The sequence below is a fragment of the Nocardioides psychrotolerans genome (genome assembly GCF_943371775.1).
Taxonomy (GTDB): Bacteria; Actinomycetota; Actinomycetes; order Propionibacteriales; family Nocardioidaceae; genus Nocardioides; species Nocardioides psychrotolerans_A.
In genome coordinates this window covers 1-57,671 of record NZ_CALRWD010000019.1, presented here as the reverse complement: position 1 = coordinate 57,671, position 57,671 = coordinate 1, and the positions used below count along the sequence as shown (strand labels likewise).

Annotated in this window: 47 protein-coding genes, 2 tRNA genes and 2 rRNA genes (1 of these 51 running past the window's edge); 19 read left to right on the top strand and 32 right to left on the bottom strand. The window is 69.9% G+C overall.

The features are described from left to right. The 4 genes from AAG827_RS07880 to tyrS all read right to left on the bottom strand — a co-directional run. Positions 1-2,978 (bottom strand): 23S ribosomal RNA (locus AAG827_RS07880); it reaches 147 nt to the left of the window's first position. Between the two features lie 411 nt (positions 2,979-3,389). After that, positions 3,390-4,917: ribosomal RNA gene (locus AAG827_RS07875) — 16S ribosomal RNA — on the bottom strand. The 16S and 23S rRNA genes sit together here, the layout of an rRNA operon. A gap of 402 nt (positions 4,918-5,319) precedes the next feature. Continuing rightward, positions 5,320-6,372, bottom strand: coding sequence for an alpha-hydroxy acid oxidase (locus AAG827_RS07870; protein ID WP_341925347.1), 1,053 nt, complete (start codon positions 6,370-6,372; stop codon positions 5,320-5,322). Positions 6,373-6,376: 4 nt separating this feature from the next. Continuing rightward, the gene (tyrS, locus tag AAG827_RS07865) at positions 6,377-7,648 is read right to left on the bottom strand and encodes a tyrosine--tRNA ligase (RefSeq protein ID WP_341925346.1); all 1,272 of its coding nucleotides are present in this window, start codon (positions 7,646-7,648) and stop codon (positions 6,377-6,379) included. 105 nt (positions 7,649-7,753) lie between these two features. On the opposite strand from tyrS, the gene AAG827_RS07860 reads away from it, so the two are divergent. Together AAG827_RS07860 and AAG827_RS07855 are read left to right on the top strand one after the other, a co-directional pair. Further along, entirely contained in the window at positions 7,754-9,139 is a 1,386-nt protein-coding gene (locus AAG827_RS07860) for a serine/threonine-protein kinase (protein ID WP_341925345.1), read from the top strand. Further along, positions 9,139-11,925 (top strand): response regulator, encoded by a 2,787-nt coding sequence (locus tag AAG827_RS07855; protein WP_341925344.1) that lies wholly within the window; start codon positions 9,139-9,141, stop codon positions 11,923-11,925. Before AAG827_RS07860 ends, AAG827_RS07855 begins: the two co-directional genes overlap by 1 nt. Here AAG827_RS07855 and AAG827_RS07850 read toward each other — a convergent pair. The 4 genes from AAG827_RS07850 to AAG827_RS07835 all read right to left on the bottom strand — a co-directional run bounded on the left by AAG827_RS07850 (position 11,922) and on the right by AAG827_RS07835 (position 15,792). Then, positions 11,922-13,718 (bottom strand): SpoIIE family protein phosphatase, encoded by a 1,797-nt coding sequence (locus tag AAG827_RS07850; RefSeq protein ID WP_341925342.1) that lies wholly within the window; start codon positions 13,716-13,718, stop codon positions 11,922-11,924. The genes AAG827_RS07855 and AAG827_RS07850 overlap by 4 nt on opposite strands. A 108-nt stretch (positions 13,719-13,826) precedes the next feature. After that, positions 13,827-13,900: transfer RNA gene (locus tag AAG827_RS07845), tRNA-Ile, on the bottom strand. A gap of 156 nt (positions 13,901-14,056) precedes the next feature. Beyond that, on the bottom strand, positions 14,057-14,245 hold the full coding sequence (locus AAG827_RS07840) for a hypothetical protein (RefSeq protein ID WP_341925341.1): 189 nt from the start codon (positions 14,243-14,245) through the stop codon (positions 14,057-14,059). After that, complete coding sequence (locus AAG827_RS07835) at positions 14,242-15,792, bottom strand: LCP family protein (RefSeq protein ID WP_341925340.1); 1,551 nt, start codon at positions 15,790-15,792, stop codon at positions 14,242-14,244. The genes AAG827_RS07840 and AAG827_RS07835 overlap by 4 nt, the downstream gene beginning before the upstream one ends. 131 nt (positions 15,793-15,923) lie before the next feature. On the opposite strand from AAG827_RS07835, the gene AAG827_RS07830 reads away from it, so the two are divergent. Beyond that, positions 15,924-16,673 (top strand): PIG-L deacetylase family protein, encoded by a 750-nt coding sequence (locus AAG827_RS07830; protein WP_341925339.1) that lies wholly within the window; start codon positions 15,924-15,926, stop codon positions 16,671-16,673. A gap of 117 nt (positions 16,674-16,790) precedes the next feature. Next, positions 16,791-17,054, top strand: a complete 264-nt coding sequence (locus AAG827_RS07825) for a metal-sensitive transcriptional regulator (RefSeq protein WP_341925338.1) — start codon at positions 16,791-16,793, stop codon at positions 17,052-17,054. Positions 17,055-17,065: 11 nt separating this feature from the next. Here the strand turns inward: AAG827_RS07825 and AAG827_RS07820 are convergent, their stop codons facing one another. From AAG827_RS07820 to AAG827_RS07760, 13 genes are all read right to left on the bottom strand, one after another. Further along, positions 17,066-21,004 (bottom strand): lamin tail domain-containing protein, encoded by a 3,939-nt coding sequence (locus AAG827_RS07820; RefSeq protein WP_341925337.1) that lies wholly within the window; start codon positions 21,002-21,004, stop codon positions 17,066-17,068. 201 nt (positions 21,005-21,205) lie between these two features. Further along, a tRNA-Asn gene (locus tag AAG827_RS07815) sits at positions 21,206-21,278 on the bottom strand. A gap of 79 nt (positions 21,279-21,357) precedes the next feature. Continuing rightward, positions 21,358-21,864, bottom strand: a complete 507-nt coding sequence (locus tag AAG827_RS07810) for a hypothetical protein (RefSeq protein ID WP_341925336.1) — start codon at positions 21,862-21,864, stop codon at positions 21,358-21,360. Continuing rightward, the gene (dnaG, locus tag AAG827_RS07805; protein ID WP_341925335.1) at positions 21,861-23,759 is read right to left on the bottom strand and encodes a DNA primase; all 1,899 of its coding nucleotides are present in this window, start codon (positions 23,757-23,759) and stop codon (positions 21,861-21,863) included. The genes AAG827_RS07810 and dnaG overlap by 4 nt, the downstream gene beginning before the upstream one ends. 20 nt (positions 23,760-23,779) lie before the next feature. Next, complete coding sequence (locus AAG827_RS07800) at positions 23,780-24,694, bottom strand: 2-hydroxyacid dehydrogenase (protein ID WP_341925334.1); 915 nt, start codon at positions 24,692-24,694, stop codon at positions 23,780-23,782. Further along, positions 24,691-25,944 carry a deoxyguanosinetriphosphate triphosphohydrolase gene (locus AAG827_RS07795; RefSeq protein ID WP_341925333.1) on the bottom strand — a complete coding sequence of 418 codons (1,254 nt, stop codon included), beginning with the start codon at positions 25,942-25,944 and terminating at the stop codon, positions 24,691-24,693. Before AAG827_RS07795 ends, AAG827_RS07800 begins: the two co-directional genes overlap by 4 nt. 32 nt (positions 25,945-25,976) lie before the next feature. Continuing rightward, positions 25,977-27,206 (bottom strand): sugar phosphate nucleotidyltransferase, encoded by a 1,230-nt coding sequence (locus AAG827_RS07790; RefSeq protein WP_341925332.1) that lies wholly within the window; start codon positions 27,204-27,206, stop codon positions 25,977-25,979. A gap of 46 nt (positions 27,207-27,252) precedes the next feature. Then, entirely contained in the window at positions 27,253-28,134 is an 882-nt protein-coding gene (locus tag AAG827_RS07785) for a mucin-2 protein (RefSeq protein WP_341925330.1), read from the bottom strand. A 154-nt stretch (positions 28,135-28,288) separates the two neighbouring features. After that, a complete protein-coding gene (gene dusB, locus AAG827_RS07780; RefSeq protein WP_341925328.1) occupies positions 28,289-29,437 on the bottom strand; it encodes a tRNA dihydrouridine synthase DusB in 1,149 nt (382 codons plus the stop codon). Positions 29,438-29,503: 66 nt separating this feature from the next. Further along, a complete protein-coding gene (locus tag AAG827_RS07775) occupies positions 29,504-30,496 on the bottom strand; it encodes a hypothetical protein (protein ID WP_341925326.1) in 993 nt (330 codons plus the stop codon). Positions 30,497-30,523: 27 nt separating this feature from the next. After that, the gene (locus AAG827_RS07770; RefSeq protein WP_341925325.1) at positions 30,524-31,231 is read right to left on the bottom strand and encodes a hypothetical protein; all 708 of its coding nucleotides are present in this window, start codon (positions 31,229-31,231) and stop codon (positions 30,524-30,526) included. Between the two features lie 59 nt (positions 31,232-31,290). Then, positions 31,291-32,688: a glycine--tRNA ligase gene (locus AAG827_RS07765; protein WP_341925323.1), complete on the bottom strand. Its 1,398-nt coding sequence runs from the start codon at positions 32,686-32,688 to the stop codon at positions 31,291-31,293. A gap of 49 nt (positions 32,689-32,737) precedes the next feature. Next, a complete protein-coding gene (locus AAG827_RS07760) occupies positions 32,738-33,058 on the bottom strand; it encodes an antibiotic biosynthesis monooxygenase family protein (protein WP_341925322.1) in 321 nt (106 codons plus the stop codon). 63 nt (positions 33,059-33,121) lie between these two features. Between AAG827_RS07760 and AAG827_RS07755 the strand changes: the two genes are divergently transcribed. Genes AAG827_RS07755 through AAG827_RS07740 form a run of 4 tightly spaced genes read left to right on the top strand, consistent with a single transcriptional unit; the run spans position 33,122 to position 36,303 of the window. Continuing rightward, positions 33,122-34,105, top strand: coding sequence for a zinc ABC transporter substrate-binding protein (locus AAG827_RS07755; RefSeq protein ID WP_341925321.1), 984 nt, complete (start codon positions 33,122-33,124; stop codon positions 34,103-34,105). Then, positions 34,102-34,896, top strand: coding sequence for an ABC transporter ATP-binding protein (locus tag AAG827_RS07750; protein WP_341925320.1), 795 nt, complete (start codon positions 34,102-34,104; stop codon positions 34,894-34,896). The genes AAG827_RS07755 and AAG827_RS07750 overlap by 4 nt, the downstream gene beginning before the upstream one ends. Next, entirely contained in the window at positions 34,896-35,909 is a 1,014-nt protein-coding gene (locus AAG827_RS07745) for a metal ABC transporter permease (RefSeq protein ID WP_341925318.1), read from the top strand. Before AAG827_RS07750 ends, AAG827_RS07745 begins: the two co-directional genes overlap by 1 nt. Then, on the top strand, positions 35,896-36,303 hold the full coding sequence (locus AAG827_RS07740) for a Fur family transcriptional regulator (protein WP_341925317.1): 408 nt from the start codon (positions 35,896-35,898) through the stop codon (positions 36,301-36,303). The genes AAG827_RS07745 and AAG827_RS07740 overlap by 14 nt, the downstream gene beginning before the upstream one ends. 7 nt (positions 36,304-36,310) lie before the next feature. On the opposite strand, the gene AAG827_RS07735 is transcribed toward AAG827_RS07740, so the two are convergent. Beyond that, on the bottom strand, positions 36,311-37,921 hold the full coding sequence (locus AAG827_RS07735; RefSeq protein ID WP_341925316.1) for an ATP-binding protein: 1,611 nt from the start codon (positions 37,919-37,921) through the stop codon (positions 36,311-36,313). A gap of 143 nt (positions 37,922-38,064) precedes the next feature. On the opposite strand from AAG827_RS07735, the gene AAG827_RS07730 reads away from it, so the two are divergent. The 3 genes from AAG827_RS07730 to AAG827_RS07720 are packed head-to-tail and all read left to right on the top strand — an operon-like array spanning position 38,065 to position 39,820. Continuing rightward, entirely contained in the window at positions 38,065-38,214 is a 150-nt protein-coding gene (locus AAG827_RS07730; RefSeq protein WP_341925315.1) for a hypothetical protein, read from the top strand. Between the two features lie 59 nt (positions 38,215-38,273). Continuing rightward, positions 38,274-38,777 (top strand): sigma-70 family RNA polymerase sigma factor, encoded by a 504-nt coding sequence (locus tag AAG827_RS07725; RefSeq protein ID WP_341925314.1) that lies wholly within the window; start codon positions 38,274-38,276, stop codon positions 38,775-38,777. After that, complete coding sequence (locus AAG827_RS07720; RefSeq protein ID WP_341925312.1) at positions 38,774-39,820, top strand: hypothetical protein; 1,047 nt, start codon at positions 38,774-38,776, stop codon at positions 39,818-39,820. The genes AAG827_RS07725 and AAG827_RS07720 overlap by 4 nt, the downstream gene beginning before the upstream one ends. Before the next feature lie 15 nt (positions 39,821-39,835). Here AAG827_RS07720 and AAG827_RS07715 read toward each other — a convergent pair whose 3' ends face one another. From AAG827_RS07715 to leuA, 4 genes are all read right to left on the bottom strand, one after another. After that, a complete protein-coding gene (locus tag AAG827_RS07715) occupies positions 39,836-40,615 on the bottom strand; it encodes an isoprenyl transferase (protein WP_341925311.1) in 780 nt (259 codons plus the stop codon). A gap of 9 nt (positions 40,616-40,624) precedes the next feature. Then, on the bottom strand, positions 40,625-41,353 hold the full coding sequence (gene recO / locus AAG827_RS07710; RefSeq protein ID WP_341925310.1) for a DNA repair protein RecO: 729 nt from the start codon (positions 41,351-41,353) through the stop codon (positions 40,625-40,627). A 16-nt stretch (positions 41,354-41,369) separates the two neighbouring features. Then, positions 41,370-42,227, bottom strand: coding sequence for an alpha/beta hydrolase (locus AAG827_RS07705; protein ID WP_341925309.1), 858 nt, complete (start codon positions 42,225-42,227; stop codon positions 41,370-41,372). A gap of 76 nt (positions 42,228-42,303) precedes the next feature. Then, complete coding sequence (gene leuA, locus AAG827_RS07700) at positions 42,304-44,049, bottom strand: 2-isopropylmalate synthase (RefSeq protein WP_341925308.1); 1,746 nt, start codon at positions 44,047-44,049, stop codon at positions 42,304-42,306. A 279-nt stretch (positions 44,050-44,328) separates the two neighbouring features. On the opposite strand from leuA, the gene AAG827_RS07695 reads away from it, so the two are divergent. The 3 genes from AAG827_RS07695 to AAG827_RS07685 all read left to right on the top strand — a co-directional run bounded on the left by AAG827_RS07695 (position 44,329) and on the right by AAG827_RS07685 (position 46,031). Beyond that, positions 44,329-44,484, top strand: coding sequence for a hypothetical protein (locus tag AAG827_RS07695; protein ID WP_341925307.1), 156 nt, complete (start codon positions 44,329-44,331; stop codon positions 44,482-44,484). A 160-nt stretch (positions 44,485-44,644) separates the two neighbouring features. Next, positions 44,645-45,133: a hypothetical protein gene (locus tag AAG827_RS07690; RefSeq protein ID WP_341925306.1), complete on the top strand. Its 489-nt coding sequence runs from the start codon at positions 44,645-44,647 to the stop codon at positions 45,131-45,133. Between the two features lie 97 nt (positions 45,134-45,230). Continuing rightward, positions 45,231-46,031, top strand: a complete 801-nt coding sequence (locus AAG827_RS07685; protein WP_341925305.1) for a sigma-70 family RNA polymerase sigma factor — start codon at positions 45,231-45,233, stop codon at positions 46,029-46,031. Positions 46,032-46,070: 39 nt separating this feature from the next. Here AAG827_RS07685 and AAG827_RS07680 read toward each other — a convergent pair whose 3' ends face one another. From AAG827_RS07680 to AAG827_RS07670, 3 genes are read right to left on the bottom strand one after another with little or no spacing between them, the layout of a single operon-like run. After that, positions 46,071-46,277, bottom strand: coding sequence for a hypothetical protein (locus AAG827_RS07680; protein WP_341925304.1), 207 nt, complete (start codon positions 46,275-46,277; stop codon positions 46,071-46,073). A 56-nt stretch (positions 46,278-46,333) separates the two neighbouring features. Continuing rightward, the gene (locus AAG827_RS07675; RefSeq protein ID WP_341925303.1) at positions 46,334-47,689 is read right to left on the bottom strand and encodes a cation:proton antiporter; all 1,356 of its coding nucleotides are present in this window, start codon (positions 47,687-47,689) and stop codon (positions 46,334-46,336) included. 27 nt (positions 47,690-47,716) lie between these two features. Beyond that, positions 47,717-48,004 (bottom strand): LuxR C-terminal-related transcriptional regulator, encoded by a 288-nt coding sequence (locus tag AAG827_RS07670; protein ID WP_341925302.1) that lies wholly within the window; start codon positions 48,002-48,004, stop codon positions 47,717-47,719. 111 nt (positions 48,005-48,115) lie between these two features. Between AAG827_RS07670 and AAG827_RS07665 the strand changes: the two genes are divergently transcribed. The 5 genes from AAG827_RS07665 to AAG827_RS07645 all read left to right on the top strand — a co-directional run bounded on the left by AAG827_RS07665 (position 48,116) and on the right by AAG827_RS07645 (position 54,821). Beyond that, positions 48,116-48,262 (top strand): DUF1059 domain-containing protein, encoded by a 147-nt coding sequence (locus AAG827_RS07665; protein WP_341925301.1) that lies wholly within the window; start codon positions 48,116-48,118, stop codon positions 48,260-48,262. Between the two features lie 5 nt (positions 48,263-48,267). Further along, positions 48,268-48,759, top strand: coding sequence for an NAD(P)H-dependent oxidoreductase (locus AAG827_RS07660; protein WP_341925300.1), 492 nt, complete (start codon positions 48,268-48,270; stop codon positions 48,757-48,759). Between the two features lie 127 nt (positions 48,760-48,886). Next, positions 48,887-53,104 (top strand): hypothetical protein, encoded by a 4,218-nt coding sequence (locus AAG827_RS07655; protein ID WP_341925299.1) that lies wholly within the window; start codon positions 48,887-48,889, stop codon positions 53,102-53,104. Positions 53,105-53,196: 92 nt separating this feature from the next. Then, a complete protein-coding gene (locus AAG827_RS07650; RefSeq protein ID WP_341925298.1) occupies positions 53,197-53,982 on the top strand; it encodes a septum formation family protein in 786 nt (261 codons plus the stop codon). Then, on the top strand, positions 53,982-54,821 hold the full coding sequence (locus AAG827_RS07645; RefSeq protein ID WP_341925297.1) for a septum formation family protein: 840 nt from the start codon (positions 53,982-53,984) through the stop codon (positions 54,819-54,821). The genes AAG827_RS07650 and AAG827_RS07645 overlap by 1 nt, the downstream gene beginning before the upstream one ends. Positions 54,822-54,945: 124 nt before the next feature. On the opposite strand, the gene era is transcribed toward AAG827_RS07645, so the two are convergent. The 3 genes from era to AAG827_RS07630 form a co-directional block, all read right to left on the bottom strand. Continuing rightward, positions 54,946-55,902: a GTPase Era gene (gene era, locus AAG827_RS07640; protein WP_341925296.1), complete on the bottom strand. Its 957-nt coding sequence runs from the start codon at positions 55,900-55,902 to the stop codon at positions 54,946-54,948. Continuing rightward, a complete protein-coding gene (locus tag AAG827_RS07635; protein ID WP_341925295.1) occupies positions 55,895-56,665 on the bottom strand; it encodes a siderophore-interacting protein in 771 nt (256 codons plus the stop codon). The genes era and AAG827_RS07635 overlap by 8 nt, the downstream gene beginning before the upstream one ends. A gap of 23 nt (positions 56,666-56,688) precedes the next feature. Next, on the bottom strand, positions 56,689-57,671 hold a 983-nt coding region (locus AAG827_RS07630), incomplete at its 5' end, for a class I SAM-dependent methyltransferase (protein ID WP_341925294.1).

Below are 57,671 nucleotides of genomic sequence, written 5' to 3'. Positions count from 1 at the left end.
TTCAGCGGTTATCACTTCCGAACGTAGCTAACCAGCCGTGCCCCTGGCGGGACAACTGGCACACCAGAGGTTCGTCCATCCCGGTCCTCTCGTACTAGGGACAGCCTTTCTCAAGTTTCCTGCGCGCGCGGCGGATAGGGACCGAACTGTCTCACGACGTTCTAAACCCAGCTCGCGTGCCGCTTTAATGGGCGAACAGCCCAACCCTTGGGACCTACTCCAGCCCCAGGATGCGACGAGCCGACATCGAGGTGCCAAACCATCCCGTCGATATGGACTCTTGGGGAAGATCAGCCTGTTATCCCCGGGGTACCTTTTATCCGTTGAGCGACGCCGCTTCCACCTGCTGGCGCCGGATCACTAGTTCCGACTTTCGTCCCTGCTCGACATGTCTGTCTCACAGTCAAGCTCCCTTGTGCACTTACACTCGCCACCTGATTGCCAACCAGGCTGAGGGAACCTTTGAGCGCCTCCGTTACATTTTAGGAGGCAACCGCCCCAGTTAAACTACCCATCAGGCACTGTCCCTGATCCGGATTACGGACCTAGGTTAGATATCTAGTACGACCAGAGTGGTATTTCAACGTTGACTCCACAACCACTGGCGTGGCCGCTTCACAGTCTCCCACCTATCCTACACAAGCCGAACCAAACACCAATACCAAACTATAGTAAAGGTCCCGGGGTCTTTCCGTCCTGCCGCGCGTAACGAGCATCTTTACTCGTAGTGCAATTTCGCCGAGTCCACGGTTGAGACAGCGCCCAAGTCGTTACTCCATTCGTGCAGGTCGGAACTTACCCGACAAGGAATTTCGCTACCTTAGGATGGTTATAGTTACCACCGCCGTTTACTGGGGCTTAAGTTCTCAGCTTCACCACTTGCGTGGTTGACCGGTCCCCTTAACCTTCCAGCACCGGGCAGGAGTCAGTCCGTATACATCGTCTTACAACTTCGCACGGACCTGTGTTTTTAGTAAACAGTCGCTTGGGCCTGGTCTCTGCGGCCCTCCCCGCTGCCGGCTGCAAGAGCCTTGACGGTTCGGGCCCCCCTTCTCCCGAAGTTACGGGGGCATTTTGCCGAGTTCCTTAACCATGGTTCGCTCGATCGCCTTAGTATTCTCTACCTGATCACCTGAGTCGGTTTGGGGTACGGGCGGCGTATAGCTCGCTAGAGGTTTTTCTCGACAGCATAGGATCAACCACTTCCCCCATACGGGGTCGGCATCACGTCTCAGGCACGTCATCAAAGACAGTGTTCCGGATTTGCCTAGAACACACCCTACCTGCTTACCCGTGGACAACCATCGCCACGGCTGGTCTACCTTCCTGCGTCACCCCATCGCTTGACTACTACCGGTTCGGATCCCACGCTACGCTCACCAGCCTCGCCCCGAAGGGTCCGGTCCAATGAGTTTCGGATGGTTAGCATCACCGGGTTCATCATGGGCGCTACTTTGCCGGTACGGGAATATCAACCCGTTGTCCATCGACTACGCCTGTCGGCCTCGCCTTAGGTCCCGACTTACCCAGGGCAGATTAGCTTGACCCTGGAACCCTTGATCATTCGGCGGAAGAGTTTCTCACTCTTCATTCGCTACTCATGCCTGCATTCTCACTCGTGTCGCGTCCACACCTGGATCACTCCGATGCTTCACCCGCGACACGACGCTCCCCTACCCATCCACACACCTGAACCACGAAGGCTAAGTTATATATGTGAATGCCATAGCTTCGGCGGATGACTTGAGCCCCGCTACATTGTCGGCGCGGAATCACTTGACCAGTGAGCTATTACGCACTCTTTCAAGGGTGGCTGCTTCCAAGCCAACCTCCTGGTTGTCACTGCGACTCCACATCCTTTTCCACTTAGTCACCGCTTAGGGGCCTTAGCTGATGGTCTGGGCTGTTTCCCTCTCGACAATGGAGCTTATCCCCCACTGTCTCACTGCTGCGCTCTCACTTACCGGCATTCGGAGTTTGGCTAACGTCAGTAACCTGGTAGGGCCCATTAGCTATCCAGTGCTCTACCTCCGGCAAGAAACACGCAACGCTGCACCTAAATGCATTTCGGGGAGAACCAGCTATCACGAAGTTTGATTGGCCTTTCACCCCTATCCACAGGTCATCCCCTCAGTTTTCAACCTAAGTGGGTTCGGTCCTCCACGCGGTCTTACCCGCGCTTCAACCTGCCCATGGATAGATCACTTCGCTTCGGGTCTAGATCGTGCTACTCAAACGCCCTATTCGGACTCGCTTTCGCTACGGCTACCCCACACGGGTTAACCTCGCAACACAACGCTAACTCGCAGGCTCATTCTTCAAAAGGCACGCCATCACAACCCCCGAAGGGACCGCTCTGACGGATTGTAGGCACACGGTTTCAGGTACTATTTCACTCCCCGCCAGGGGTACTTTTCACCTTTCCCTCACGGTACTAGTCCGCTATCGGTCATCGAGAAGTATTTAGGCTTAACGGGTGGTCCCGCCAGATTCACACGGAATTTCAGGAGTTCCGTGTTACTTGGGAAATCACTCGACAGACCAAAGCTTACACTTACGGGGCTATCACCCTCTACGGCGCCACTTTCCAATGGGCTTGGACTTCACTTTGGTTTTCTTACTGTCTCATCCGCCGGCAGACGAATATGAATGCTCCCACAACCCCACATGCGCAACCCCTGCCGGGTATCACACGCACATGGTTTAGCCTCATCCGATTTCGCTCGCCACTACTCTCGGAATCACTTTTGTTTTCTCTTCCTATGGGTACTGAGATGTTTCACTTCCCCACGTTCCCTCCACACACCCTATTTTATTCAGATGTGGGTAACTGGACATGACTCCAGCTGGGTTTCCCCATTCGGACACCCCCGGATCACAGCTCGGTTGCCAACTCCCCAGGGCTTATCGCAGGCTCCAACGTCCTTCATCGGCTCTCGATGCCAAGGCATCCACCGTGTGCCCTTTACAGCTTGTCAACACAAACACTCAACAAAAACAACAAAGACACACACTACAAAAACAAACACACAACAACACACAAAACCCACCCACCAACCCGCAACCAGCCCGAAAGCCGATCCCAGATCCTGGGTGACGTCTGCGGTCATCATGTAGATGCTCGCGTCCACTATCAAAGTTTCAAACACCAAGAAAACACCAGACCCAACACCCCCCAACAGGGGGCCGGCCTGATCTCTCAGGGCCCAACAGTGTGTCAACTCCTCCACCCACGCGCATACACCCCGTTTTCCACACCCACAACTCACGTTGAGGGCCGTACTCAGAGATGCCACACGCCAGCTTCAGCGTTCATCGATGATTCCACTAGTGAACACCACCATTGCCACCTGGACGGATGCCAGGCGTGCGGGGCGTGTGCTCCTTAGAAAGGAGGTGATCCAGCCGCACCTTCCGGTACGGCTACCTTGTTACGACTTCGTCCCAATCGCCAGCCCCACCTTCGACGGCTCCCTCCACAAGGGTTGGGCCACCGGCTTCGGGTGTTGCCGACTTTCGTGACGTGACGGGCGGTGTGTACAAGGCCCGGGAACGTATTCACCGCAGCGTTGCTGATCTGCGATTACTAGCGACTCCGACTTCATGGGGTCGAGTTGCAGACCCCAATCCGAACTGAGACCGGCTTTTTGGGATTCGCTCCGCCTTACAGCATCGCAGCCCTTTGTACCGGCCATTGTAGCATGCGTGAAGCCCTGGACATAAGGGGCATGATGACTTGACGTCATCCCCACCTTCCTCCGAGTTGACCCCGGCAGTCTCCTATGAGTCCCCACCATTACGTGCTGGCAACATAGAACGAGGGTTGCGCTCGTTGCGGGACTTAACCCAACATCTCACGACACGAGCTGACGACAGCCATGCACCACCTGTATACCGACTAAAAGGGGCCCCATCTCTGGGGCTTTCCGGCATATGTCAAACCCAGGTAAGGTTCTTCGCGTTGCATCGAATTAATCCGCATGCTCCGCCGCTTGTGCGGGCCCCCGTCAATTCCTTTGAGTTTTAGCCTTGCGGCCGTACTCCCCAGGCGGGGCGCTTAATGCGTTAGCTGCGGCACGGAACCCATGGAATAGGCCCCACACCTAGCGCCCAACGTTTACGGTGTGGACTACCAGGGTATCTAATCCTGTTCGCTCCCCACACTTTCGCTCCTCAGCGTCAGGTAATGCCCAGAGAACCGCCTTCGCCACCGGTGTTCCTCCTGATATCTGCGCATTTCACCGCTACACCAGGAATTCCGTTCTCCCCTGCATACCTCTAGTCTGCCCGTATCGAAAGCAGGCACCGAGTTAAGCCCGGTGTTTTCACTCCCGACGCGACAAACCGCCTACGAGCCCTTTACGCCCAATAATTCCGGACAACGCTCGCACCCTACGTATTACCGCGGCTGCTGGCACGTAGTTGGCCGGTGCTTCTTCTGTACCTACCGTCACCACCCACAACGGGCGCTTCGTCGGTACTGAAAGAGGTTTACAACCCGAAGGCCGTCATCCCTCACGCGGCGTTGCTGGATCAGGCTTCCGCCCATTGTCCAATATTCCCCACTGCTGCCTCCCGTAGGAGTCTGGGCCGTGTCTCAGTCCCAGTGTGGCCGGTCACCCTCTCAGGCCGGCTACCCGTCGAAGCCTTGGTAGGCCATTACCCCACCAACAAGCTGATAGGCCGCGAGCACATCCTCCACCGAAAAAACTTTCCACGACCAACCCATGCAGGTAGTCGTCGTATCAGGTATTAGACCCCGTTTCCGAAGCTTATCCCCAAGTGGAGGGCAGATTACTCACGTGTTACTCACCCGTTCGCCGCTCGTGTACCCCCGAAAGGGCCTTACCGCTCGACTTGCATGTGTTAAGCACGCCGCCAGCGTTCGTCCTGAGCCAGGATCAAACTCTCCGTAGAAAATTCAAACCCGACAAAAAACAAAACTGACAATTGCCAGAATCATTAACTGCCGAAAAAACAAACCCACAAACAATTAAGATGAGGGCATACAAACTAATTCATCGACTATGACACACTGTTGAGTTCTCAAAGATCAGACGCACACCAGAGTTGACGGTTTCCCGTCGCCCCTAGGACACTGGTTCCCACACGACTCTTCCCCGGGCTCTCGTCTGTGGCTCGAAGCCGGTGACGATCATCCGGTGAAGGATTCTGGTGGGTGTCTACCTCGGGGCCGGGAGCCCGACCTCTCGGTCTTGCTCCCCGCCGCTCCCTGGCGACATGGAAAACATTAGAGGAGTTCCTCAGAAGTGCCAAATCGAGTGGACGTGACGCGGGCCACAATCGCGTTTGCGCAGGTCAGAGGCGGTTTGGGGCTGGTGGGGCGCTGAGGGCGGCCACGTCCGCCAGGGTGCGACAGCCGCAGAGACGCATCGTCTCGACCACCTGGGAGCCCACTTCCCGATGCATCCGGGCCACTCCTGGTTCACCATCCGTGAGCGCATAGAGCGCCAGCCGGCCCAGGAAGACCGCATCCGCACCCAGGGACAGCGCCGCGACCACGTCGAGTCCCGACCGCACTCCCCCGTCGACGTAGACCTGGGCCTGGTCCCCCACGGCCGCGATCACGTCGCGCACGACGGCGGCCGTCGACACTGCTCGGTCCAGCTGCCGTCCGCCGTGGTTGGAGACCCACACCGCTCGTGCGCCGGCCTGGACGCAGCGCACGGCGTCGTCGGGTCGGAGGACGCCCTTCACGACGACCGGCAGCCCGGTGTGCTCCGCGAGCCAGTCGAGGTCGTGGGGCCCCAGGTCGAGTGCCTTGTCGGACCCCGGCTGGTCGTCGTGCCCGGCATCGAAGTTGACCCGCAGCTGCGCGGGGTCCACCACGTCCCAGACGACGCGACCCGTGGGGTACTTGGTGCCGACCACCGGTGTGTCCACCGTGAGGACCACCGCGGAGGCGCCGGCCGCCACCGCACGGTCCAGCATCGGCACCGCCAACGTCCGGTCCGCGGGAAGGTATGCCTGGAGCCACCAGTGCACTCCGGTGTCGCCGATCAGCGAGAACCTGGTGCCGGCGTTGGACGAGACCACCATGACCCCGCCGGCCTCCGCGGTCGCCCGCGCCATCGCCAGCTCCCCGTCAGGGTGCACAGCCCGCTGCAGCGTCGTGGGGGCCACGCCCCAGGGCACACCCACCCCCGTGCCCAGCAGGTCGGTCCCGAGCTCCACGTCGGTCACGTCGCGCAGGACGTGGGGGTGGAGCTCGACCGACGACCAGGTGTCGACGGCCCTCGCCGCGGTGCGGCCCTCGCGCGCCCCCTGTGCGACGTACTCGAAGACGGGACCGGAGAGCCGGGCGCGCGCCTGCTCCTCCAGTCCGGAGAGCCAGCGCGCGTCCTCGGTCATGGGCTCAGACGACCTCGACGCCGGCGAACTTCTTCTTGCCCCGGCGCAGGACCAGCCAGGACCCACCGATCAGGTCGGCCTCCGTGGGCACCGCGTCGGGGTCGTCGACCCGGACGTTGTTGAGGTAGGCGCCGCCCTCCGAGACCGTACGACGAGCCTCACCCTTGCTCTTGGCGAGCCCGGTCTCCACGAGCAGGTCCACCACCCCCGGGATCCCGGCTGCCCGGTCGACCCGCGCCGTGCCGGTCTCCTGCAGGGCGGCCGCCAGGGTCGCCGTGGACAGGCCCGTCAGCTCACCGCCACCGAACAGCGCAGCGGCAGCGGCCTTCGCCTGCTCCATCTCCACGGCTCCGTGCACGAGGGCCGTCACCTCGTCGGCCAGGGTCTTCTGACCCTCCCGGAGGAACGGCTTCTCGGCGTGCCGAGCCTCCAGGGCCTCGATCTCCTCGCGCGACAGGAAGGTGAAGACGCGCAGGAGCTCACCGATCTTCTCGTCCTCGGCGTTGAGCCAGAACTGGTGGAAGGCGTAGGGCGAGAGCATGTCCGGATCGAGCCAGAGGGCGCCACCGTCGGTCTTGCCGTACTTGGTGCCGTCGGCCTTGGTCATCAGCGGTGTCGCGATCGCGTGCACCTTGTGCCCGTCGGTGCGACGGATCAGCTCGACGCCGGCCGTGAGGTTGCCCCACTGGTCGGAGCCGCCGAACTGCAGGGTCACACCGTGGTCGCGGTGCAGGTTGAGGTAGTCCATGGACTGGAGCAGCACATAGCTGAACTCGGTGTAGCTGATGCCGGACTCGAGGCGGGTGCGGACGACGTCGCGGGCGAGCATCCGGTTGACGGGGAAGTGCTTGCCGATGTCGCGCAGGAAGTCGATCGTCGACATCGGCGCGGTCCAGTCGAGGTTGTTGACCATCGTGGCGGCGTTGTCGCCCTCGAAGGAGAGGAACGGCTCGATCTGGCTGCGCACCCGCCCGACCCACTCCTGGACGGTCTCGGCGGTGTTCATCACCCGCTCGCCCGCCTCCTTGGGATCGCCGATCATCCCGGTGGCGCCGCCCACGAGCGCGAAGGGCGTGTGCCCGGCGTCCTGCAAACGCTTGGCCGTGAGGATCTGCACGAGGTGACCCATGTGGAGGCTCGGCGCGGTGGGGTCGAAACCGACGTAGAACCGCACGCTCCCGCTGCTGAACGCCTCACGGAGGGCGTCCAGGTCCGTCGAGTGCGCGATGAGGCCGCGCCACTCGAGGTCGTCCAGGAGGGTGGGATCGAGGGTCACGACAAGCCTTTCGGGTCCGGTGCTGCCGGGCACCAGCCTGCCGTATCGACGTACGGGGCGCCCAACGGGTATTCGACTACTAGGGTTGGGCCGGAGGAGGACGCAGTGATCGCAGGCAGGTACTCGCTCGACCGGGAGATCGGGCGAGGAGGCATGGGCGCGGTCTGGCTCGGGCGCGACGAGGTGCTCGGACGTCAGGTCGCGATCAAGCGCATCGGCATGGCGCCCGGTGGCAGCAGCCCCGACCTCCTGCGCGCCGAGCGTGAGGCGCGCCTGGCGGCGCGGCTCAACCACCCGCACGTGGTCGCGGTGTTCGACCTCGTCGACGAGGACGACGCGCAGTGGCTGGTGATGGAGTACGTCGAGGGCAGCACGCTCGCCGAGCTCGTCCGGACCAGCGGCGCACTCCCCGTGGACCAGGCAGCCGCGATCGTCGCGCAGGCCGCGGAGGCGCTGGCCGCAGCGCACGAGGCCGGGATCGTCCACCGCGACGTCAAGCCCTCCAACATCCTGGTCACGCCCGACGGCCAGGTGAAGCTCTCGGACTTCGGCATCGCCCGTGCCGAGGCGGATGCGTCATTGACACAGACCGGTCTGGTCACGGGCTCCCCGGCCTACATCTCCCCCGAGGTCGCGTCCGGGCGACAGGCCACCGACCTGAGCGACGTCTGGTCGCTGGGCGCGACGCTCTTCCACGCGCTGGCCGGCGCGCCGCCCTACGACATCGGCGACAACGTCATCGGCGGCCTCTACCGGATCGTGCACGAGGAGCCGCCCCGGCTCGACACCGCCGGTTGGCTCACCCCCGTGCTCGACTCGAGCATGACCGTCGACCCCGGGGGTCGCTGGTCGATGCAACAGGTCGTGGACTTCCTCCGCGCCGGCCCCTCGGCGACTCCCCCACGGCCGGTGCCCGCCCGTCGTACGCTCGCGGCCGACACGGGGTCGTCCTCGACCCAGGTCATGTCCCGGATCCTGCCCCAGCCCACCGCCGACCCGGGCGGTCGACCGTCCCGACGTCCCTCACGGCTGCTGCCGATCCTGGTGGGCGTCGTGGTCGTCGCGCTGCTCACGGTCATCGGCGTCCTCGTCGGGCTCGACCGCGGTGACGGCACCGGCCAGAGCGGCACCCCCTCCACCTCGGCCTCGTCACCGTCGTCGCCGACGTCCGCCCCGGCCGACCAGCCGACCGCCCGGGGCATCGTCAGCTTCACCGAGGACTACCTCCGGACGGCGAGCAGCGACCCCGCGGCCGGCTTCCGGTTGCTGACCCCCGGCTTCCAGGCCCAGAGCCCCGGCTACGACGACTTCTGGGGGTCGGTGAGCAACGTCGAGGTGCTCAACATCTCGGCCGATGCGGAGAACCTGACGGTCTCCTACACCTACCGCTACGACTACGACACCGGGCGCACCACCGAGACCCGCACCGAGGACATCGACCTGGCGCTCGCCTACGTCGACGGCGAGTACCTCATCTCCGGAGAGGCGTGATGGACCTCCCGGAGCTCTACCGCGACATCGTGGAGACGTCTCCTGACGGGATCTGGGTCTTCGACCTCCAGGGCAACACGCTCTACGCCAACGCCGAGCTCGCCCGGATGTACGGCGTGCCCCGCGACGACTTCATGCGCGTCACGGTCTTCGACACCCTCGACCAGCAGGGACGCGCCCAGTTCGACGAGCACCTCGTCGGCGTGCGGCGCGGCGAGCTCAACGACAACGAGGTGGAGTGCCAGTTCGTCCGGCACGACGGCTCCACCACCTGGATCCTGGTGCGCGAGAGCGCCCTGCGCTCCCCCGACGGCTCGATCACCGCGATCCTGCACCGGATCTCGGAGTTCACGGACCGCCGGGCCACCATCAACGAGCTCGAGGCGAGCCGCGAGCGCCTGGCCGAGGCACAGCGCATCGCCCGCGTCGGCAGCTGGGACTGGGACCTGGTGGCCGACAAGATCACCGCGTCGGCGTGGCTCAGCGAGATCTACGGCCTCACGGACGAGACCTTCCCCCACACCTACGCCCTCTTCCTCGCGATGGTGCACCCCGACGACCTGGCCACGGTCGAGGAGTCGGTGGCCACGTCGATCGAGACTGGCGAGGAGTTCGTCTTCGTCGCGCGCATCCGCGGCAGGGACGACTGGATCTGGACACGCGGACGCGGGATCGTGCGTCGCGACGACAACGGCGAGGTCCTCTCGATGTCCGGCACGCACCAGGACATCACCGAGGTGAAGGAGGCCGAGATCGCCCTGCTCGACCTCCTCCGCCAGAACGTGCTCATGCAGACCGTGGCGAGCGCCGCCAACGAGGCGCACACGCTCACCGACGTGCTCAGCCACGCCCGCAGCCTGGTGGTGCTGCACGACGACTGGCGACGGGCGCGAGCCTTCACCGTGGCCGACGACGGCACCGTCGCGCCGCTCTACATCACCGATGCCGACCGCGAGGCCGACCAGCGGACCCCCGAGGAGACCGCCCGCGAGCTCGCGCTGGCGACCCGGGCCCACCTGGCCCGCGCCACGGTGTGGAGCGAGGATCGGCTCACGATCGCCTTCAACGTGATGTACGACGACGTGGTCCACGCCATCGTCACCATCGCCTCCGACCCGCCGCTCTACCGCCACCAGATGATCCAGGACATGGTCGAGTCGATCGCGCTCCAGCTCGGCCAGGTCGCGGAGCGGGAGCACACCCAGCGGGTGCTCGCCGACGCACGCGACGACGCGATGGAGGCCTCACGACAGAAGTCGGAGTTCCTCGCGACGATGAGCCACGAGATCCGCACCCCGCTCAACGGCGTGATCGGCCTCAACGACCTCCTCATGAGGACCGCGCTCGACCCCGAGCAGCAGCGGCTCGCCGCCGGTGTCCAGGTCGCCAGCAGGGCCTTGATGAGCGTCATCAACGACGTGCTCGACTTCTCCAAGATCGAGGCCGGCAGGCTCGAGCTGGAGCAGGTCGACTTCGAGCTCCGCCCACTCCTCGACGAAGTGGCCAGCGTGATGGCAGAAGCCGCTCGCAGCAAGGGCATCGGACTCGTCGTCGAGTGTGACGACAGCGTGCCCGAGCGGCTCGGCGGCGACCCGACGCGGCTGGCCCAGGTGCTGTCCAACCTGCTGTCCAACGCCGTGAAGTTCACCGACGTGGGCGAGGTGCGCGCCTGCGCACGCGCAGCCCCGCGGGATGACGGCTTCGTGCTGACGGTGGAGGTGAGCGACACCGGGATCGGCATCGCCCCCGAGGAGGTGCCCGGGCTCTTCGCGCCGTTCACCCAGGCCGACTCCTCCACCACCCGCCTCTACGGCGGCACCGGCCTCGGGCTGGCCATCTCCAAGGAGATCGTCGAGGCGCTGGGAGGCACGATCTCCTACAGCCCCCACGTGCCGAGCGGCAGCACCTTCACGTTCACCGCCTCGATGGCGAGCGTCGCCGTCAGCGCGCCGCGTCCCCTGGTCGCACCCCGGCCGGCGGCACCTGCGGAGAAGCACCACCGCGGGCAGCACGTGCTCGTGGTCGAGGACAACGCGGTCAACCAGATGGTCGCGGGCGGGCTGCTGGAGTCCATGGGCTACACCGTCGAGCTCGCCGACGACGGGCTCGCCGCCCTCGAGGTGCTCGCCCGCCGCGCCTTCGACGTGGTGCTGATGGACGTGCAGATGCCCCGCATGGACGGCTACGCCGCGACCCGTGCCCTGCGGGAGATCGAGGGTGGCGGGCGTCGTACGCCGGTGATCGCGATGACGGCCGCCGCCGTCGACGGGGAGCGCGAGCGGTGCCTCGAGGCGGGCATGGACGACTACCTCACCAAGCCGGTCGACCCGGGTGCCTTGGGCGAAGCGCTGGCACGGTGGGCCGGAAAGCCTCACGAGGAGCCTCCCGTGGGCGATGATGTCCTCGTGCTCCCGCCTACCCCGCCCATCGACGGCCTCGACGTCGAGCGGCTCGACATGCTGCGCGACCTCGACCCGGGCAACACCAGCTATCTGGACCGGGCGATCAACAACTTCCGGACCAACTCCGTCACCGCGGTCGAGACCATCCGCGAGCACGTGCTGGCGGGCGACGCCGACCAGATGCGGCAGGCCGCGCACAAGCTCGCCGGCAGCGCGCTCAACCTCGGCGTCGTGACGTCGGCCGCAGCGGCGCGCGAGCTCGAGTGGCTCGGCGACTCCGGCACCACCGACGGTGCCGTCGACCTCCTCGGTCCGCTCGAGGCCGCCCTCGACGAGGGCCGCGCGTTGCTGAGCAGCTACCAGGCGACGTACACCGCCTCCTAGGGCTGGAGCGAGCCGAACCGCACCGCGAGCAGGGCGACGTCGTCCTCCAGGCCCCGGCTGTCACCGCCCAGCTCCTCGAGGAGCTGGTCGAGGAAGGCGTCGAGGTCGCTCGTCGACGTCCTCGAGGCCAGGTCACGCAGGCGAGCGAGCCCCACGTCGAGGGACTCGCTGCGGCGCTCGAGGAGTCCGTCGGTGTAGAGCAGCAGCAGGGATCCGGCAAGGACCGGAGCGTCGTCGTCGTGGCGCACGGTCTCGGGGGCGACCCCGAGGAGGGGTGAGCTGCCGGATGGGCTGTCGAGGAAGCGCGCGGAGCCGTCGGGCCCGACCAGGAGCGGCGGCAGGTGGCCCGCGTTGCTCCACCGCAGACGCCAGGTCGCCTGACCGTCCACGTCGACCTCCTCGACCCGGGCGAGGACGGCGCTCGCGATCGTCTCCAGGCCGAGGTCGCGCATGGCGAGGTCGAGACGCTGGAGGTCGTGCGACGGCGCCCCGCTCGACATCCAGGACGCCATCCGGAGCATGCTGCGCAGCTGGCCCATGACGGCCGCGGCCTCGATGTCGTGGCCGATGACGTCACCGATCATCAGGTCGGTCCACCCGGCCCGGGTGACGACCGCGTCGTACCAGTCACCGCCGACCTGCTCGCGGGCACCGGCGGGGCGGTAGCGCGCCGCCAGGTCGAGGTGCGGCGGCTCCGGGAGGCGGGTGAGCATCGCGTTCTGGAGCGTCAGCGCGACGTCGGAGCGGTCCTCGAGCAGGATCGCCCGCTGCACGGCCTGGGCGGTGTAGGACGCGAGTGCCTCGATCGTGATGCGGTCCTGCTCGGAGAAGGTCCGCTCCGTCGGCCAGACCAGCGCGAGCGCACCGTAGGCCCGCCCGCCGGCCACGAGCGGCACGAAGGCTCGCGCCTCGCCGAGCTGGGCGGGGTTGGCCAGGTGGGGGTAGCGCTCGTTCTGGGCGGCCCGGGTGGCGAAGAAGACCGGGCTCTGGTCGGTCAGGGCTGCACCCAGGGGGTTGTCGAGGCCGAGCGGCAGCTCGGCGAAGCGGGCGGCGGAGCGCCAGCTGGAGGCGGTGTCCTCGATGAAGGTGAGGGTCTCACCGGCGGCCTTGGCAGCCGTCGAGACGCCGTAGGGGCCCCCGGTGCCGGGACCGACGACGAGCTCGGAGGCGCGCAGCCACATGCCGGCGCGCTGGCAGCCCAGCTGCTCGCGGCTGACGGTCGCCACCGACTCGGCGACGGCGGCCAGGGTGTCGGTCGCGGCCAGCCCGGTGCTCAGGGCGAGGAGGGCGCGGCTGCGCTCGTGCAGCTCCTCGGCGGCAGCCAGGGCCGCCGCCGTCGCCTGCTGGCGCTCCCGCTCCCCCAGCTCGGCCGAGCACGCGACCGCGAGGTCCTCGAGCGTCGCGAGCTCCTCGGACGTCCAGGTCCGGGGGGTCGAGTCGATGGCGCAGAGCGACCCGATCACCTCGCCCCGGACGTCGGTGAGGGGCCAGCCGGCGTAGGCGATGACGTCGAGCTCCTCGATCGCCAGGTTGCCGGCCAGGCGCGCATCGAGGCGGGCGTCGCCGATCACCAGCGGGCTCGCGTCCTTGACGACGTACTGGCAGAAGGAGTGGGACAGGGGCGTCTCCCGCACCTCGTCGAGCGGGCCGGGCAGTCCGGCGGCCCCGCGGAAGACCTGACGGTCCGGCTCGACGAGGGAGACCAGCCCGATCGGCACGTGGAGCAGGCGACGGACCAGGCGCGCGTAGTGGTCGAACGTCGGCGCGCTCGTGTCCGCGTCCTGCTGCGTCATGGTCCCCTCCTCCGCCGCTCCCCGGAACGTGACGTGTCATCGTCTCGTGTGAGGGCCGTCTGCGACGAATTGTGCTCGACGGAGGGATGTCGAGGTCGCGCTCGGGAGTAGGGCGGGTGGGGCTCGAACCCACGACCCAAGGATTATGAGTCCTCTGCTCTGACCGACTGAGCTACCGCCCCTCGTCCCGGCGCCGTGACACCGCTCGGGACGACGACGACCCTAGCGGTCGGCGTCGTGGGGCTCGGACCAGGATCCGAGCGACCGGTGCCGGCCGAGGCGGGGCGGGGCGTAGCCGCCCCAGAGGAGGACACGGAGCAGGAAGGTCATGGTGCGCCTCAGCGGTTCACGAGGAGGAGGACGAGGACCAGGAGGGCACTCAGGGCCAGGGAGACGAGCAACGAGCCCGCACAACCGAGCCGGTTGCTGAAGAAGAAGAACATGCGGACCTCGATCGTCGGGAGCTGTGATCTCCCGGTGCCCACGCCGAGCAGCCCCACCGGTCCCGTGGCCGTGAGCCCACTCACTCGGAAGCGGTGACGGTCTCCCCGGTCGGTGCGTAGGCACAGGCGTCGGTGGTCTCCTCGACGCCGTTGGAGGGCTTGGGGGCGCCGGGCTCGCGCTTCTTGGGCTGGATCGCCTTCTCGACGACCGAGCGCACGTAGTCGTAGTCGGGGTCGCCGGAGAAGAACTGCTCGGAGGCCTTGAAGACCACCGAGCGCACCTTGGCACCCTTGACGTCGAGCGCGAGCTCGACGAAGGCGGGCGCGAGGTCGAGCGGGATGTCGGTGGTGACGATGTCCTTGCCGGCCTCGGCGAGGTCGAGGTAGCGACGCAGCAGGTTGGTGGGGTTGGCGGCCTCGACGAGCGCGTCGACCATGCACCGCTGGCGGTCCATCCGGGCATAGTCGTCGGAACCGTAGCGACCGCGCGCGAACCACAGGGCGTGATAGCCGTCGAGGTGCTGGGAAGGCCCGGGCTCGAGGTAGCCGACGGGCGGGATGCCCGCGTCGGTGTTGCCCTCGATGGCCACCGGCTCGTTGATGTTGACCGTCACACCGCCCATGGCGTCGACGATCTCGCGGAAGCCGGCGAGGTTGACCAGCAGGTAGTAGTCGACCGGGATGCCGAGGCTTCCCTCCACGGCCTGCTTGATCGCGTCGGCACCCTCGTTGTCGCTCTTGCCCAGGACTCCCGGGTGCCGCTCGGGGATCTGGCCGTAGATCGCGTTGAGCATGTAGAAACCCGGGTCCTCGGTGCCGCCCGAGCCGTAGCCCTCGGGGTAGAGGTCGTGCAGCGGGCTGTCCTCGGGGAACTCGGCGTACATCATGTTGCGCGGCAGGCTGAACATGACCGTCTTGCCGGTCGTGGTGTTCATGCTGACCAGGATCACCGTGTCGGTGCGCACCCCGGTGCGACCCTCGCCCCCGTCACCGCCGAGCAGCAGGACGTTGACCCGGTCGAGCCCGCCCCACGGGTCCTCCTTGGTCACGCCCTTCGGCGTGGTGGCGCTGACGTTGTCCTGGAAGACGGTCTCGACCAGGTCGGCCTGGGCGACGGCGTAGCGGGAGGCGTAGGTCGCCGGCACGACCGCGGTCAGGCACAGGATCCCGACGACCAGGTTGCCGGCGACGGTGTGCGCTCGCGGCCGCACCCGGGGACGCACGAGCCGGTAGGACGTGAACACCACGAACGACCAGATCGCCACGCCCACCCCGAAGAGCACGGCGGCGATCTTGAGCCGGGTGGGGTCGAGTGCGAAGTCGATGGCGGTGCGCAGGTCGCGACCGAAGTACCACGCCACCCCGCCGAGCAGGGCGAGCCAGGCCACCAGGACGAGCGCGCCCAGCGCCCGGCGTCCGGCGTAGAGGTAGCCCGAGCCGGGCAGGACGGCGCCGAGCAGCGTCATGCCGAGCGTGCCGGGCAGGCCGCGCACGCGACGTCGGTCGCTGCGCAGCGCCCGCGAGCCGCCGCTGGGAGGAGAGCCGACGGGTCGGCGCAGCGTGAACGAGCGGGCCGGTCGCTGCGCGCGACGGACCCCGCGGCGCGCTGCGTCGTCAGCCTGGTCAGACATGCGACCCCGTCGAGGAGAGTGATGTGGAGGCCCGGTCCCGAGTGGAGCCGCCCAAAAATAGCATCGGGTGGGCGAGATCCGTGTCACGTCATCCCTGGCCCTCCCCCATGTCGGGGGGCATGCTCGAGGGCATGGACACCCCCACGCCCCTCCAGACGCTCGACGAGACCTGGTCCCGCATGCTGTGCGTCGTCGCCCATCCCGACGACCTCGAGTTCGGCAGCGCCGCCGCGGTGGCCCGCTGGACCGGCCAGGGCAAGACCGTCGGCTACTGCATGGTGACCAGCGGCGAGGCCGGCATCGACGCCCTGGCCCCCGACGAGTGCCGCCCGGTCCGCGAGGCCGAGCAGGTCGAGTCCGCCCGCATCGTGGGGGTGCCCGAGGTGACCTTCCTGGGCTTCCCCGACGGGATCCTCGAGTACGGCGTGGGGTTGCGGCGCGCGATCGCCCTCGAGGTGCGTCGCTTCCGTCCCGATATCGTCGTGACCGGCAACTTCCGCGACACCTTCGGAGGGCGCAACCTCAACCAGGCCGACCACATCGCCGTCGGTCGGGCCGTGCTGGACGCGGTGCGCGACGCCGGCAACCGGTGGGTCTTCGCCGAGCAGCTCGTCGACGGCCTCGAGCCGTGGGGTGGGGTGCGCGAGGTGTGGGCGGCCGGCTCCCCCGACGCGACGCACGGGGTCGACACCACCGACACCTTCGACCTCGGCGTCGCCTCGCTCGAGGCCCACGGCGCCTACATCGCCGGGCTCGGCTGGGAGCACTTCGACGGCCGCGAGTTCCTCGAGGGCTTCGCCCGCCAGGCCGGCCAGCGCCTCGGCGTCGCCCTCGCCGCATCCTTCGAGGTCTTCCCCATGGGCTGGGCCGGCGACGAGTAGCGCGACGCTTCGGTGCTGCGGAGTCGGATCGAATTTGCCAGGCACCCGGCGCGCAGTCGCCCGGTGATGGTCTAATCACAGGAAATCACTGCCGAGCAGCCCCAGGACGGACACACGATGGACCTCGAGCCCGATGACATCAAGGCGATCATCCTGCGGATGAAGCGCGCCCACGGCCACCTGGCCAGCGTGATCCGGATGATGGAGGAGGGCTCCTCCTGCGAGACCGTGCTCACCCAGCTGGCCGCCGTCAACAAGGCGCTGAGCCGCAGCGGCTACGCGATCGTCGCCACCGGCCTGCAGCAGTGCCTGGAGGCCGGCGACGGCCTCGACGGGGTCGACATCAAGAAGATGGAGAAGCTCTTCCTGGCTCTCGCCTGAGCGCCCGCCTCCTAGTTCCTCCTGCTCCTGATCTTGTAGACGAGCCGGTCGGTCGCCTCGTTGCCGGCCACGTCGAGCGCCGTGGCCGTGACGACCACGCGCTTGCCGTAGGCGGTCATGTCCACCTGGCGCCTCAGGGTGCACGAGCCCACGCCCGAGAGCCGGTCGAAGGCCTGGCACCTGGCCCTCGGCACGGCGCCCTGCCGGTAGGTCACGCCGTCACGCACACCCTTGACCGCGACCCGGGGCGCTGTGCCGTCGATGTCGACGTTGCTGATCCGCACGGTGGCGGCTCCGCCGTCGCTGGCAGTGATCACGCGGGTCACCGACTGGTCGGCTCCGTCCGCGTCGAAGGTCACCGGAGCCGGGCAGGTGCCCGTGATCGGTGCGCTGCCCGGGGTGCAGGCGAACGTCACCGTCACACGACCGGTCCACCAGCCCGAAGCAGGACGAGGCGACGAGAGCTCCGCCGTGATCGTCGGGTCCGAGATGACCACGTCGGCGCTTCCGCTCGAGCCGGTGAAGTCGCTGTCGCCGACGTAGGTCGCCGTCACCTCCGTCGTGCCGGCGGGCAGGGCCTGGTCGAGGGTGGCGACTCCGCCGTCCAGCGTGGCGCTGCCGATCCCGGTCCCGTTCGCCGTGAACGTGACCGTGCCGGTCGGTGTGCCGGCGCCGGGAGCGACCGGTGCGACCGTCGCGCGCTGCGCGGTGGCGCCGGTCGTCAGCGAGGTGGTGGTGGCCGCCCTCGTCACCGTGATGGTCCGGACGGCCGAGCCGGGCTCGTAGGACGCGTTGCCCTGCTGGGCCGCGTTGACGGTGCAGGTGCCCGGATCGCTGAACGTCACGGTCGTGCCGGTCACGGTGCAGGCGCCGCTTGCGGCGAGGGTGACGGGGTTGCCCGACGCCCCGCCCTGCGTCGTGACGGTCCAGGTCTGGCCGACGACCGGGGTGACGGGCGGCTGCGAGGTGAAGGTCACCACCTGCGGCTGTGCAGGTGGGGTCGGCACGGTGCAGCTGATCGTGCCGCGGCGCAGGGAGTGTCCGTCGGTGTCACCGTCGTCGGACCAGAGCACCTCCTTCGTGCCTCCGACGCAGCGCGACTGCGGTGCGATGGCGAGGCCTTCGTTGTTGAGGTTGGGCATCCCCACGGGCCGGTCGTAGGCGCTGTCGACGACGAAGGCTCCCGTGCCGTCGATCTTCAGCAACGAGGTCCGGCCGTCATGGGTGTCGTCGGTCACGGCCCACACCCGCTGCCGCTCGGGATCGAAACCGACGTCGGCGAGGTGCTCGAAGCCGCTGTCGATCGTGGCGATCTTGTGCGAGGTGGTGCCGTCGGAGTCGAGGGCGAAGGCGATCAGGTCGCCGGTGTCCTCGATGGCCACGAAGTAGAGCCCGGTGCCGTGCTGCGGGTAGGTCGCCGGGCTGTACAGCGCGCCCGTGCTCTGGTCCTTGAAGCCGTTGGACGTCAGGAAGCTGTCGGGCACGAAGGCGACTCCCTCGAGTCCGAGGTTGGCTCCGGCTGCTGGGATCTGGCTGGTGAGGTTCCACTCGTTGGTCGCGGCGAAGGTGGGTCCGGCAGCCGACGGGTCGTAGCGCAGGATCGACATCCGGCTCACACCGCTGGCGGCGTTGTTGCGCTCGGAGGCGAGGTAGACGAAGCCGTCGGGGCCGATGGTGATGCCCTCGGTGTCCGGGGCACCGGTGCCGCCGACGTACGTCGGGTTCTTCGGCCAGCCGCTGGCCGGGACGAAGCTGTCGCCGTCGCGGGTCAGCTTGAAGAGGGTGCCGAGCTTGTTCTGCGCCGCCCACAGGACGTCCGGGTCGGCCGGGTCGAAGACCAGACCGGACAGGTCCTGCACGAAGGTTCCGGCCAGGTCGGCGGTGGTGACCGTCTGGGCACCGGGCCACGGTGCCGTCTCCAGGCCCGGGCAGGAGTTCGTCGATCCCTTGGTCGGCACCCGGGAGTCCTTGAAGTCGCCCAGGCCGTCCTTGCAGCGGGCGTAGGACTGGGTGGCGGTCGTGGCCCAGCCGTGTTGCTCGATCAGGGTCGTGCCGTCGGGGCCGAACAGGCGGACCCTGTCGGCGGCGTCGAGAGCGAACCCGAGGACGCTCTCGTCGAGGACCAGGTAGCCCTTGGCGGCGATGCTGGTCGTCGCCGGGATCGTGTAGGCGTGCGCGTCGTCGTCGTCCTTGACGACGTAGCCCGAGACGTCGACCGAGGTGGCTGAGATGTTCGCCAGCTCCACCCAGTCGCCCGGCGTCCCGTCGGCGCTCTCCACCTCGTTGATGCGGATCGGGCTGCACGCGTTGGGCAGGCCGCGGGTGGAGGCGGTCGTGTCGCGGAAGTCACCCGTCCCGTCCGGGCACCTGCCTCGGGTCGTGGTGGCGTGGACCGTCCACGAGGTGGTGTCCACCTGGGTGGCACCGTCGGCCAGGAGGAGCGTGACGCTGTCGGCGCCGCCGAGGCCGAAGCCCGGGCTCTGGGAGATCTCGGTGTAGATGGCGTAGTGGCCACCGGCGGGGATGCTCGTCCCGGCCGGGATGACGACCGGGGTCGCCGCGTGGGACGGGTCGTTGTCGAGGATGCGCCAGCCGGACACGCTCACGGGGACGGCGGACCGGTTCTTGAGCTCCACCCAGTCGGCGACCTGGTCACCGTTGGACTCGACCTCGTTGATGACCACGTCCGGCGGGCCGGACGGGGCGCCCGTGCAGCCGTTGGCCGCGCCGAGGGTGTCGGTCACGACGCCGAAGTCACCGGTGCCGTCGGGGCAGCGGCCCCAGTTGGTGGCGTGCGTGTTCGCCGGGTAGGTGGTGGAGTCGAGCAGGCTGGCCTGGTTGGGCGGGTAGAGCCGGACCGAGTCACCCTTGCCCAGGCCGAAGGACGGGTTGACGTCGAGGACGACGTAGCCGTGCGCTGCCAGGCTGGTGCCGGCCGGGACGGCGAAGACGTGCGTGTCGTCGTTGTCCTTCAGCACGTAGCCGGAGATGTCGACGCTGGTCTCGCCGATGTTGGTCAGCTCGACCAGGTCGGCCGGGTCGGACTGGACCTCGTTGCTCTTGATGTTCTCCGCGCCGGCGGGGGGCGCACACACGTTGGCGGCACCCTTCGTGGCCGTGGCGGTGACCTCGAAGTCACCGCTGCCGCTCGGGCAGCGGCCGTAGCTCTTGCCGGCCGCCGGGTGGGCCGGGTAGGTGTAGGAGTCCAGGGGCGTGCTCAGGTCGCTGTCGCTGAAGAGACGCACCGCGTCGCCGTTGCCCAGGCCGAACGCGAACGTGACTCCCTCACCACTGAGGGCCAGGAGCTCACCTGCGGCGATCGAGCTGCCGAGCGGGAAGGTGTAGGAGTTGTTGTCGCCGTTGTCCTTCAGCACCCACCCGGAGAGGTCGACCGCACCGGCACCGGTGTTGACCAGCTCGACGAAGTCCGGGTTGTTCGACGTGCGCTCGTTGATCCGCACGGCGCTGTCGGGGGTCGCACAGGCGTTGGCGGTCCCGGGTGAGGCCGTCACGACGACGAAGTCGGTGCTGCCCGGGCACCGGCTGTAGCTCTTGCCGGCCGCCGGGTGGGCCGGGTAGGTGTAGGAGTCCAGCGGCGTGCTCAGGTGGCTGTCGCTGAAGAGGCGCACCGCGTCGCCGTTGCCCAGGCCGAACGCGAACGTCACGCCCTCACCGCTGAGGGCCAGGAGCCCGCCGGCAGCGATCGAGCTGCCCGCGGGGAACGTGTAGGAGTTGTTCTCCGTGCTGTCCTTCAGCACCCACCCGGACAGGTCGACCGCCCCCGCCCCGGTGTTGACCAGCTCGACGAAGTCGGGGTTGTTGGAGGAGAACTCGCTGATCCTCACGTCGCCGTCAGCCGCGTTCGCGGGGGCGGCCACGGAGATCAGGCCCGCGAGGGAGAGCGAGATCGAGGTGAGCAGGGCAAGCAGACGAGGCCGGGATCTGGGCACGCGAGACACTTCTTTTCGTCGATGCGCTGCCGAGCCAACGCGCGAAGGGGGCGCAGGAAGCCTCGTGGAGGACGGCGAACCCGGGATGAATGCCCCGGGATGGGTCGCTGAACGTTGGGCCGCCGACGGCCGTCCCCGGTCCCACGCACATGCAGAAGGGCCTCTGACCCGCGTTTCCGCAGGTCAGAGGCCCTTCTCGTGCTCCCCCGGTTGGACTCGAACCAACAACCCTCCGATTAACAGTCGAATGCTCTGCCAGTTGAGCTACAGGGGATCGGGCTGACCATCTCTGGACAGCGATAGAACATTAGCAAGGCCGGGGCCGGTGTCGAAATCGGGCTCCGCCACAGCGCTCAGCCGGGCTCGACCTCGCTCTGGGCGGCCGCCAGCGCCGCCTCGGCCGACGCCTGCACGGACGGGTCCTCGGGGTCGATCCCCTCGTCGTACTCGAAGAACCAGGAGAGGTCGGTGCGGCCGTGCGGTGCCCGTCGGGCGATGACGCGCACGCCGCGTCGGCCGGTCACGGCCACGTGACGCTGGAGGACGATGCTGGCCGTCACCCGCTCGCGGACCAGCTCGAGGAGTCGACCGGGCTCCGCGATCGTGATCTGGTGCTCGGGTCGCGTGAGTCCCCACGAGCCCACCTCGCGGACGGTCAGGGTGGAGGTGTCGAGGTCCCAGTCGGCGGCCTCGACCTCCTCCCACGGGATCCGGGCACCGTCGGCGGCCGGGACGTAGAGCGCGTCGCGGGTGCCCCCCACGACCTCACCGGTGGCGTCGGTGGCCCACGCCAGGACCTGCTCCCCGGGACGCACCTGGAGATCGGGTCGCTCTCGACGCCAGCGCAGGGCCGGCCTCACGGGGACCCCGTCATGCGGTCTCGCAGCGTGCGGCGGTGCTGCTCCAGGGCGGCGAGCTCACCGAACATCTTGTTGTAGTCGGCCGGGTGCTCGACCGGGTTGGTGCGCTGCAGTCGCGACTTGACCTCGGCGATGCGGCGCTGGGCCGTGAGCTCGAGGAGCTTGAAGACGTAGAGGCCGACGTAGGCGGCATCGGGCTCGCGCATCAGGGGCTCGACGCCGAGCGCGCTGATGGCCGAGGAGACCGCCGGGTCGGTGGCCGCGTCGCGCAGCCGCGTCGACCAGCCCGGGTCGGACGAGCCTGCAGCCAGGCCGCCCGCTGCCTCGACGAGCTCCCAGACGCCGCGGTAGGTCGGGTGGGTGAAGTCGTTGGGCCCGATGTCGGTGGTCGTGCGTCCGATGGCCATCGGATGCTGGATGACGAGCTTGAGGGTCTCGCGCTCGATGGTGAAGCGCGGGTCGCGGAGGTCGGGCACGGCGGCACGGGGGGCCGCAGCCGGAGTCTCGGTCGGCGGTGCCTGCTCGGGGCGGCGTGATCCGTTGCTCCGGTCGTCCTGGCGCGCTGGCCGGTTGGCCGCACGGCGTACCTCCGCGCGGGCCTCCTCCATGTCGATGCCGATCATCCCGGCGATCTCCCGGGCGAACGCGTCGACCTTCGACTTGTCGCGGATGCTGGAGACGAGCTTGGCGCTCTCGCGCAGCGCGTCGACCCGACCGTCGGCGCGGTCGAGGTCGTACTTGCCGACCACGTTGGTCAGCACGAACCGGTAGAGCGGCACGCGGCGGGCGACGAGCTCGCGCACAGCGGCGTCGCCCTTCTTGATGCGCACGTCGCACGGGTCGAGGCCGTCGGGCTCGACGGCGACGTAGGTCTGGGAGACGAAGTTCTGGTCGCCGGCGAAGGTCTTGAGCGCGGCGTTCTGCCCCGCCTGGTCGCCGTCGAAGGTGAAGATGACCTCGCCGCGGAACTCCTCGTGGTCGTGCAGGAAGCGGCGGAGGACCCGTGTGTGCTCTTCGCCGAACGCCGTGCCGCAGGAGGCCACCGCGGTGCCGACGCCGGCGAGGTGGCAGGCCATGACGTCGGTGTAGCCCTCGACCACGACGGCCTGGGACGACCGGGCGATCTCGCGGCGGGCGAGGTCGATGCCGTAGAGGACCTGGCTCTTCTTGTAGAGCGGGGTCTCGGGGGTGTTGAGGTATTTGGCGTCGATCTTGTCGTCGTCGAAGATCCGTCGGGCGCCGAAGCCGATGGTGTCGCCGGTCGCGTCGCGGATCGGCCACAGCAGCCGACCGCGGAAGCGGTCGTAGGCGGACCGGCCGATCGCGACCAGTCCCACCGAGACCATCTCGTCCTGGCTGAAGCCCTTGCCCCGCAGGTGGGACAGGATCGCCTCGCCGTCGCGCGGCGCGAACCCCATGCCGAAGCGCTCGGCGGCTGCCTGGTCGAAGCCGCGCTCCTGGAGGAACTGGCGCCCGGCCGCGGAGTCGGGGGTCAGCAGCTGCTCGGCGTAGAACGCCTGGGCCACCTTGTTGGCCTCGATGAGCCGCGCGCGCGGCGGACCCTTGGGCCGCTCCTCGCGCACGTCGCCGTCCTCGCGGCGCAGCTGGACGCCGACCTTGTCGGCCAACCGCTCGACGGACTCGGAGAAGGTGAGGCCGTCGATCTTCATCAGGAAGGTGATGACGTCGCCGCCTTCCTGGCAGCCGAAACAGTGGAAGAATCCCCGGCTCGGCGTGACGTGGAACGACGGCGACTTCTCGTCGTGGAAGGGACACAACCCCTTCATCGAGCCGCCGCCGGCGTTGCGGAGCGTGACGTAGGACGACACGATGTCGTCGATGCGAGCCTTCTCGCGCACTTCAGCGATGTCGTCCTCGCGGATCCGGCCTGCCACGGGTCGATCCTACGGCGAGGTCATCGGTCGGCGGACAGGACGTTCCACAGGGGCTCCCCCGCGGCGTAGCGGTGCAGCTGGTCGCGGACCAGCCGATGGGCCCGGGGCCACATGGCGCTGCTCGCACCACCGACGTGCGGCGACACGAGCAGGCCGGGGGCGTCCCAGAGCGGGCTGTCGGCCGGCAGAGGCTCGGGGTCGACGACGTCGACGGCTGCGGTGATGCGCCCGGAGTGGAGGGCTGCCACGAGGTCGTCGGTGACGACGACCGCGCCGCGGGCCATGTTGACCAGGAGCGCGCCGTCCTTCATCGCGGCGAGGAACGCGGCGTCGACGAGCCTGCGCGTGCTCTCGGTGAGCGGCACGATCAGGATCACCACGTCGGCGTCGGGCAGCAGGGAGGGCAGGTCCGCGATGGCCCGCACGTCGCCCCGGGCGGTGCGCGCCACCTTGGTGACCGTGACCTCGAAGGGCAGCAGCCGTGCCTCGATCGCCTGCCCGATCGCGCCGTGGCCGACCAGCAGCACGTGCCGGTCGGCGAGCGCCGGTCGCCACTCCGGCGCCCACGCGTGACGGTCCTGCGCGCGCACGAAGTCGGGCACGCCGCGCAGCGACGCGAGGAGCAGCGTGAGGGTGAGCTCGGCCGTGGACGCGTCGTGGATGCCGCGGCCGCTGCACAGTCGGACCCCCTCGGGCAGGTGCGGGCGGACGTTGTCGACGCCGGCGGTGAGCGTCTGCACGACCTCCAACGAGGTCATCCGCGGCAGCACCGCGGCGACCGAGGGGTCCAGGCGGTAGGGCGGGACGTAGAACGACACCTCCCCCACCGAGGCGGGGACCTCGCGGGTCGGATCGACCACCTCGTAGCGCAGCCCTTCCGGAGGATCGCCCAGGTCGGCGGGGTCGAAGGGCAGCCAGACCAGTGGCGCGCTCACGAACGCCTCCTGCGCAGGCGGGTGTGCCAGGCGACGGCGCTGGCGTCGGTCAGGGAGGCGACCTGGTCGACGACCACGCGCAACCGGGCCGCATCGTCGGCGGCGGCCTCGAAGTCATCGACGAAGGGCCGCTCCAGCTCGTGCGGCGCGCGGTGGACGAGGATGGCGACGAGCTCCATCATCAGCTCCCGCTCACGGGCCATCGCCGCCAACCGGTCCTCGGCCTGCATGACGTAGTGGGCCGCGATGCCCTTGAGCACGGCCATCTCGAGCAGCGTGCGCTGCGGCACCACGAGGGCCCCCTCATAGCGGACGAACGGGCCCGCCCCAGCGGCGAAGGTGGCGTGCTGCGCCGCGCCGCAGAAGCGACCGATCAGGTCGCTCGTGAGGTTCTTGAGGGCGGCCAGGCTGCGCCTGCTCCCGTCGTAGGGCGTCGTCGGCCAGCTGCCCTGCGTGCGCAGGCCGGCCAGCACGTCGTCCAGCTCGTCGTCGCGGGCGTCGGGGAGGTACCAGTCGCGGACCGTCGCCCACACGGCCGGCAGGTCCATCGCGGTCAGGTCGATGCGTCCGGCGACCGTGCCGTCCTCGACGTCGTGGACGGAGTAGGCGACGTCGTCGGCGAGGTCCATGATCTGCGCCTCGAGGCACTGCCGGACTCCGCCTGCGTCCATGGCTGCACCTCTGCGCAGCCACGTGAAGACGGCGTCGTCGTCGGCGTAGACGCCGAACTTGAGGGGATCGGGACCGCCACCGCGGTGCCAGGGGTACTTGGTGCAGGCGTCGAGGGTGGCGCGGGTCAGGTTGAGCCCGACCGAACGACCGTCGGCGTCGAAGGTCTTGGACTCCAGGCGGCTCAGGATGCGCAACGTCTGCGCGTTGCCCTCGAAACCGCCACAGGCGTCGCTGAGGTCGGCGAGCACCCGCTCACCGTTGTGGCCGAACGGCGGGTGGCCGAGGTCGTGGGCGAGCGCCGCGGTCTCGGCGATGTCGGGCAGGCTGCCGAGTGCACGCGAGAGGTCGCGCGCGACCTGGGCCACCTCGAGGCTGTGGGTGAGCCGGTTGCGCGTGAAGTCGTCGCTCTGCGGGCCGACCACCTGGGTCTTGGCGGCCAGGCGTCGCGACGCGGCCGCGTGGACCACTCGGGCGCGGTCGCGCTCGAACGGTGTGCGCACCGGGGCGTCCACCCGCTTGGGCGGCTCGTCCACGACGCGCTCGCGCGCCGTGGCGTCGTAGAGGTCGAGGGGATCCATCGGCGCGAGCCTAGACCGACGCGCCCCCGGGCTCAGGCGGTGGTGCCGGGCTCGAGGCGGCTGCCGGCCTGCAGCACCGCCCCCTCGCCGACGGTCGAGCCCCGGCCGACCAGGGTGACGACGTCGGAGTCCTCCGTGCCGTCGACTCCCGACTCGCCCACGCGGGCGTCGGGGCCGACCTCGCAGTCGCTGTCCACGATGCTCCAGTGCACCTCTGCGCCGGCCCGCACGACGGTGCGCGCGAAGACGACGCTGTCGTGCACCTCGGCCCCGGCCTCGACGACGACGTCGGGCCCCAGCACGCTGCGGCGTACGACGCCGGCGACGGTGGAGCCGTTGCTCAGGAGGCTGTCGACGACGTCAGCGCCCTCGAGCAACCGGGCCGGTGCCCGGGCCGGCTGACGGGTGAGGACCGGCCAGTCCGCACGCCCGAGCACGTCGTGGTCGTCGACCAGGAAGTCCTGGTGTGCCCGCAGGTAGAGGTGAGGCTGCCCGAGGTCGCGCCAGTAGCCGTCGAGCGGGTGGGCGATGGTGCGGCCGCGCCCGACGAGGCGCGGGAGCAGGTGGTCGCCGAAGTCCTCCAGCCCGGTGTCCCCCGCCTCGCTGTCGGCCGAGAGCTCGCGGTGCAGCTCCTCGAGGACCTCGACCAGCACGACGGGGTCGTAGGCGAAGACCTCGGTGGCGATGGTGCCGGTCTCCGGCTCCTCGGGCTTGTAGGCGAACCCGGTCACCCGCCCGCCGTCGCCGACCTCGACGACCGCGTGGTCGCCCGCCTCGCTGACCGGCACCTCGGTCGTGACGATCGTGCACTCGGCGCCACCCTCGAGGTGCGCGTCCACCACGTCGTTGTAGTCGAGGTGGTAGACGTGGTCGGCGCTCATGACCAGCAGGACGTCGGGCGCGAAGCCCGCGACCTGGTCACGGATGCGGAACAGCTCGTCGGCGTTGCCGCGGGCGAAGCCCTCCTCGTCGAGGCTGCCGGTGCCCTCCTCGGGCATCAGCAGGCGCAGCCCGCCCCGCGTGCGGTCGAGGTCCCACGGTCGACCGTTGGCCACCTGCTCCTCGAGCGTCGAGCCCTGGAACTGCACGGACAGCCACACGTCGCTGATGCCGCTGTGGGTCAGGTTGGACAGCGGGAGGTCGACCAGCTGGAACACCCCGGCGAACGGGAGCGCGGGCTTGGCCCGCTCCCGGGTCAGGACGTCCATCCGGCCACCGGCGCCGCCGGCCTGGATGATGGCGAGCACGCGTGGCCGAGGCATGCCGCAGTGTGGCACGGACCGCCTCGCGGCAGACCGCGCCGGGGTGTCAGTAGGTCGTGACGTGCACGTGGTCGTAGTGGTTGGCCGTGGTGGAGCCACGGTCCTCCATGCCACGCCAACCCTCGCCGGCACGCTCGACGGACCAGATCTGCTGGGAGTAGATCAGGTAGCTGACGCCGAGGGCCTCGTAGTTCTCGCGGACGAACTCGGCGACTTCCCAGCCCCGGTCGCCGGACACCATGATGTCGACGGCCAGACCCTGGCTGTGCTCACCGTCGCTGCGGAAGGTGCCGTAGGTGGTGATCTCGGGGAAGTTGGCGCAGACCGCCGCGTGGACGGCCACGATGTTGGGGCTGACGCCGCTGGGCACGGAGGTGCCGTTGGTGCAGGCGCCGCCGAGGGTGGCGGGCTCCTCGGCCGAGAGGTAGCCGGTGGTGACCCAGCGCGACGTGCCGTCGACGACGATCTCGTCGCGACCGTAGAGCTCGCGACCCGTCACCAGGACCTTCTCGCCGGCCTCGATCTCCCCCACCTGGCGCGCCTTCTTGCCCGGCTCGTCCCAAAGGTTGAGGGTCGTGGTCGTCCACAGGCGGCGGTCGGCGTTCTTGATCGCCTTGCGCGTGGACTCCTGCGACATCACCATCTCCGACTTGGACAGGAGGCTGGTGAGCTCGCCGCGGGAGGCGCCGCGGCTGACCGTGCGGCTGCGACGGTCGGCGTCCAGGGCCAGGTCTGCCGACTCCGAGGCGCTCGGCGCGCTCGAGGGGGCGGCTGCGGCGGCCGGCAGGTCGCTGCTCGCGGGCTCGCTGGTGAGGACTCCCAGGGTCACTGCGGAGGCGGTCGCCAGGAAGGCGAGGGGGCCGGCGATGACGACGGCACGGGGCTTGCGGCGGGCATTGGTGTCCCGCTTGTGGCGATGATCTGCCACAGCGCTGATCCTTTGCTGTTGAGGACAAGACGGGTGCCCGCCGCAGGGTGAGCGGCAGGCACGAAGATCGAGTGAAGCACAGTCCCGGGGGCCTGTCCTCATCCCGGACAAGGATTTACGGGGTGTTCCCAGTCACCCGGCGCTCACCCGGGAGTCATCCGCCGGTGGTCTCGGAGGCATCCTCACGGACGTGCGAGCCGGCTCCGTCGGCGTCGTCGAGCCACCCCTCGGGCAGCACCACACGGTCGCGGGGCGACCCCTGGCGACCGCGCGGAGAGCCGAGCTCGGCGACCGGGAACGCCTCGTCCGGGTCGAGCTCGACCAGGAGCGCTTCGAGGCTGGCGAGCGTCTCGACGAGCGCCAGCGAGCGGCGCATGTGACCACCCGCGGCGAAGCCCTTGAGGTACCACGAGACGTGCTTGCGGAACTCCTTGCACCCCCGCTCCTCCCCCATGTGCTGGCACAGGAGCTCGGCGTGCCGACGCATCATCGCGGAGACCTCGCCGAGCGTCGGCAGGGTCGCCACCTGCTCGCCGGCGAAGGCGGCGGCGAGGTCGCGGAAGAGCCAGGGCCGACCCAGGCACCCACGGCCGACGACCACCCCGGCGACACCGGTCTGCTCGACCATGCGCAGCGCGTCGGCGGCCTCCCAGATGTCGCCGTTGCCGAGGACCGGGATGTCGACGTGCTCGACGAGGGCGCCGATCGCGTCCCAGTCGGCCTGGCCGGAGTAGGCCTGCGCGACCGTGCGCCCGTGCAGCGCGATCGCCGCGACCCCGGTCTCCTGGGCGATCCGGCCGGCGTCGAGGTAGGTCAGGTGGTCGTCGTCGATGCCCTTGCGGGTCTTCATGGTGACCGGGACGTCGTAGGGGGTCGCGGCGGCGACCGCGGCCTCGAGGATCTGGCCGAGCAGCCCCCGCTTCCACGGCAGGGCCCCTCCCCCGCCCTTGCGGGTGACCTTGGGGACGGGGCAGCCGAAGTTGAGGTCGATGTGGGCCACGCCGAACTCGCCGCAGAGGATCTCGGCGGCCTTCCCGACGTAGACCGGGTCGGTGCCGTAGAGCTGGACCGAGCGGGTGGTCTCGAGCTCGTCGAAGACCAGCATGTCGAGGGTGTGCTCGTCGCGCTCGACGAGACCGCGCGAGGTGATCATCTCGCAGACGTAGAGGCCGGCGCCCTGCTCGGCGCACAGACGCCGGTAGGCGGCGTTGGTGATCCCGGCCATCGGCGCCAGCACCACCGGGGTGTCGACGGTCACGGACCCGAGGGTCAGGGACGAGGGGAGGACGGGCGCTGCGGGCATGGCGTCATTCTCGCCGCCGACCCGGCGACCCTCCAAAACTCCCCGGCCCCACCTCGGGCGCCGACCTCAGTCGCCGAAGTAGTGGGGCTGGAAGGAGACGGTGATCGGGCGCGCCCCGGCGGAGAAGGGGGTGGCGCGCTTGCATGGCCCGGTCACCTTGCAGCGGACCAGCGCCCGCCCCTGGGCGGTCTTCACTCCCAGCACGACGGCGGTGTCGCTCTCCCACAGCAACGGGAAGCCCGACCGGTGCTGGATCGTGAGGCTGCGCACGAGGAAGCCGCCGACCATGTCGCGCACCTGGACGCTCTTGCCGTTGGGGCTCAGCCCGACCACGTAGGAGCCGTCGGGCGAGACCGCGCGCGGCTGGAACGACGCCACCCACTCCGGCGCGTCGGGCAGGCCGAGCGTCGTGGGGCCGACCCCGGTCCCGGCCTCGTCGGGCAGGAAGAGGATGTTCTTGCGGATGTCGGCGGCCGGAGCCCGGTCGACCGAGATCGCCGACTTGGGCGAGCCGATCAGCCAGTCCCAGGTCTTGGTGCCGACCACGACGGCACGGTCGCCGGTGAAGGCGAGCAGCGTGGCGTAGCCCGGGAAGGACGTCGAGGCCACCCGTCGACCCGCGAGGTCGAAGACCACGGCCGAGGAGACGGCACTGCGGTCGGTGTAGAGCTGGAACACGCGCTTGCCGTTGACACCGAGGCGCCACGAGTAGGCCGACAGGTCGCCGGTGCGCCAGAAGGACGTCTTGGCGCCGTTCTTGACCTTGAAGAGGCGGGCGGAGCCACCGAAGCGGTCGAGCACGACCCAGCCCTGGGGGCTGGGGCCCAACAGCGAGAGCGAGCCCGCGTGGGAGGCCGGGAAGGGCAGCACCTGGTTGCTGCCCGACGGCAGGTGCAGGGTGCGACCCTCGAGGTAGGCCACAGCCGGCCGGGGCCCGGTCGGGAGGCTGCCCGCGTCGACGCTCTCGCGGGCAGCAGCGGTCGCTGTCGATGCGGCGACCAGCGTGAGCCCGACGGCGAGGCTGGAGACCACCGCGAGCGTTCGTCGTACGAGATCCATGCGGTGGTCCTCCTGGGAAGGCGCCGGTCAGCCGGCGCGCGTGCCGCCCTTGGTCGAGCGCTCGCCAGTCTTGCCCTCGCCGGCGCCCTTGTCACCCTTCGGCTTGTCCTTCCGGGGCGCGGTGACCTTGCCGGTCCAGGTGATCGGGTTGAACTCCTGCGTCGGGCGGAAGCTGACGGCCTCGAGCGTCGTGCCCTCAGGCGCGAGGTAGACCAGGCAGGTCGACATCGTCTTGCCGGCACCGAAGACCTTCGGGAACGGCTTGCTCGGGCAGGGCTTGAAGGTGCCCTTGAACGTCGACGACTCGACCAGGGTGTCGGCGGAGTCGACGATGTAGAGCGGCACCGGACGCCCGCCGAGGTCGGTCTCGCCATTGTTGGTGACCGTCGCCTGGACGAAGTAGGGCGTCATCGCCTTGGTCGCGGCGTCCAGCTTCCAGCCCGCGAAGGACTTCGCGAACGTGGTCTTGTCGATGCGGTCCACGGTGATCCCGAGCACGCCGAGGATGTCCTGGCGCGGCTCGTAGGCCACGACGGCCTCGTCACCGATGCCGAGCTCCGTGCCCTGGGCGGTGAGCTCGACACCCTCCGGCACCGGGAGGTACGGCGTCTCGGTGGCCGAGGCCGAGCCCGGGGCCGCGGAGGTCTCGCTCGGGGACGGAGCCGCGTCGGGCTCCGGCTCCGCGTCGCCCGAGCACCCCGTGAAGGCGACGGTCGACAGGGCAAGGACACTCACGAAGACGCCTGCACGGCGCCGCACCCGGTTCACCCCGACATTGTGCACCGGGCGCCGGACTAGCAACCGAGGAATCGCTCCGCGAAGAAGGACGTGATGCGATCGAGACCGATGCGCTCCTGCTCCATGGAGTCGCGGTGACGCACGGTCACCGCCTGGTCGTCGATCGTGTCGAAGTCGACGGTGACGCAGTAGGGCGTCCCGATCTCGTCCTGGCGGCGGTAGCGCTTGCCGATCGCGCCGGCGTCGTCGAAGTCGACGTTCCAGTGCTTGCGCAGCTCGGTCGCCAGGTCGCGCGCCTTGGGCGACAGGTCGGCGTTGCGGCTCAGCGGCAGCACCGCGACCTTGACCGGCGCCAGGCGCGGGTCGAGGCGCAGCACGGTGCGGGTGTCGACACCGCCCTTGGTGTTGGGCGCCTCGTCGACGTCGAAGGCGTCGATGAGGAAGGCCATGAGGGAGCGCGTGAGACCGGCTGCGGGCTCGATGACGTAGGGCACGTAGCGCTCGCCGCTGGCCTGGTCGAAGTAGGACAGGTCCTTGCCGGAGAACGTGCTGTGCTGCGTCAGGTCGTAGTCGGTGCGGTTGGCGATGCCCTCGAGCTCCTCGAAGCCGCGCTGGGAGAAGCCGAAGCGGTACTCGATGTCGACGGTGCGCTTGGCGTAGTGGCTGAGCTTCTCGGCCGGGTGCTCGAAGTGGCGCAGGTTGTCGGGGTCGATGCCGAGGTCGACGTACCAGGCGGTGCGCTGGTCGATCCAGTACTGGTGGATCTCCTCGTCCTCACCGGGCTTGACGAAGTACTCCATCTCCATCTGCTCGAACTCGCGGGTGCGGAAGATGAAGTTGCCAGGGGTGATCTCGTTGCGGAACGACTTGCCCATCTGGGCGATGCCGAACGGCGGCTTCTGCCGGCTGGTCGTGACCACGTTGGCGAAGTTGAGGAAGATGCCCTGCGCGGTCTCGGGGCGCAGGTAGTGCAGGCCCGACTCGTCCTCGATGACGCCGAGGTAGGTCTTGAGCATCATGTTGAACGGGCGGGGCTCGGTCCAGGCGCCGCGGGTGCCGCAGTTGGGGCAGGCCAGCTCCTTGATGTCGACCGTGTCGGGGTCCTCGATGCCCTTCTTGGAGGCGTAGTCCTCCTGCATGTGGTCGGCGCGGTAGCGCTTGTGGCACGACTGGCACTCGGTCAGCGGGTCGCTGAAGGTGCCGATGTGGCCGGAGGCCTCCCAGGTGCGGGTCGGCAGGATGACGCTGGAGTCGAGACCCACGACGTCCTGGCGGGCGGTCACCATCGACTTCCACCACTGACGCTTGATGTTCTCCTTCAGCTCCACGCCGAGCGGGCCGTAGTCCCAGGCGGACTTGGTGCCGCCGTAGATCTCGCCGCACGGGTAGACGAACCCGCGACGCTTGCAGAGGGAGACGACCTGGTCGAGTGCGGTTGCCGGCTTGGATGCCACGTTGGGGAGCTCCTGCTTCTCGGCCGGCTGGCTGCCGGTCCTGGAGCGGTCAGCCTAACGATCGCGTGGACTCGACGTTGAGCACGGTCCCCGGCTCCACGATCTCGTAGGCGCTGGGCTCCTCCACCGCTCGACTGAGGAGCGGCACGGCGCCCATCTTGACGTCGTAGGACGACAGCGCGCGGCGGTAGGCACCGACGTTCTCCCAGGTGGTGGTGAGCACCCAGAGCGTCGGGTCGTCGAGGTTGCGACCGACCTGGCTGCCCAGGTGGCCCGGGCGCGTCGCCAGGACCTGCCGGGCCGTCTCGAGGTCCACCCGGAAGACGTCGCAGTCGCTCTCGGGCACACGGAACCTGTTGACCACCAGCATGGGGCCCAGGCTAGCCCTGGAACTGAGTTGACAACGATTCTCATTCCCTTGAGAATGATTCTCATGAAGCTTCGACGTCGCCCGCACCTCCGCACCCCCGCGCTCCTGCTCACCGCAGCACTGGCCCTGAGCGGTTGCGGGGCCCTGTCCGAGGGCGGCGCCGACACCGGCGACGGCGTCCAGGTCGTCACCGCGTTCTATCCCCTGCAGTACGTCGCCGGCCGGGTCGCGGGCGACCTCGCGGACGTCACCAACCTGACCCAGCCCGGCGGCGAGCCGCACGACCTCGACATCGACCCGCGCGCCACCGGCCAGATCGTGGATGCCGACGTGGTCGTCCACGAGACCGGCTTCCAGCCGGCCGTCGACTCCTCCGTCGAGGCCAACGCCACCGGCGAGGTCGTCGACGCCGCCGAGGTCGTCGACCTGCGCTCGCTGGAGGACGAGGACACCGACGAGCACGGGGACGAGCACGGGGACGACCACGGGGACGAGGAGCACACCGCCGACGACGGTCACGGCCACAGCGACCTGGACCCCCACTTCTGGCAGGACCCGCTGCGCATGGCCGACCTCGGCGACGCCGTCGCCGAGAGCCTGTCCGCGGTCGACCCGGACAACGCCGAGACCTACACCGCCAACGCCGACGACCTGCGCGCCGACCTCGAGGCTCTCGACGCGAGCTACAGCGAGACGCTGTCCGGCTGCGAGCGCCAGACGGTCGTGGTGAGCCATGACGCCTTCGGCTACCTGACCAAGTACGGTCTCGTCATGGAGCCGATCGCAGGACTCTCCCCCGATGCGGAGCCCACGCCGGCCGACCTGGCCCGGCTCCAGGACCTGATCACCAGCGACGGCATCACCACGGTCTTCGCCGAGCGCCTCGGCACCACCAAGATCGCCGACTCCCTGGCCTCCGACGTCGGGGTCGCGACCGCCGTCCTCGACCCGATCGAGGGCCTGAGCGACGAGACGGCCGACCAGGACTACCTCTCCCTCATGGAGTCCAACCTCGCCGAGCTCGCGGAGGCCAACGGGTGCTCGTGACTCCTGTCGCACTCACGGGCGGGGCGGTCGCGATCGGCGGCCGCCCGGTCCTGCGTGGCATCGACCTCCGTGTCGAGACCGGCGAGTTCGTGGCCCTGATGGGCGCCAACGGCTCCGGCAAGACCACCCTGATCCGGGCCCTGACCGGGCTGCGTCCCCTGACCGCCGGATCGTTGGAGCTCTACGGCACACCCTTCGAGCGCTTCCACGACTGGCAGCGCATCGGCTACGTGCCGCAGCGCACCGGCGCCACCTCGGGCGTGCCGGCCTCGGTGTGGGAGGTCGTCGCCTCGGGGCGTCTGACACACCGCCGCCTCCTGCGTCCACTCTCACGCGTGGATCGCACGGCCATCAGGGACGCCCTCGAGGTCGTCGGTCTCGCCGACCGCGCGCGTGACGGCATCTCGCACCTCTCCGGAGGCCAGCAGCAGCGGGTCCTGATCGCCCGCGCGCTGGCCGGTGAGCCCGAGCTGCTGTTCCTCGACGAGCCCACGGCCGGCGTCGACCTGCCCAACCAGCTGGCCCTCACCTCCGCCCTCGGCGAGCTGAAGTCGCGCGGCGCCACGATCGTCCTGGTCGCCCACGAGCTCGGCCCGCTCGCCGACCTGGTGGCCCGCGCCGTGGTCATGCGCGACGGTCGCATCGCCTACGACGGCGCACCCCTGGCCGACCACCAGGTCCACGACCCCCGCTTCGGCGAGACCCACGCCCACCACCACTGCGCCGACGACCGGAGCCGGTCGCGTCACGACCACGTCCCCCACGTCGCCAGCCCGCTGGAGGGACGCTGATGCTCGACCTGTTCTCCTACGAGTTCATGCAACGGGCCCTGCTGGCTGCGTTGTTCACCGGCATGGCCGCGCCCGCGGTCGGCACCTACATCGTCCAGCGCCGCCTCGCCCTCCTGGGCGACGGCATCGGTCACGTGGCGGTCACCGGCGTGGCCCTCGGGCTCCTCACCGGGATCGCCCCGACCTGGACCGCCGTCGTCGTCGCGATCCTCGGGGCGATCCTCATCGAGGTCATCCGTGAGCGCGGCCATACCAACGGCGACGTCGCCCTGGCCCTGCTCTTCTACGGCGGCCTCGCCGGGGGCGTGCTGCTGACCGGGCTTGCCGGACAGAGCGCGGCCAACCTCCAGGAATACCTCTTCGGGTCCATCACCACGATCTCCGTCGCCGACGTCTACCTCACGATGGCCTTCGCGGCCGTGGTCATCCTCGTCGGCGTCGGCCTGGCCCCCCAGCTCTTCGCCGTCTCCCAGGACCAGGACTTCGCGCGGGTCGCCGGTCTGCAGGTGCGCACCTACAACCTGCTCGTGGCCGTCCTCGCCGCCGTGAGCGTCACGATCGCCATGCGCACCGTCGGGCTGCTGCTCGTCTCGGCGCTCATGGTCGTGCCCGTGGCCACCGCCCAGCAGCTGACCAGGTCGTTCCGCGCGACGCTCTTCGCGGCGATGGCGCTCGGCGCGTTCGCGTCGGTGGGTGGTCTCTCGCTCTCGGCGCTCGCCCCTGCCGGCACCCGGGTGGCGCCAGGGTCCACGATCGTGCTGCTCGCACTGCTCGGCTTCGTGATCACCTGGCCGCTCGGCGCGTGGCTGCGGCACCGACAGCTGCTGCGCACACCCTTCCCGGCGCTGCCTCCGGACGCCGGGACGCCGACCGATTCCCACGAGGTCGGGGAGCACCCCCACGACCACGGCCCGGACTGCGGCCACGTGGCCGTCCCGCACGGCGACCACGTCGACTACGTCCACGGCGGCCACCGGCACGCACCGCACGGGGAGCACTATGACGAGCACTGACGCCGACGGCACGCCCATCCTGCGCCCCACGCGGCAGCGGATCGCCGTCGCCCAGGCGATGGCGTCCTTCCACGACTTCCGCTCCGCCCAGGAGATCCACGAGCTGCTGGGCCGGCGCGGCGAGCGGGTCGGGCTGGCCACGGTCTACCGCAGCCTCCAGCGGATGGTGGAGGGCGGCGAGGTCGACCTGCTGCGCACCGAGGACGGCGAGGCGATCTACCGACGCTGCTCGGACACGCACCACCACCATCTGGTCTGCCGCTCCTGCGGGGCGACCGTCGAGGTCGAGGGCCCGGCCGTGGAGCGCTGGACCCGGGCGATGGCCGACGAGCACGGCTTCGCCGACGTCAGCCACACGCTGGAGATCTTCGGGACCTGCCCGGCCTGCCGCTGAGCGCGACTCACCCCTCGTCGGCGGGACGTGCCCCGGCGCCCACGGGCAGCCGGACCCGGAAGATGCTCCCCCGCCCTGGCTCGCTCTCGACCTCGATGCGGCCTCCGTGGCCCTCGACGATGCTGCGGGTGATGTTGAGCCCGAGGCCGACGCCCTGGATCTCGCGCTCCGAGGCGTGCCGCGCCCGGAAGAAGCGGGTGAACAACCGGTCCCGGTCGGCGGCGTCGATCCCCACGCCGGTGTCGCTGACGGAGATCTCGACCCGGGTGCCGTCCATCCCCACCCGCACGGCGATGTCACCTCCGGAAGGGGTGTACTTCACCGCGTTGGAGACCAGGTTGTCGACGACCTGGGCGATGCGCTGCGGGTCGACGCGGACGACGAGCGACGCCGGCGCGTCGACGCTGAGCGACACCCCGTGGGCGCGGGCCGCCGGCTCGGCCGCCTGCACCGCGTCGCGGACGACCTCGGCGATGTTGGTGTCGGAGCGCTCGACGTGGAGCCCGTCCTCGTCGAACTGGGCGGTGTGCAGCAGGTCGTCGACGAGCCGCTGGAGACGCTCGGTGTTGCGGCTGATCACCGAGAGGTGCGCCCTCGTCTGGTCGGGCAGGTCCTCCTGGTCGAGCAGGAGCAGTGCGTAGCCGTGGATCGAGGTCAGCGGGGTGCGCAGCTCGTGGGAGACCGACGCGACGAACTGGTCCTTGACCTGCAGCGCGCGCATGAAGTCGGTGACGTCCTTGTAGGCGAGCGCCGCACCCGCGAACTCGTCGTTCTCGTCCCACACCACGCGCGCCGAGACCGACAGGGCCCTGCGCGTCATCTCGTCGTCACCCACCCAGATGCGCTGGTCGTCGAACTCCTCGCCCTGAGCGGCACGGAAGGTCGGCATGTCCTCCCGCGCGACCAGCGTCATCCCGTCGGCCCCGTAGACCAGACCCAGCTGGCCGGCCAGACCGCGGTGGCCGGCCGGGTAGGCAAGCTCGATGAAGTCGAGGTGGCGACGGTTCATCGCCTGGTAGACGCCGCGGGCGTCGATCAGGACCAGCCCGACGTCGACGCTGTCGACGATCGCGGCCGAGACCCGGCGCTGGTGCTCCAGCCGGTTGACCGCGGACGCCATCGCGAGAGAGACCACCGCCGCGACCGCCAGGGTGAGCAGGGTCCGCGACAGGTTGGGCCCGTCGTTGCCGAAGTAGAGGAAGCCGGGCACCGCTTGGAGCAGCACCCCGGACACGACGGTCACCGCCACGCCACGGCGGCCGTGGTAGCGGCCGAGGTAGATGGCCGGGAGCACCAGCAGGATCCCCGAGGCGCCACCCTGGGCGTCGAGGCGGGTCAGCCCCATCACGGCGATGTCCACGACGGCGACCACGATCGGGGCGGCGGGTGGCAGCTTCTCCCAGCGGGTCACGAACGTCGCGAGCGTGACGACGGCCAGCATCCCGGCGCCCACCTGGGGCCACCGCCCGCTGGAGGCGTCGCCGGCGAAGCGCAGACCCAGGTCGAGCGCGAAGAGGATCGTCAGGAGCGACTGGGCGATCCGGGGGCTGGCAAAGGAGTCCGCTGTGGACGTCGCGGTCAGGTCCCCGTGGACGACCGTGCTCTCCCGACGCGACATCGACCTGCCCCTCCACTGCACGAGGCCCCAGGGTCGCAGAACGGAGGCACATTTTCACGCGGACCGTGATCTCGGCCGATGTCCCGCGACCGGCGTAGGCTCGGGGGCAGTGCCGCCAGGAGGTGCCACCAGGAGGTGTGAGCGTGACCCAGGGACCCGATCGCTTCTCGATGCTGCCCGAGCCGACCCGGCTCGAGGACACCGTCACCTCCCAGGACGTCGTCGACCATCCTGCGGAGGACACCGACGCCGTCCGCGAGGCTGCCTGGCTGCTGCGCGCCAGCGCCGGCTGATCGAGGAGTCGCTCAACCTTCCGCCCCGGCCCGGCGTAGGTAGGGGCATGGAGACCGTCGTGACCCCACGCTCTCGCGGGCGGAGTGCCGCGGCCGACGAGGCCGTCTTCGACGCGCTCTTCCTCGGGCACGCCGCGCGTCTGACCCGGTTGGCGCACCTGTTGGGGGCGCGGGACGCGGAGGACGTCGTGCAGGAGGCCTTCGTCAAGCTGTACGCCGCGTGGTCGCGCGTCGCGGGCGAGGACGCGATCCCCTACCTCAACCGGATCGTGGTCAACGAGGTGCGCTCGCGGGCCAGGCGCCAGCAGACCGCCGACCGCAAGCGGCACCTCGTGACCGTCGCGACCGACGAGCCCGGCCCCGACGGGTCCCGGCGAGCCGTCGTCGACGAGCTGGCCCGACTGCCACGGCGCCAGCGGGAGGCGCTGGTGCTGCGCTACTGGCTGGACCTGCCGCACGAGCAGGTCGCCGAGATCATGGGTGTCCGTCCCGGCACCGTGAAGTCCCAGGTGTCCCGGGGGCTCGCCGCACTGGCGACGGCCCTCGGTGAGGAGGAGTCATGAGCCGCATCGAGGATCGCCTGACCGAGGCGCTGGGCCACGAGGCCGAGGCCCTCGACGTGGACGCGCGACGGCTTCTCGCCGCGACCCGCGAGCGACTCCCGGCGCGTCGCGCGCACCGCCGTACGCCGGTGGTCCTCACGGCGGGTGCCGCAGCCCTCGTGGTGGCCGTCGCCGGCGTGGGGCTCGGCATCGACCGGCTCGGCGGGGACGACCGCGTGGCATCGGACCGGCCGGTCGACACCGTCTTCACCTGTCCCGAGCAGCAGGCCGTCGACCTGTCCGGCGCGCAGGACGAGTTCGTCCCCGACCTCCGGGACCGGACACCGGCCCAGGTGGCGAAGGAGAACCGCGCACCGCGGTGGCGCTTCGACGAGGACGGCGACACCGCCCGCCTCTACCTCGGCAACGCCGACGGGACGCTGGGCAGCATCTCCACCTACACCCGGCGTGACGACACCTGGGTGCTGTCGCAGTCCACCGTGTGCGGCAACGGCTCCCCCGCGACACCGACGTCGGACGGCCTGCGTCTCGGGGTCCGCGACACCGAGCCACACCCACCGCAGAACGCCCTGGCGACGGGCGACCGGGGACTCACCCCGATCCTCGTCGACGACCGCTCGGTCTACGACTACTCCGGACTCGTGACCCGCCACCGCTCGCTCTACGTCGCCCCGTGCGGCACCCGCTTCTGCTGGAGCAGCGGCCAGCCGGGCTCGGCGATCACCACGCAGAGCCCCACCGGTTCCCGCGACGCGCGGGGCGGCCTGCGCGACCTCAGCGGCATCTTCTTCCTGGCCGACGACATGGTCGGGCGTGACCAGCCCTTCGTGTTCCTGGCGATCCCCGACCAACCCGGTGCGACGGCCTTCGAGGTGACGGCCGGCTCGGAGGTCTACAGCGGCGCCCGGCTCACCGACCCGAGCTGGGGCGGGCGAGCCGTGTGGGTGGCGCTCGCGCCCTACGACGGCAGCAGCGTGAGGGCCGAGCTGCGGGGGGTCGACGCGGTCATCGTGGGGCAGGACGTCGATGTCACGGACGACTGAGCGGGCCCCGCGGGCTCACACCTGGTTGGGCTGCGCGCCGCCGTAGCGCCGGTCGCGGCGGGCGTAGAGCTCGATCGCGTCCCAGAGCGCACGCCGGTCGACGTCGGGCCAGAGGATGTCGGTGAACACCAGCTCGCTGTAGGCCGCCTGCCAGAGCATGAAGTTGGACAGGCGCTGCTCCCCCGACGTGCGCCAGACCAGGTCGGCGTCGGACTGCTCGGGCACGTAGAGGTAGCGCGCGAAGGTTTTCTCGTCGACCTTCTCCGGGTTCAGCCGCCCCGCCGCGACGTCGCGGGCGATGGCCCGCGCGGTGTCGGCGACCTCGGCGCGGCCCCCGTAGTTGACGCACATGGTCAGGGTCAGCACGTCGTTGTCCCGGGTGAGCTCCTCGGCGACCTGGAGCTCCTTGATGACCGACTTCCACAGCCGCGGCGCGCGACCGGCCCAGCGGACCTGGACCCCGAGCTCGTGCATCTCGTTGCGGCGACGCCTGATCACGTCCCGGTTGAAGCCCATGAGGAACTTCACCTCGTCGGGCGAGCGCGACCAGTTCTCCGTCGAGAACGCGTAGGCGGAGACGGCCTTCACGCCGATCTCGATCGCACCCTCGACGACGTCGAAGAGCGAGCTCTCGCCTTGCTCGTGCCCCTTGGTGCGCGGCAGCCCGCGCTCCTTGGCCCAGCGCCCGTTGCCGTCCATCACGATCGCGACGTGCTTCGGCACCAGGTCCTTCGGGATCGCCGGTGGACGCGCGCCCGAGGGGTGCGGGGTGGGCTGGCGGACGGCTCGCTTCACGGGGCGACGCTATCGCTCGACGTGCTCCAGCGAGCGCAGGCCTCGTTCGAGGTGCCAGTGCAGGAACGCCGAGACCAGCCCGCTCGCCTCGCGCAGCGGGCGCGTCTCGGCGGCCTCGACCACGGGCCAGTCGCCGGCCAGCAGGGCGCCCATGACCTCGATCGCCGACGCCGACGGGCTCGCCGAGCCGGGCAGGCGACACGTCGTGCAGAGCATCCCGCCCTGCGCGGGGTTGAACCAGCGGTGCGGTCCCTCGAGCCCGCAGTGCGCGCAGGCGTCGAACGACGGCGCGTAGCCCGCGACGGCGAGCGAGCGCAGCAGGTAGGAGTCGAGGATCTGCCCAGGACGGTGGTCCCCGGCCGCCATCGCGCGCAGACCACCGACCAGCAGCAGGAACTGCTGGAGCGAGGGCTGCTTCTCCTCCGAGACCAGCCGCTCGGCCGTCTCGAGCATCGCGGTGCCGGCGGTGTAGCGCTCGTAGTCGGCACCCAGGTCGGAGGAGAAGGCCGACTTGGTCTCCGCCTGCGTGATCGTGTCGAGGTTGCGCCCCTCGGCCAGCTGGAGGTCCACGTGGGTGAAGGGCTCCAGCCTGGAGCCGAAGCGCGACGAGGTCCGGCGTACGCCCTTGGCGACGGCGCGCACCCGCCCGTGGTGGCGGGTCAGCAGGGTGATGATGCGGTCGGCCTCCCCCAGCTTGTGGGTGCGCAGCACGATCGCCTCGTCGCGGTAGAGAGGCACGGGACCAGTGTGCCTGTCAGGCCCCCGTGCGGCGGCTGCGACGCGGTGACTTCCAGCACCTGCGTGCGAAGTCGGCCGCCGCGTGATCGAGCCGCTCGGGCCGGAAGCGCCACTCCAGGATGCTCCGGGCCTGCACGAACTCGGCGTGGGGCATCTCCTCGGCGAGCATCGCCGCGTCGGCCGCGGGGTGGATCGGGTCGGCCGGGTGGCCCACCACGAACGCCGGTGCCATGATCGCCCGACGCTGCTTGGAGGACGGCGCCACGCGCCCGAAGAACAACCCGTGCACCACCGCGGCCATGGCGTCGGCCCGCTGGTCGAGGGTGTCCAGGACGATGCCGGCCCAGAAGGGCACGATCCCGCGCGGGATCGGCCGGGTGACCCGGCGTACGCCGTTGATCGTGAAGGGCAGGAAGCGGGCGGCGAAGAGGATCGGCGCGAAGGCGAGGATCCCGGCCTCCACGGCATTGTCGAGGACCGGCATCTCGATGATCAGGCCCTTGACCCGCTCGGGGGCGAGGACCGCGACCTCGAGGGAGACGTTGGCACCCAGCGACGTGCCCCCGATGACCGCCTGGGGCGCCCCGAGGTGGTCCAGCAGCGCGATGACCTGCTCGCCGAAGGCCGTCATCGAGTAGGCCAGCGGGTCGGCGGGGCGGTCGGAGCGGCCGTGGCCGAGCAGGTCGACGGTCACGACGTGCAGGCCGTGGGCGGCCAGTGCCCGCGCCAGCGGTTGATGCATCCGGCGCGGCATCAGCTGTCCGTGGATCAGCACCACCCAGGCGTCCCCGGCGCCGTACTCGGTGTACTCGAGCCGGTCTCGACCGCTGTCGGTCTCGAGGAAGAACTGACCGATGCGTTCGGAGACGAGCATGGACCGCAATCTAGCCGACGGCCGAGCGCCGGTGCGGGTCTCGACGTCTGCGGCGAGGCGTCGAGACCCGCACCGGTCAGGCGCCGCGGTTGACCGCGCTCACGACCGCCTTGAGCGAGGCGGTGACGATGTTGGCGTCCAGTCCCACGCCCCACAGCACGGTGTCCCCCACCGCGCACTCGACGTAGGCCGCCGCGATGGCGTCGCCGCCCGAGGAGAGCGCGTGCTCGTGGTAGTCGAGGACGCGCACGTCGAAGCTGCCGCCGTGGCCCGTGCGCGGGAGCTCGTTGATCGCCCCGACGAAGGCGGCGATGGGGCCGTTGCCGGTGCCCTCGAGGGTGCGCATCTCGCCGTCGACGTAGACGTTGACGGTGAGGGCGTCCTTCTCCCCGGCGGCCGAGCTGGTGTGCACGGAGTTGAGGCGCAGGGGGGCCTCGCGGTCGAGGTACTCCGAGGAGAAGACCGACCAGATCTCCTCGGGCGACACCTCGCCGCCCTCGGCGTCGGTGCGCTGCTGGATGACGCGGCTGAACTCGATCTGGGCGCGGCGGGGCAGGTCGAGCTTGTGCTCGGCCTTGAGGATGTAGGCGACGCCGCCCTTGCCGGACTGGCTGTTGACGCGGATCACGGCCTCATAGCTGCGGCCCACGTCCTTGGGGTCGATCGGCAGGTAGGGGACGGCCCACGCGTGCTCGTCGACACCGACGCCGGCCGACGCCGCGTCGCGCTCCATCGCCTCGAACCCCTTCTTGATCGCGTCCTGGTGCGAGCCGGAGAAGGCGGTGTAGACCAGGTCGCCGCCGTAGGGGTGGCGCTCGGCGACGGGCAGCTGGTTGCAGTACTCGACCGTGCGCCTGATCTCGTCGATGTCGGAGAAGTCGACCTGAGGGTCCACGCCCTGGCTGAACAGGTTGAGCCCCAGGGTGACCAGGCAGACGTTGCCGGTGCGCTCACCGTTGCCGAACAGGCAGCCCTCGATGCGGTCTGCGCCGGCGAGGTAGCCCAGCTCAGCCGCGGCCACAGCGGTGCCACGGTCGTTGTGCGGGTGCAGCGACAGCACGACGTGCTCACGGTGGGCCAGGTGCCGGTCCATCCACTCGATGGAGTCGGCGTAGACGTTGGGCGTGGCCATCTCGACGGTCGCCGGCAGGTTGATGATGACCGGTTTGGCGGCAGTCGGCTCGAAGACCTCGAGCACCTCGTTGCAGACCCGCACGGCGAACTCGAGCTCGGTGCCGGTGTAGGACTCGGGGCTGTACTCGTAGAAGACCTCGGTCTCCGGGATGCTCTCCTCGTACTTCTTGCACAGGCGCGCTCCCTGGACCGCGATGTCGGCGATGCCGTCCATGTCGAGGCCGAAGACGACCCGGCGCTGGAGCGTCGAGGTCGAGTTGTAGAGGTGAACGATCGCCTGCTTGGCGCCCCTGATCGACTCGTAGGTCCGCTCGATGAGCTCCTCGCGAGCCTGCGTCAGCACCTGGATGGTGACGTCGTCGGGGATCAGGTCATCGTCGATGAGCTGGCGCACGAAGTCGAAGTCGGTCTGGCTCGCGCTCGGGAACCCGACCTCGATCTCCTTGTAGCCCATCTCGACGAGCAGCTTGAACATCGTCAGCTTGCGGGCCGGGGACATCGGGTCGATGAGCGCCTGGTTGCCGTCACGCAGGTCGACAGCGCACCAGCGCGGTGCCTGGGTGATCACCTTGTCCGGCCAGGTGCGGTCGGAGAGGACGACGGGCGTGAACGGCTCATAGCGGCCGACGGGCATGCCGCTGGGCTGCTGCGGGCTGGTCTGGTGCGGGTGCTGGTCTGCGGTGGTCATGAGTTCCTCGCGGGATCGGGCTGTGCCAACAGGAGGCGAGCCGGGCGCACGCACTCACTCCGCAGCGAGGGGGTCCGGCTCTGGCTCAGACCTCGCTGCGGCAGCGAAGGAGAAGCTGGCGCATCATGCTGATGACACCTTAGCGGACCCCGCACGGAAGGGTCGTGGCGCTCGTCCGTGGACTGGACCTCACCCGATCGGGTGTTTGTCGGCCACGGCCGTTTGGGCGTCGTCACCGGAGGGGTAGGAGGCGGCCACCGACGTCTCGAGGAGAAGCACGTGCTGATGATCGACTGGCCCCTGACCATCGTAGTGGGCATCGGACTCGCCGTCCTCGTCGGCGTCATCGGCGGCTACGTGTCGGCCCGGATGGCCGTGATCGGCTCCGAGCGCCGGCTCAACCGCTCGCTCACGCAGCAGCCCGCCGATGTCTGAGTCCGACTGGTGGGTCCTCGTCATCCTGCTCGTCGGCGTCCCACTGGCCGTCTGGGCCGGCGTGCGGATGCTGCGCGATCGCGGCTGACCTGCCCGGCAGGACGCATGCGCCACGGGTGATCGGGCACCGAACCCCATGACGCCAAGGGCTTGGACGACCATGCAGTCACGGTGGGCAGCCGAGCTGATCCCCGACGCCCCCGTCGGCCGCGTCCTGGACCTTGCCCCCGCCACCCAGCACCTCGGGCTGGTGGCCGTCACCCTCGCCAACCGCCCGCTCCTGTGCGTCGACGACGACGCGGAGGCCCGGGAGTCGACGATGCTCGATGCGGACCTGGCCGGTCTTGCCGGCGACGTCGAGGTGCGCGGCTCCGGCGCCGCTCCGCAGCAGTGCCAGGAGACCTTCGCCGTCGTGATCGCCGCACCCGAGGTCGCCCCCTCCGACGACTCGGCCGCGGCCCTCGCTCTCGTCCGCGCCTGCCTGGCCACGGCTGCCGACCACGTGACCGACGGGGGTCACGTGCTCATCCGGCTCGACAGCCTCGAGCGCGTGCACCACGTCTCGCAGACCACGACGCTGACGCTCGTCGAGGTGCGCGCGGGTGAGCGCGGCCTCGTCGCCCGCTTCGATGCTGATCCCCCCTGCTGAATCCTCTGCTGATCCCCCCTGCAGGACTCACCCCCGCGGGTGTGTCGGGCGCACCCCCGCCTCCGCGAGGCTGGGCCTGGAAAGAGGGAGGGTTCCCATGACCGTCACCACCATGCCGGGTCGTCCCGTGCCGCGGGACGTGCGCAGCAGCGAGACCGCACGGCTCTTCGCTCTCCTCCCCGAGGAGGAGGGTCCCCAGCGGACCGACATCCTCGACCAGATCGTCGTGCTCAACATCCAGGTCGCCCACGCGATCGCGCGCCGCTACCAGAACCGCGGCATCGCCATCGAGGACCTCGAGCAGGTCGCCTGCCTCGCGCTGGTGCGCGCGGCCCAGAAGTTCGACTGCGCCCGGGAGCGGGACTTCCTGTCCTACGCCGTGCCCACGATGACGGGCGAGGTCAAGCGCTACTTCCGCGACCACGGGTGGACCATCCGCCCGCCGCGGCGGATCCAGGAGATCCAGTCCCGCGTGCTCGAGGCCTACAAGCAAGGCACCACCCACGGGCGACCGCCCACACCGCTGGAGATCTCCAAGCGGCTCGACCTCAAGATCGACGACGTGGTCGAGGCGCTGGGCGCCAACGTGTGCTTCCAGCCGATCTCGATCGACCAGGCCGTCGAGGCCGACAGCCTGGAGTCGCTGAGCGACTTCCTGATGACCGACGACGACAGGGCCGTGGACGCAGTCGACGCACGCTCGGTGCTGGCCAACCCGTTGCGCCACCTCGAGCCGGAGGACCGTCGTCTCCTGGCGATGACCTACTCCGAGGGCCTCACGCAGCAGCAGATCGGCGAGATCCTCGGCGTGACGCAGATGACGATCTCGCGCCGCCTGGCGAGGATCCTCGCCAGGCTGCGCGACGAGCTCGGGGTCGAGCTCCCCTTCGTGGCCTGACGGCCAGTCGTGGCCTGACGGCCAGTCGTGGCCTGACGGTCAGCCGAGGACCTCGGCCACCGTCACCTGGCCGTCGCCCTCGTCGAGGTTCTCGATGGCGTCGGCCAGTCGGCGTACGTCGGCGTCGGGGAGGTCCACGCCGGCCTCGGTGAGTCCGTCGCGGAGCTCCTTCTCGACCGTGCCCTCGGGGGCGCTCTCCTGGTAGGAGGTCACGCGGTCGACGACCGCCTGGGCTGCTTGTGCCATGTCGTTGTCCATGCGGTCCGGTACCCCGTCGGACCGGCCCCAAGCGCGATCCGCTCCTAGCGTGGGGCCGCGAGACCCGGGCCCGAGGCTCCTCGGCGCCGGTCGACGCGGTCGAGCCAGGGCGTGGCCGCGATGCCGTGCACGAGCACCGAGGCGACGATGGTGAAGGCGACCGTGGACCAGAGCCACGGGAGGTCGGTGAACTCGGCCTCCCCCGCGGCGTAGGCGAGGTAGTAGAGCGACCCGACCCCACGCACGCCGAAGAACGCCACGGCTCGCCGGTCGCTCGCCGAGAGGCCGCCGGCCTGGGCTGCCGGTTTGGGCCGCAGGCCGAGCGCGATCACGCCCGCGGCGGGACGGATCACGAAGATGAGCGCGAGGGCGACCACGACCCCGGACACCTCCAGCCCGTCCAGCAGGCCGTTGGTGGTCGCGATGCCGAGGAAGAGCAGCACGGCGAGCGTGAACAGCCGCTCGAGGCGTTCCACGACCTCGTGCATGGCCCGGTGGTAGTCGTGGGCGCGCTCGGAGGCGCGCATCGCCATCGCGCACGTGAACACGGCGAGGAACCCGTAGCCGCCCACCAGCTCGGCGGCGCCGTACGACGCCAGCAGGGCCGCCAGCGCCAGCAGCGGCTCACCCTGCTCGGCAAGGCGCAGGGACGGCCGGCTCGAGCGGAACGCGACCCGGGAGAGCACCCAGCCGGAGGCGAGGCCCACCATGACGCCGAGGACGACCTTGCCGACGAGGTACCACCCCACCCAGGTGCCGGCGTCGGCGAGCGTGAAGCTACCGGCGGCCAGCAGGATCGCGAGGTAGACGAAGGGGAAGGCCAGACCGTCGTTGAGCCCGGCCTCGGACGTCAGGGAGAAGCGCACCTCGTCGAGGCGCTCGGCCGTGTCGCCGTCGTCGGAGTCCAGCCCCGTCTCGAGCTCGTCGATCTCCTCCGCTGTCATGGGACCGCCGACCTGGACGTCGGATGCCAGGACGGGGTCGGTGGGTGCGAGCACCGCTCCGAGGAGCAGCGCGGTGGCCGGTCCCAGCCCGGCGTAGGCCCAGCCCAGCAGGGCGACCAGTCCGATGGTGAGCGGCATGGCGATCGCCAGCAGGCGCCAGGTGGGCGACCAGTAGCCCCAGGTGCGGCGGATGCGCGGGCGCAGGGGTCGGTCGAGCGCCAGCCCCACTCCCATCAGGGCCACGAGCACGGTGAGCTCGGTGACGTGCAGGATCAGCTCACGGTCTCCCTCGGGGTCCAGCGAGAGCGACTCGGGAATGGGGAACAGCCCGATCAGGAGGCCGACGCCCACCAGGACCGTGGGTGCTGACACGGCTGCCCGACGCAGCGCCTGGGGCAGCACGACAGCCAGCAGCAGGCACAGGCCCGCCACCAGGAACACCACGGCATCGGTCATCGACGCACCTCCTCGGGCCGACTCAACCTAGTCCGACCGTGCCCCATTCCCCTGGTCGGGCGCGAAGCCGTGCGTCATGCCCCACACCACGGCCTGCGCGCGTCGGGTGACCCCGATCTTGCGGTAGGCGGTGCGGATGTAGGTCTTGACCGAGTTGATGCTCAGGAACGCCGCCGTGGCGATCTCGCTGTTGGACAGCCCTTGCACGATCAGACCGATGACCTGGGCCTCCCGGGCAGACAGGGCGACCGTCGGCTCCGCGGGTCCGTCTGTCGGGGCACTCGTCCGCGTCGCGGCAGGGGCGGTCTCAGGCACGGTGCAACCCTGGCAGGGGAAAGCACGCGAGTGCCGCACCGCGGGCTCACCCGAGGGGGTGATGGTGTGGACCCCGCTGCCTGTCCCGGCCTCTGATGGCACAGTGGACCCATGAAGACCACCCTCGCCTGCCCGTGCGGCACCGTCATCCGCGGCACCGACGAGGACGACCTCGTCGAGCTGACCCAGGCCCACCTGGCCTCCGCGCACCCCGGACGCGACTACGACCGGGACATGATCCTGTTCATGGCTACCTGAGGGCCGTGGTGGCTCGGCTCCTGGTGGTCCACCACTCCCCCACGGACGCCGTGAGGGCGCTGACCGACGCGGTCGTCGCCGGCACCCGCGACGATGCCGTGACGGGCGTCGAGGTGGTCGTCCGCGCGGCCCTGGACGCGAGCGCCGCCGACGTGGCGGCCGCGGACGGGATCCTGCTCGGGACGCCGGCCAACTTCGGCTACATGTCCGGAGCCCTCAAGCACTTCTTCGACACGATCTTCCTCGAGGCTGGTGGCGCACTGGGCGATGACGGCTCCGCGAGCGCGGCTGGTCGCGGCAGGCTGCCCTACGGGTTGTGGGTGCACGGTCGCTACGACACCACCGGGGCGGTCCGCTCGGTGCAGTCGATCGTCCAGGCCCTGCCCTGGACGCAGGCCGCGCCGGTGCTCGAGGTCCTCGGTGACGTGGGCGCCGGCCAGCGGGACGCGGCGTACGAGCTCGGCGGGACGTTGGCGGCTCTGGTGGAGCCCGTCTAGTCATCCCCCAGGGGAGATCCACACCCGGGCAACAGGAGCACGCCCCGGCTGTTACCTAGTCCACGGTCTGGCCACGATTGGGCAACGACTTCTCAGGTCGGCCGGTGCGCCGCACATCATGTCGTCCATGCCAAGGACGAGGGGGCTCTCCGGCATGCCGTGGGCCCGTGCAGCGACCGTGATCCTGCTGATCATCGGGGCGTTCGCCGTCCTTCCCACACCCGCGGCCACCGCCGCCGACCGCAACTTCGCGCCACGCTTCACCACCAACGACACCGGCGACATCGACATCGTCGGCAACACGGTGATGACCTGCAACCCCAGCGCGTCCGGATGCACCACCGCCACGGCCGCAGGACCGACGGCGACGGCCAACGCGGCCTACAACAACAACGCCTACTCGATGGTCTACGTCGACGTGGACAGCGACGCGACGACCTTCAACTCCAGCCGCTCGACCCTGGCGCTGCCGTCGGGGGCGACCGTGTTGTTCGCGGGTCTCTACTGGGGCGGCGAGGTGACCGCGGGGTCCGGAGGATCAGCCGCGCCCAGCGCCGCAGCCCGTGGCACCGTCAAGCTGAAGGCTCCCGGCGACGCCGCCTACTCCACGATCACCGCGACCACCGTCGACGACGGCGCGATCATCTACCAGGGCTTCGCCGACGTGACCGCCCGTGTCGCGGCGGCCGGCAACGGGACCTACACCGTCGCCAACCTGCAGACCGGCACCGGCGCGGACCGCCTCGGTGGCTGGTCGCTGGTGGTCGCCTACCGCGACACCAGCCAGCCCGCCCGCAACCTCACCGTCTTCGACGGTCTCAAGTCGATCAACGGCAGCGGCTCCGGGACGATCTCGGTGAGCGGCTTCCAGACCCCGCCCGCCGGCCCCGTCAGCACCACCGTCGGCTTCGTGACCTACGAGGGCGACCTCGGCCTGGTCGGCGACAGCGCCACGCTCAACGGCATCGCCCTGAGCGACGCCCAGCACCCGGCCACCAACTTCTTCGACTCCAAGATCAGCCGCGGCGGAGTGCTGCGCACGGGCAACAGCCCGAGCTACGCCAACAACCTCGGCTTCGACCAGTCCATGCTGACGGTCGGCAACGCCTACATCACCAACGGTGCGACCAGCGCGACGATCGGGCTCACGTCCTCCGGGGACGTCTACGCTCCCGGGGTCGTGACCTTCGCGACCGACCTCTACGCGCCGCAGATCGTGCAGACCAAGACCGTGACGGACGTCAACGGCGGACTCGTGGAGCAGGGCGACACGCTGCGCTACACCGTGTCCGGTGTCAACAACGGCCAGGACGGCGCGGCCGGCTTCATCCTTCGCGATCCCGTCCCTGCCGACACGACCTACAAGCCGGGCTCGATCTCCGTCACCCAGCCGGGCGGCACCGCGACCGCTCGGACCGACGCGAGCGGCGACGACGTCGCGGAGTACGACGCCGCCAACGACCGCGTCGTCGCACGACTGGGCACCGGCGCGAGCTCGAGCGCCGGAGGGACGATCGGCGTCGGCAGCACCTACACCCTCGTCTTCGACGTGGTCGTCGACGGGCCGGTGCCGGCCGTCGCCAGCGGGACCACCATCGCGAACACCGCGACCGCGAGCTTCAACTCCGCGAGCCTCGGGACCGCCCTCACCACCACCTCGTCGGCGACCACGACGGTCGCGGGACCGGACCTGACCGTCACGAAGACCCACACGGGCTCGCTGGTGCTCGGAGCGGACATCACCTACGCGCTGGGCGTCAGCAACGTCGGACCGGCCGCGTCGCAGGGCACCGTGACCGTCCAGGACACGCTGCCCGCCGGGCTGACCTTCGTCAGCGCCTCCGGCAGCGGCTGGACCTGCTCGCAGGCCGCGGGCACCATCACCTGCACGCGGGCCGACGCGCTCGCACCGGGCGCGGCCTTCCCGGACATCGCGCTGACCGCGACCGTCACCGACAGCGCCCCGGCCACCGTCGCCAACACGGTGACGGTCGCCGGTGGGGGCGACGGCCTGGTCGGCAACAACAGCGCGGTCGACAGCGCTCCGACGGTCGCCGTGACCGACCTGTCGCTGGCCAAGACCGCGGACGTGGCCTCGGTCGCGGTCGGTGGGTCCGTGGGCTACACGCTCACCGTGACCAACCACGGCCCGTCGCGCTCCACCGGCTCCACCGTCGTCGACCACCTCCCGGCCGGGATGAGCTTCGTGTCGGCCGATCCTGGGTGCGTCAGCCTGCCCAGCGCGTCGACGGTCACCTGCACGGTGGGCGCCCTCGCGTCCGGCGCCAGCGCCACGATCCACATCAGCACACGCCCCGACATCGGGACGGCTGGCAGCACGCTGACCAACAGCACCACCGTGCACGCCCACGAGAACGACCCGACCACGGGCAACGACACCGCCACCTCGTCGGTCGACGTCAAGCCGGTCGACCTGCAGATCACCAACCACGTGCAGGGCGACCCCGCGACGCTCGTGCCCGGGTCGACGTACACGTGGCTGCTGGACGTGACCAACGCCGGCACCTCGCCGGCCGCCGACTCGATCGTGCGTTTCGCCGTGCCGACCGGGCTCACCGTGGTCGCCGGGACGCTCGACCCGCGCTGCCACCTCGACGGCGACGACGTGGTCTGTGACCTCGGCACCGTCGGACCCGGCGCCGTGGTGCCCACCATCGCGATCCAGGCCACGGTCGCCTCCGGCGGCGCCGCCCCCACCTCGGTGGTCACCAACGCCGTCGTCTCCACGAGCGAGCCCGACATCGACCCCGGCAACAACGCGTCCGCAACCGACACTCCCGTCGTCGCGGGCGGCTCCGACCTGTCGATCACCAAGACCACGACGACCACGACGGCCTCCCCCGGCGACCTGGTGACCTACACCCTCACCGTCGCCAACGCGGGTCCGGGCGCGGCTGACGACGTGGTCGTCAGCGACGCACTGCCGGCCGGCACGACGTACGTCTCGACCAGCGGCGCTCCCTGCGCCGCCCTCGGGCAGAACGTGACGTGCACCCTCGGCAGCGTGCCCTCCGGCGGCTCGGTGGTCGCCACCGTCACCGTGCGGGTCGATCCCGTGAGCGCCACGACCACGGGAGCCAGCCACCAGCTCGAGGTCACCAAGGTCGAGACCAACCTCAGCCTCGCGGGCGGTCAGACCAGCAGCTCGACCGTGTCCTGCCCGTCCGGATACCTCGCGACCGACGGCAGCGTCCGGCTCGACGCGGTCGACCAGGGCACGGGAGGCTTCGCGGACGCCCTGGTGCTCGTCAGCGCCGCGACCGCTGACGGCGCGGGCTGGACCGGCACGGTGCGCAACGGCGCGACCGGGCAGATGCAGGCGAAGGTGAACGTCGTCTGCCTGAGCACGGCCACCGTGACCGGCGAGGACCACCAGCACGCCGTCCTCGTGTCGGCGCCCGTGACCTCGACGGCGACCTACGCCGCCGGAGCCTGGACCACCGACCTCACCTGTGGCCCCGGCCGCGTCGCGATCGCGCCGGGGTGGACGTTCACCGCCGGCAGCGGTGTCGTGCGCACCAGCCAGCGCAGCGCCACCGGCTGGCGCTTCGTGGTCGACGTGCCCACGTCGGCCGACGTCTCCTTCGGCATCCGTTGCCTCTCGACCTCGTTGGGCACTGCAGCCGGGCACTCGCACGACCTCGACCTGCACCAGCTCGACGGGACGGTGGTCGTGCCGCCGGGGGCCACCGTGGAGCTGCAGCTGACCTGTGGCGACCTGGAGAAGGGCATCGTCGCCTCGTGGGACGTCGACCTCGGGCTCGTCTCCCTGGGCAACGACCCGCAGCCCAAGACCCGGGTCTTCCGCTTCCACAACCCGACCGCGTCCTCGTTGACGGCACGGGTGGGGCTGCTGTGCCTCGGCATCCAGACCGGCGCCGAGAGCACGGTGCGTGACGTCGTGAACACTGCGCACGTCAGCACCAGCAGCACCGACGCGGACACCGCCGACGACGCGGGCTCGGCGACGTTCCGGGTCAGCACCAGCACCGGACCCACCAGCCCCGGCTTCGCAGCCGGCTCGACCGGCAGCGTCTCGGGCTCCGGCTCGCGCACCGTCGTGAGCGTCCCGTTGCGCACCGTCAAGGCACGCACGTTCACGGTGCGGCTCGTGGCCGCCTCGCGCGTCCCGGGCACCAGCCTGCGCAAGGGCGCGGTGCTCGCTCGGACCGTGACCCGGGTCGCGGCCGGGCGGCACGTCGTACGCCTCACGGCCAGGGGTGCCGCTGCGGCGGCCCTGCGGGCAGGTCGGATCGACCGCGCCTCCCTGGTCGTCGTCGCACGGGACGGGAGTCGGTCGGTCCGGGTCATCACCGTGCGCTGACCGTGCGTGGCGGAGGTACGATCAGGCTCGTCGTCAGGTCGCAGCTCCAGGGAGGGAACGCGGTGGTCCACCCATGGCTCCGACGGGCCGTGATGCCCTTGCTGGGACTCGTGTCCGTCGTGGCGCTCGCGGGCTGTGCCGAGGAGGCGCAGGGCCGCAACACCGATCCCGACCAGGTCGACTCCGTCGAGGTGCCCGAGCTCGGCGCCTGCCGCCTGCTCACCCCTGACGACGTCGCGATGCCGAGCAACGCCACCACCGTCGTCGACTGCACCGAGCGGCACACGGCGCAGACCTTTGCGGTCGGTGAGCTGCCCGAGGAGCTCGCCGACGTCGACTACGACTCCGCCGAGCTCGGGTCCTTCGCCTACGACACGTGCTCGTCGGCGTTCGAGAAGTTCCTCGGCGCCGACGAGAGCCTCGTGATGCGTACGGTCGTGAGCTGGGCGTGGTTCCGCCCGTCCGAGAAGGCCTGGGACGACGGCGCGCGCTGGTACCGCTGCGACGTCGTGGGTGGCGGCGAGCAGAGCGAGAAGTACGTCGACCTGCCCGACACCGCCGAGGGCCTGCTGCTCGGACGCCCCTCTGACCGCTGGATGGTGTGCGTCGCCGGCGAGTCGGTGAGCGGCTCGCTGAAGATCCCGTGCAGCGAGAAGCACGACTGGCGCGCGGTCACCACGATCAAGCTGGGCGAGCCCTCCGACCCCTACCCCGGTGACCGCGTCGCCGAGGTCACCACCCGCGACTTCTGCTCCGACTCCGTGGGGGCCTGGCTCAACTACCCCGTCGACTACGACTTCGGCTACACCTGGTTCCACGAGGCGGAGTGGGAGGCGGGCAACCGTCGCTCGGTCTGCTGGGCGAGGACCCCCGACTGATGCTGCGTCGTCGTGCTGCCCTGACGCGGCTGCTGCCGGTCCTGGTGCTGTCCCTGATCCTCGGCGCCTGCACGGACGGGTCCTCCCCGAAGTCGCCGGAGGCCGCGCCCTCGTCGAGCGCACCGGTCGAGCGCCCCTCGGCCACGCCGGTGCCCGCGCCCGAGGACCGCGCGTGCTACCGGCTCGCCTTCGAGGACGCCCTCGCCCCGACGACGGCCGCCGCCACCACCGCGTGCGACGGCAAGCACACCTCGATGACCTTCGCGGTCGGCACGCTCGACACCCTCGTCGACGGCCACCTCCTCGCCGTCGACTCCCAGCGGGTGATGGACCAGGTCGCCGAGGCCTGCCCCGCGCGGCTGTCCGACTTCGTGGGGGGGACGCTGCGCGACCGACGCCTGAGCATGCTGCGTGCGGTGTGGTTCACCCCGACCGTCGAGCAGTCCGACGCCGGTGCCGACTGGTTCCGCTGCGACGTCATCGCCGTTGCGGGCCAGGACGCCCTCGCCCCGCTGACCGGACGCCTCTCCGGCGTGCTGGCGCAACCCGAGGGGCGCGAGCGCTGGGCGATGTGTGGCACCGACGACCCCGACTCCCCCGACTTCGAGCGGGTGCTGTGCTCCCAGCCGCACTCGTGGCGCGCCATCGAGGTCGTGCCGTTCGAGGACGGCCGCTATCCCGGCGTCGAGGCCGTCCGCGAGGCCGGCCAGACGCCCTGCGAGGACGCCGGCCGCTCGGTCGCCGACGACGCGCTCAACTTCCAGTGGGGCTACGAGGGGCCGAGCAAGGAGCAGTGGGCTGCCGGGCAGACCTACGGGCGGTGCTGGGCGCCGGACTGAGGCCGGCCATCGGCTCCGGGGGTTGCGGATTGGTCACCAACCGCAGGTCCAGCAGCCCGATCGTTGCGGTTGGTGACCAATCCGCAGGGGTCGGGACCACCGCGCGACCGGTCTCGCCCGGCCGTCAGAAGCCGAGCTTGCGCAGCTGCCGCGGGTCGCGCTGCCAGTCCTTGGCGATCTTGATGTGCAGGTCGAGGTAGACCGGGGTGCCGAGGAGGGCCTCGATCTGGAGCCTCGCGGCCTTGCCGACGTCGCGCAGGCGGGCGCCCTTGTGGCCGATCATGATCCCCTTCTGGGAGTCGCGCTCGACGTAGAGGTTGGCATGGATGTCGAGCAGCGGCCGGTCGGCGTCGCGGCCCTCGCGCAGCCCCATCTCCTCGACGACCACCGCGATCGAGTGCGGGAGCTCGTCGCGGACGCCCTCGAGCGCGGCCTCACGGATCAGCTCGGCGACGATCGCCTCCTCGGGCGCATCGCTGAGGTCGCCGTCGGGGTAGAGCTGGGGGCCGTCCGGCAGGAGGCCGACGAGGAGGTCCTCGAGGAGCGAGACCTGGTCGCCGGCCTTGGCGGAGACGGGCACGATCTCGGCCCACTCGATGCCGGCGCCGGCGCCGGCCTTCTGGATGTCGAGGAGGTGCTCGCCGATCTGCTCGCCGGTCGCGAGGTCGGTCTTGGTCGCGATGGCGACCTTGATCGTGCGCTTGACCTTGGCCATCTCGGCGATGATGAAGCGGTCGCCGGGGCCGATCTTCTCGTTGGCCGGCAGGCACACCGCGACCACGTCGACCTCGCCGAGCGTGGTCTTCACCAGGTCGTTGAGGCGCTCGCCCAACAGGGTGCGCGGTCGATGCAGCCCGGGGGTGTCGACCAGGATGAGCTGCGCGTCGGGCCGGTGCACGATCCCGCGTACGACGGTGCGCGTCGTCTGCGGCTTGGAGGAGGTGATCACCACCTTGCTGCCCACGAGGGCGTTGGTGAGCGTCGACTTGCCGGCGTTGGGGCGGCCGACGAACGACACGAACCCGCTCTTGTGCTCGGTCGTCGGGGGGGTCTCGGGCTGGTCGTGCTCGGGGTCAGGCATCTCGCACCTTGTCGTAGTCGGCCCAGATCTCGTCGTCGCTCTTGCCTGCTGCCTTGCCCGCGCGCCAGATCGGTCCGGGGTCGACCGCACGCGGTTGGCGGGCGCTCACGCCGCGCCAGTAGCCCATGACGTCGTAGGCCGAGCTCGGCAGCCGACGCTCGCGCATCAGGTGCTTGCGGACGGCCCGCATCTGCGCGGACTCCCCCGCCATCCAGAAGTAGCCGTCGCCCTCGGGCCAGTCGATCGACTCGACGACCGACGCCAGACGGCTCTCGCCGTCATGGGGGGCGTCGAGCCAGTGCACGGAGCTGTAGGTGGGCAGGTAGTCCGCTAGGTCGTCGGGCACCTCGGCCCAGACGTAGGTCGGCACGGCCACCGAGCCGGTGATGCGCGCCATCGCCGGCATCGCGGTCAGGTCGCCCACGAGGATCACCCAGGCCGCGTCGGCGGGCATCGCGAAGGAGCCCTTGGGCTCCGTGAGCGTCACGGTCTGGCCGACGCAGTCACCCTGCACCCACTCGGTCACGAGCCCCACGTCGTGCACGACGACGTCGATGACGAGCTCGCCGTCGGCCCAGGAGCGCACCGTGTAGTAGCGGCTCTGGAACTGTCCGGGCACGACCAGACCGACCCACTCGTCGGGGATGCCGGTCGAGGCGAAGTCAGCCAGCCCCGCCCCGCCGAGCACGATGCGCGACAGGTGGTCGGAGACCCGGGCGCGGCTCAGCACCTGCGCGTCGTACTGCCTGGCCTTGGTGCTCACCCCAGGACTCTAGTGGTCCTGGCTCACCACGAGGGCCGGAGGGGGAAGCCGTCGGCGCCGTCGTCGGAGGTGCGGACCGCGAGAACCTGGTGGAGCTGGATCTCGTTCCACTCGAAGGCGAGCCGCGAGCCGGACATGTAGAGGCCCCAGACGCGGGCGGTGCCGACGCCGACCTCGTCGACGGCGGCATCCCAGTTCTCCACCAGGTTGCGGCCCCAGTCGCGCAGCGTCATGGCGTAGTGGTGGCGGAAGTTCTCCGAGTGCATGACCTCCAGCCCGGCGTCCTGCGCCTCCGTGATGATCGTGCCGGAGCCGGTGAGCTCCCCGTCGGGGAAGACGTAGCGATCGATGAAGGCGCCCGTCTCCTCCCGGTGGTTGTGGTGGCGCGTGATCGAGTGGTTGAGCAGGCGGCCCTCGGGCTTCAGGTGGTCACGCAGGAAGCCGAAGTACGACGGGTACTGGCGCACGCCGATGTGCTCGGTGAGCCCGATGGAGCTGATCGCGTCGAAGCCGGTCTCGAGCACGTCGCGGTAGTCGCTGTGGCGGATCTCCACCAGGTCGCCGAGACCGTCACGGTCGACGGCCTCCTTGCCCCAGTCGGCCTGCTGCTGCGAGAGCGTCACGCCGAGCGCCTTCACTCCGTGCTCGCGGGCGGCGTGGCGGACCATGCCGCCCCAGCCGCAGCCGACGTCGAGCAACCGCTGCCCCGGCTTGAGGTCGAGCTTGCGGCAGACCAGGTCGAACTTCTCGGCCTGCGCCTCCTCCAGCGTCGCGTCGGCGTGGGGGTAGACGGCACAGGTGTAGGCCATGGAGGGTCCGAGGACATGGCGGTAGAACGCGTTGGACACGTCGTAGTGGCGGTGGATCGCCTCGGCGTCGCGGGTCATCGAGTGCCGCAGGCCCTCCACCGTGCGACGCCAACGGGGCAGGTGCTCCTGCGGCGGCGGTGGCGGGGGCTTGAGGTGCGACAACCCGAGCCCGCGCAGCAGCGTGAGAGCCTCGGTGG

Bases quoted from the DNA above. Each gene is read 5' to 3' on its own strand.
- AAG827_RS07870 (WP_341925347.1), bottom strand. From the start codon at position 6,372: ATGACCGAGGACGCGCGCTGGCTCTCCGGACTGGAGGAGCAGGCGCGC.
- AAG827_RS07855 (WP_341925344.1), top strand. From the start codon at position 9,139: ATGGACCTCCCGGAGCTCTACCGCGACATCGTGGAGACGTCTCCTGAC.
- AAG827_RS07850 (WP_341925342.1), bottom strand. From the start codon at position 13,718: ATGACGCAGCAGGACGCGGACACGAGCGCGCCGACGTTCGACCACTAC.
- AAG827_RS07835 (WP_341925340.1), bottom strand. From the start codon at position 15,792: ATGTCTGACCAGGCTGACGACGCAGCGCGCCGCGGGGTCCGTCGCGCG.
- AAG827_RS07830 (WP_341925339.1), top strand. From the start codon at position 15,924: ATGGACACCCCCACGCCCCTCCAGACGCTCGACGAGACCTGGTCCCGC.
- AAG827_RS07825 (WP_341925338.1), top strand. From the start codon at position 16,791: ATGGACCTCGAGCCCGATGACATCAAGGCGATCATCCTGCGGATGAAG.
- AAG827_RS07795 (WP_341925333.1), bottom strand. From the start codon at position 25,944: ATGGATCCCCTCGACCTCTACGACGCCACGGCGCGCGAGCGCGTCGTG.
- AAG827_RS07790 (WP_341925332.1), bottom strand. From the start codon at position 27,206: ATGCCTCGGCCACGCGTGCTCGCCATCATCCAGGCCGGCGGCGCCGGT.
- dusB (WP_341925328.1), bottom strand. From the start codon at position 29,437: ATGCCCGCAGCGCCCGTCCTCCCCTCGTCCCTGACCCTCGGGTCCGTG.
- AAG827_RS07775 (WP_341925326.1), bottom strand. From the start codon at position 30,496: ATGGATCTCGTACGACGAACGCTCGCGGTGGTCTCCAGCCTCGCCGTC.
- AAG827_RS07760 (WP_341925322.1), bottom strand. From the start codon at position 33,058: ATGCTGGTGGTCAACAGGTTCCGTGTGCCCGAGAGCGACTGCGACGTC.
- AAG827_RS07755 (WP_341925321.1), top strand. From the start codon at position 33,122: ATGAAGCTTCGACGTCGCCCGCACCTCCGCACCCCCGCGCTCCTGCTC.
- AAG827_RS07745 (WP_341925318.1), top strand. From the start codon at position 34,896: ATGCTCGACCTGTTCTCCTACGAGTTCATGCAACGGGCCCTGCTGGCT.
- AAG827_RS07740 (WP_341925317.1), top strand. From the start codon at position 35,896: ATGACGAGCACTGACGCCGACGGCACGCCCATCCTGCGCCCCACGCGG.
- AAG827_RS07735 (WP_341925316.1), bottom strand. From the start codon at position 37,921: ATGTCGCGTCGGGAGAGCACGGTCGTCCACGGGGACCTGACCGCGACG.
- AAG827_RS07720 (WP_341925312.1), top strand. From the start codon at position 38,774: ATGAGCCGCATCGAGGATCGCCTGACCGAGGCGCTGGGCCACGAGGCC.
- AAG827_RS07705 (WP_341925309.1), bottom strand. From the start codon at position 42,227: ATGCTCGTCTCCGAACGCATCGGTCAGTTCTTCCTCGAGACCGACAGC.
- leuA (WP_341925308.1), bottom strand. From the start codon at position 44,049: ATGACCACCGCAGACCAGCACCCGCACCAGACCAGCCCGCAGCAGCCC.
- AAG827_RS07690 (WP_341925306.1), top strand. From the start codon at position 44,645: ATGCAGTCACGGTGGGCAGCCGAGCTGATCCCCGACGCCCCCGTCGGC.
- AAG827_RS07685 (WP_341925305.1), top strand. From the start codon at position 45,231: ATGACCGTCACCACCATGCCGGGTCGTCCCGTGCCGCGGGACGTGCGC.
- AAG827_RS07680 (WP_341925304.1), bottom strand. From the start codon at position 46,277: ATGGCACAAGCAGCCCAGGCGGTCGTCGACCGCGTGACCTCCTACCAG.
- AAG827_RS07675 (WP_341925303.1), bottom strand. From the start codon at position 47,689: ATGACCGATGCCGTGGTGTTCCTGGTGGCGGGCCTGTGCCTGCTGCTG.
- AAG827_RS07665 (WP_341925301.1), top strand. From the start codon at position 48,116: ATGAAGACCACCCTCGCCTGCCCGTGCGGCACCGTCATCCGCGGCACC.
- AAG827_RS07655 (WP_341925299.1), top strand. From the start codon at position 48,887: ATGCCAAGGACGAGGGGGCTCTCCGGCATGCCGTGGGCCCGTGCAGCG.
- AAG827_RS07650 (WP_341925298.1), top strand. From the start codon at position 53,197: ATGCCCTTGCTGGGACTCGTGTCCGTCGTGGCGCTCGCGGGCTGTGCC.
- AAG827_RS07645 (WP_341925297.1), top strand. From the start codon at position 53,982: ATGCTGCGTCGTCGTGCTGCCCTGACGCGGCTGCTGCCGGTCCTGGTG.
- era (WP_341925296.1), bottom strand. From the start codon at position 55,902: ATGCCTGACCCCGAGCACGACCAGCCCGAGACCCCCCCGACGACCGAG.